52 protein-coding genes and 1 riboswitch (1 of these 53 cut by a window edge) are annotated in these 56,812 nt (G+C 73.7%); of the genes, 31 read left to right on the top strand and 21 right to left on the bottom strand.

Translation table 11 applies throughout. The features are described from left to right. Positions 1-82, top strand: the final stretch of a protein-coding gene (locus ABFY07_RS32120) for an MATE family efflux transporter (RefSeq protein WP_346177868.1). 1,304 nt of this gene lie to the left of the window's left edge; the window shows 82 of its 1,386 coding nt (coding positions 1,305-1,386); its start codon lies off the left edge, out of view; it ends in the stop codon at positions 80-82. Between the two features lie 43 nt (positions 83-125). Then, on the top strand, positions 126-1,268 hold the full coding sequence (locus tag ABFY07_RS32115) for a glycosyltransferase family 4 protein (protein ID WP_346177867.1): 1,143 nt from the start codon (positions 126-128) through the stop codon (positions 1,266-1,268). A 96-nt stretch (positions 1,269-1,364) separates the two neighbouring features. Here ABFY07_RS32115 and ABFY07_RS32110 read toward each other — a convergent pair whose 3' ends face one another. Next, positions 1,365-3,164 (bottom strand): AMP-dependent synthetase/ligase, encoded by a 1,800-nt coding sequence (locus tag ABFY07_RS32110; RefSeq protein WP_065958598.1) that lies wholly within the window; start codon positions 3,162-3,164, stop codon positions 1,365-1,367. Positions 3,165-3,417: 253 nt separating this feature from the next. Here ABFY07_RS32110 and ABFY07_RS32105 point away from each other — a divergent pair, with 253 nt between their 5' ends. From ABFY07_RS32105 to ABFY07_RS32080, 6 genes are all read left to right on the top strand, one after another. Continuing rightward, complete coding sequence (locus tag ABFY07_RS32105) at positions 3,418-4,179, top strand: metallophosphoesterase family protein (protein WP_346177866.1); 762 nt, start codon at positions 3,418-3,420, stop codon at positions 4,177-4,179. A gap of 92 nt (positions 4,180-4,271) precedes the next feature. Further along, on the top strand, positions 4,272-4,715 hold the full coding sequence (locus ABFY07_RS32100) for an SRPBCC family protein (protein WP_346177865.1): 444 nt from the start codon (positions 4,272-4,274) through the stop codon (positions 4,713-4,715). Positions 4,716-4,847: 132 nt separating this feature from the next. Then, a complete protein-coding gene (locus tag ABFY07_RS32095) occupies positions 4,848-6,179 on the top strand; it encodes an ArsA family ATPase (RefSeq protein ID WP_346177864.1) in 1,332 nt (443 codons plus the stop codon). Between the two features lie 101 nt (positions 6,180-6,280). Continuing rightward, a complete protein-coding gene (locus ABFY07_RS32090; protein WP_346177863.1) occupies positions 6,281-6,769 on the top strand; it encodes a DUF5304 domain-containing protein in 489 nt (162 codons plus the stop codon). A gap of 57 nt (positions 6,770-6,826) precedes the next feature. After that, a complete protein-coding gene (locus ABFY07_RS32085; protein ID WP_065958593.1) occupies positions 6,827-7,768 on the top strand; it encodes an ROK family glucokinase in 942 nt (313 codons plus the stop codon). A gap of 22 nt (positions 7,769-7,790) precedes the next feature. Then, positions 7,791-8,573: an endonuclease/exonuclease/phosphatase family protein gene (locus tag ABFY07_RS32080; protein WP_346177862.1), complete on the top strand. Its 783-nt coding sequence runs from the start codon at positions 7,791-7,793 to the stop codon at positions 8,571-8,573. A 42-nt stretch (positions 8,574-8,615) separates the two neighbouring features. Here ABFY07_RS32080 and ABFY07_RS32075 read toward each other — a convergent pair whose 3' ends face one another. After that, the gene (locus tag ABFY07_RS32075) at positions 8,616-9,275 is read right to left on the bottom strand and encodes a hypothetical protein (protein ID WP_346177861.1); all 660 of its coding nucleotides are present in this window, start codon (positions 9,273-9,275) and stop codon (positions 8,616-8,618) included. Then, a complete protein-coding gene (locus ABFY07_RS32070) occupies positions 9,262-10,077 on the bottom strand; it encodes an alpha/beta hydrolase (protein WP_346177860.1) in 816 nt (271 codons plus the stop codon). The genes ABFY07_RS32075 and ABFY07_RS32070 overlap by 14 nt, the downstream gene beginning before the upstream one ends. Before the next feature lie 166 nt (positions 10,078-10,243). Here ABFY07_RS32070 and ABFY07_RS32065 point away from each other — a divergent pair, with 166 nt between their 5' ends. From ABFY07_RS32065 to ABFY07_RS32050, 4 genes are all read left to right on the top strand, one after another. Beyond that, entirely contained in the window at positions 10,244-11,005 is a 762-nt protein-coding gene (locus ABFY07_RS32065; RefSeq protein WP_346177892.1) for a lysophospholipid acyltransferase family protein, read from the top strand. A gap of 91 nt (positions 11,006-11,096) precedes the next feature. After that, positions 11,097-12,356, top strand: a complete 1,260-nt coding sequence (macS, locus tag ABFY07_RS32060) for a MacS family sensor histidine kinase (RefSeq protein ID WP_428837049.1) — start codon at positions 11,097-11,099, stop codon at positions 12,354-12,356. Next, the gene (locus tag ABFY07_RS32055; RefSeq protein ID WP_346177859.1) at positions 12,353-13,078 is read left to right on the top strand and encodes a response regulator; all 726 of its coding nucleotides are present in this window, start codon (positions 12,353-12,355) and stop codon (positions 13,076-13,078) included. The genes macS and ABFY07_RS32055 overlap by 4 nt, the downstream gene beginning before the upstream one ends. Before the next feature lie 186 nt (positions 13,079-13,264). Then, a complete protein-coding gene (locus ABFY07_RS32050) occupies positions 13,265-14,293 on the top strand; it encodes a 6-phosphofructokinase (protein WP_346177858.1) in 1,029 nt (342 codons plus the stop codon). A 74-nt stretch (positions 14,294-14,367) separates the two neighbouring features. Here ABFY07_RS32050 and ABFY07_RS32045 read toward each other — a convergent pair whose 3' ends face one another. Continuing rightward, positions 14,368-16,329, bottom strand: coding sequence for an anthranilate synthase family protein (locus ABFY07_RS32045; RefSeq protein WP_346177857.1), 1,962 nt, complete (start codon positions 16,327-16,329; stop codon positions 14,368-14,370). A 148-nt stretch (positions 16,330-16,477) separates the two neighbouring features. Between ABFY07_RS32045 and ABFY07_RS32040 the strand changes: the two genes are divergently transcribed. The 3 genes from ABFY07_RS32040 to ABFY07_RS32030 all read left to right on the top strand — a co-directional run bounded on the left by ABFY07_RS32040 (position 16,478) and on the right by ABFY07_RS32030 (position 18,414). Next, complete coding sequence (locus ABFY07_RS32040) at positions 16,478-16,666, top strand: hypothetical protein (protein WP_346177856.1); 189 nt, start codon at positions 16,478-16,480, stop codon at positions 16,664-16,666. Beyond that, positions 16,663-18,012: a class II 3-deoxy-7-phosphoheptulonate synthase gene (locus ABFY07_RS32035; protein ID WP_065958584.1), complete on the top strand. Its 1,350-nt coding sequence runs from the start codon at positions 16,663-16,665 to the stop codon at positions 18,010-18,012. The genes ABFY07_RS32040 and ABFY07_RS32035 overlap by 4 nt, the downstream gene beginning before the upstream one ends. Positions 18,013-18,162: 150 nt before the next feature. Next, entirely contained in the window at positions 18,163-18,414 is a 252-nt protein-coding gene (locus ABFY07_RS32030; RefSeq protein ID WP_346177855.1) for a (2Fe-2S)-binding protein, read from the top strand. A 3-nt stretch (positions 18,415-18,417) separates the two neighbouring features. On the opposite strand, the gene bfr is transcribed toward ABFY07_RS32030, so the two are convergent. Continuing rightward, positions 18,418-18,897 (bottom strand): bacterioferritin, encoded by a 480-nt coding sequence (gene bfr / locus ABFY07_RS32025; protein ID WP_346177854.1) that lies wholly within the window; start codon positions 18,895-18,897, stop codon positions 18,418-18,420. A 156-nt stretch (positions 18,898-19,053) separates the two neighbouring features. Between bfr and ABFY07_RS32020 the strand changes: the two genes are divergently transcribed. Continuing rightward, positions 19,054-19,677, top strand: coding sequence for a sulfite oxidase-like oxidoreductase (locus ABFY07_RS32020; protein ID WP_346177853.1), 624 nt, complete (start codon positions 19,054-19,056; stop codon positions 19,675-19,677). An 18-nt stretch (positions 19,678-19,695) separates the two neighbouring features. On the opposite strand, the gene ABFY07_RS32015 is transcribed toward ABFY07_RS32020, so the two are convergent. The 8 genes from ABFY07_RS32015 to thiO form a co-directional block, all read right to left on the bottom strand. Then, positions 19,696-20,328, bottom strand: a complete 633-nt coding sequence (locus ABFY07_RS32015; RefSeq protein ID WP_346177852.1) for a DUF4396 domain-containing protein — start codon at positions 20,326-20,328, stop codon at positions 19,696-19,698. A gap of 102 nt (positions 20,329-20,430) precedes the next feature. Then, positions 20,431-21,312, bottom strand: a complete 882-nt coding sequence (locus ABFY07_RS32010) for a deoxyribonuclease IV (RefSeq protein WP_346177851.1) — start codon at positions 21,310-21,312, stop codon at positions 20,431-20,433. Between the two features lie 166 nt (positions 21,313-21,478). Continuing rightward, a complete protein-coding gene (gene pknB / locus ABFY07_RS32005; RefSeq protein WP_346177850.1) occupies positions 21,479-23,419 on the bottom strand; it encodes a Stk1 family PASTA domain-containing Ser/Thr kinase in 1,941 nt (646 codons plus the stop codon). 211 nt (positions 23,420-23,630) lie between these two features. Continuing rightward, complete coding sequence (locus ABFY07_RS32000; protein WP_346177849.1) at positions 23,631-24,869, bottom strand: hypothetical protein; 1,239 nt, start codon at positions 24,867-24,869, stop codon at positions 23,631-23,633. Positions 24,870-24,969: 100 nt separating this feature from the next. Beyond that, on the bottom strand, positions 24,970-25,440 hold the full coding sequence (locus ABFY07_RS31995; protein WP_346177848.1) for an SRPBCC domain-containing protein: 471 nt from the start codon (positions 25,438-25,440) through the stop codon (positions 24,970-24,972). Positions 25,441-25,459: 19 nt separating this feature from the next. After that, a complete protein-coding gene (locus ABFY07_RS31990; protein WP_428837048.1) occupies positions 25,460-26,326 on the bottom strand; it encodes a thiazole synthase in 867 nt (288 codons plus the stop codon). A gap of 19 nt (positions 26,327-26,345) precedes the next feature. Next, positions 26,346-26,546 carry a sulfur carrier protein ThiS gene (gene thiS, locus ABFY07_RS31985; RefSeq protein ID WP_346177890.1) on the bottom strand — a complete coding sequence of 67 codons (201 nt, stop codon included), beginning with the start codon at positions 26,544-26,546 and terminating at the stop codon, positions 26,346-26,348. 50 nt (positions 26,547-26,596) lie between these two features. Then, positions 26,597-27,811, bottom strand: a complete 1,215-nt coding sequence (thiO, locus tag ABFY07_RS31980; RefSeq protein WP_346177846.1) for a glycine oxidase ThiO — start codon at positions 27,809-27,811, stop codon at positions 26,597-26,599. Continuing rightward, positions 27,808-27,922: riboswitch (TPP riboswitch) on the bottom strand. It overlaps the preceding gene by 4 nt. 119 nt (positions 27,923-28,041) lie before the next feature. Between thiO and ABFY07_RS31975 the strand changes: the two genes are divergently transcribed. The 5 genes from ABFY07_RS31975 (at position 28,042) to ABFY07_RS31955 (ending at position 32,653) form a co-directional block, all read left to right on the top strand. Then, positions 28,042-29,292: an NAD(P)/FAD-dependent oxidoreductase gene (locus ABFY07_RS31975; RefSeq protein ID WP_346177845.1), complete on the top strand. Its 1,251-nt coding sequence runs from the start codon at positions 28,042-28,044 to the stop codon at positions 29,290-29,292. 90 nt (positions 29,293-29,382) lie between these two features. Beyond that, positions 29,383-29,748, top strand: a complete 366-nt coding sequence (locus ABFY07_RS31970) for an Rv2175c family DNA-binding protein (RefSeq protein WP_065958576.1) — start codon at positions 29,383-29,385, stop codon at positions 29,746-29,748. Positions 29,749-29,921: 173 nt separating this feature from the next. Beyond that, the gene (thiE, locus tag ABFY07_RS31965; protein ID WP_346177844.1) at positions 29,922-30,578 is read left to right on the top strand and encodes a thiamine phosphate synthase; all 657 of its coding nucleotides are present in this window, start codon (positions 29,922-29,924) and stop codon (positions 30,576-30,578) included. A 143-nt stretch (positions 30,579-30,721) separates the two neighbouring features. Further along, complete coding sequence (gene metF / locus ABFY07_RS31960; RefSeq protein WP_346177843.1) at positions 30,722-31,639, top strand: methylenetetrahydrofolate reductase [NAD(P)H]; 918 nt, start codon at positions 30,722-30,724, stop codon at positions 31,637-31,639. A gap of 39 nt (positions 31,640-31,678) precedes the next feature. Next, a complete protein-coding gene (locus tag ABFY07_RS31955) occupies positions 31,679-32,653 on the top strand; it encodes a hypothetical protein (protein WP_346177842.1) in 975 nt (324 codons plus the stop codon). 259 nt (positions 32,654-32,912) lie between these two features. On the opposite strand, the gene ABFY07_RS31950 is transcribed toward ABFY07_RS31955, so the two are convergent. The 4 genes from ABFY07_RS31950 to ABFY07_RS31935 form a co-directional block, all read right to left on the bottom strand. Continuing rightward, positions 32,913-34,499, bottom strand: coding sequence for a phytoene desaturase family protein (locus ABFY07_RS31950; protein WP_346177841.1), 1,587 nt, complete (start codon positions 34,497-34,499; stop codon positions 32,913-32,915). Positions 34,500-34,801: 302 nt separating this feature from the next. Continuing rightward, complete coding sequence (locus ABFY07_RS31945) at positions 34,802-35,449, bottom strand: TetR/AcrR family transcriptional regulator (protein WP_346177840.1); 648 nt, start codon at positions 35,447-35,449, stop codon at positions 34,802-34,804. A gap of 58 nt (positions 35,450-35,507) precedes the next feature. Then, positions 35,508-37,592: a YhgE/Pip family protein gene (locus ABFY07_RS31940; protein ID WP_346177839.1), complete on the bottom strand. Its 2,085-nt coding sequence runs from the start codon at positions 37,590-37,592 to the stop codon at positions 35,508-35,510. Continuing rightward, positions 37,564-38,457, bottom strand: coding sequence for an ATP-binding cassette domain-containing protein (locus tag ABFY07_RS31935; RefSeq protein ID WP_346177838.1), 894 nt, complete (start codon positions 38,455-38,457; stop codon positions 37,564-37,566). The genes ABFY07_RS31940 and ABFY07_RS31935 overlap by 29 nt, the downstream gene beginning before the upstream one ends. A 272-nt stretch (positions 38,458-38,729) precedes the next feature. On the opposite strand from ABFY07_RS31935, the gene ABFY07_RS31930 reads away from it, so the two are divergent. The 3 genes from ABFY07_RS31930 to ABFY07_RS31920 all read left to right on the top strand — a co-directional run bounded on the left by ABFY07_RS31930 (position 38,730) and on the right by ABFY07_RS31920 (position 40,785). After that, positions 38,730-39,245: an SAV_6107 family HEPN domain-containing protein gene (locus ABFY07_RS31930; RefSeq protein WP_346177837.1), complete on the top strand. Its 516-nt coding sequence runs from the start codon at positions 38,730-38,732 to the stop codon at positions 39,243-39,245. Between the two features lie 76 nt (positions 39,246-39,321). Beyond that, positions 39,322-40,110, top strand: a complete 789-nt coding sequence (locus ABFY07_RS31925) for a methyltransferase (RefSeq protein ID WP_346177836.1) — start codon at positions 39,322-39,324, stop codon at positions 40,108-40,110. 279 nt (positions 40,111-40,389) lie between these two features. Beyond that, positions 40,390-40,785, top strand: a complete 396-nt coding sequence (locus ABFY07_RS31920) for a DUF3040 domain-containing protein (protein WP_346177835.1) — start codon at positions 40,390-40,392, stop codon at positions 40,783-40,785. A gap of 247 nt (positions 40,786-41,032) precedes the next feature. On the opposite strand, the gene ABFY07_RS31915 is transcribed toward ABFY07_RS31920, so the two are convergent. The 4 genes from ABFY07_RS31915 to ABFY07_RS31900 all read right to left on the bottom strand — a co-directional run bounded on the left by ABFY07_RS31915 (position 41,033) and on the right by ABFY07_RS31900 (position 46,849). Continuing rightward, entirely contained in the window at positions 41,033-43,459 is a 2,427-nt protein-coding gene (locus ABFY07_RS31915) for a transglutaminase TgpA family protein (RefSeq protein ID WP_346177834.1), read from the bottom strand. Further along, complete coding sequence (locus ABFY07_RS31910) at positions 43,456-44,868, bottom strand: DUF58 domain-containing protein (RefSeq protein ID WP_428837046.1); 1,413 nt, start codon at positions 44,866-44,868, stop codon at positions 43,456-43,458. The genes ABFY07_RS31915 and ABFY07_RS31910 overlap by 4 nt, the downstream gene beginning before the upstream one ends. After that, on the bottom strand, positions 44,868-46,088 hold the full coding sequence (locus tag ABFY07_RS31905) for an AAA family ATPase (protein ID WP_346177833.1): 1,221 nt from the start codon (positions 46,086-46,088) through the stop codon (positions 44,868-44,870). Before ABFY07_RS31905 ends, ABFY07_RS31910 begins: the two co-directional genes overlap by 1 nt. Before the next feature lie 203 nt (positions 46,089-46,291). Next, entirely contained in the window at positions 46,292-46,849 is a 558-nt protein-coding gene (locus tag ABFY07_RS31900; RefSeq protein WP_346177832.1) for a beta-class carbonic anhydrase, read from the bottom strand. A gap of 409 nt (positions 46,850-47,258) precedes the next feature. On the opposite strand from ABFY07_RS31900, the gene rsmH reads away from it, so the two are divergent. From rsmH to murD, 7 genes are all read left to right on the top strand, one after another. Next, positions 47,259-48,230, top strand: coding sequence for a 16S rRNA (cytosine(1402)-N(4))-methyltransferase RsmH (rsmH, locus tag ABFY07_RS31895; protein WP_346177831.1), 972 nt, complete (start codon positions 47,259-47,261; stop codon positions 48,228-48,230). Further along, positions 48,230-48,751, top strand: coding sequence for a cell division protein FtsL (gene ftsL, locus ABFY07_RS31890; RefSeq protein ID WP_346177830.1), 522 nt, complete (start codon positions 48,230-48,232; stop codon positions 48,749-48,751). Before rsmH ends, ftsL begins: the two co-directional genes overlap by 1 nt. Before the next feature lie 55 nt (positions 48,752-48,806). Beyond that, positions 48,807-50,777, top strand: coding sequence for a peptidoglycan D,D-transpeptidase FtsI family protein (locus tag ABFY07_RS31885; protein ID WP_346177829.1), 1,971 nt, complete (start codon positions 48,807-48,809; stop codon positions 50,775-50,777). Positions 50,778-50,923: 146 nt separating this feature from the next. Next, positions 50,924-52,606, top strand: coding sequence for a UDP-N-acetylmuramoyl-L-alanyl-D-glutamate--2,6-diaminopimelate ligase (locus ABFY07_RS31880; RefSeq protein ID WP_428837047.1), 1,683 nt, complete (start codon positions 50,924-50,926; stop codon positions 52,604-52,606). A 62-nt stretch (positions 52,607-52,668) separates the two neighbouring features. After that, entirely contained in the window at positions 52,669-54,108 is a 1,440-nt protein-coding gene (locus tag ABFY07_RS31875) for a UDP-N-acetylmuramoyl-tripeptide--D-alanyl-D-alanine ligase (protein ID WP_346177827.1), read from the top strand. 8 nt (positions 54,109-54,116) lie between these two features. After that, entirely contained in the window at positions 54,117-55,184 is a 1,068-nt protein-coding gene (gene mraY, locus ABFY07_RS31870) for a phospho-N-acetylmuramoyl-pentapeptide-transferase (RefSeq protein WP_065958623.1), read from the top strand. Further along, positions 55,169-56,635, top strand: coding sequence for a UDP-N-acetylmuramoyl-L-alanine--D-glutamate ligase (gene murD / locus ABFY07_RS31865; RefSeq protein WP_346177826.1), 1,467 nt, complete (start codon positions 55,169-55,171; stop codon positions 56,633-56,635). Before mraY ends, murD begins: the two co-directional genes overlap by 16 nt. Positions 56,636-56,812: the final 177 nt, after the last annotated feature.

Below are 56,812 nucleotides of genomic sequence, written 5' to 3'. Positions count from 1 at the left end.
GGCCGTGCTGGCCCTGTCCCGCCGCTTCGCCCCGCCCCCGGCGGCCGCCGAGCGGGCGCCGGACCGGGTCGGCGCGTCCTGATCGGACCCGTACCGACCGCCCCCACCCGGTACTGTCGGCGGGGATGGACAAGACCCTGATCGTCACCAACGACTTCCCGCCCCGGCCCGGCGGCATCCAGGCGTTCCTGCACAACATGGCGCTGCGCCTGGACCCGGGGCAGGTCGTCGTCTACGCCTCCACCTGGAAGCACGGCCGCGAGGGTGCCGAGGCCACCGCCCGGTTCGACGCCGAGCAGCCGTTCCGCGTCGTACGGGACCGCACCACCGTGCTGCTGCCCACTCCGCGGGTGACCCGGCGGGCCACCGAGCTGCTGCGCGCCCACGGCTGCACCTCGGTGTGGTTCGGGGCCGCCGCGCCGCTCGGGCTGATGGCCCCCGCGCTGCGCCGGGCCGGCGCCCGGCGGCTGGTGGCGACCACCCACGGGCACGAGGCGGCCTGGGCCCAGCTGCCCGCCTCCCGGGGGCTGCTGCGCCGCATCGGCGAGTCCACCGACACCCTGACCTACCTCGGCGAGTACACCCGCTCGCGGATCGCGGCGGCGGTCGGGCCGGAGGCCGCGGCCCGCATGGTCCAACTGCCGCCCGGCGTGGACGAGAAGACCTTCCACCCCGACTCCGGCGGCCAGGAGATCCGCGCCCGGCTCGGGCTCGCCGACCGTCCCGTCGTCGTCTGCGTGTCCCGGCTGGTGCCGCGCAAGGGACAGGACACCCTCATCGAGGCCATGCCGCGGATCCTCGCCGAGGTCCCGGACGCCGTCCTGCTGATCGTCGGCGGCGGCCCGTACGCCAAGGAACTGCACCGGCTGGCCGAGACCACCGGGGTCGCCGGCTCCGTGCGCTTCACCGGCGCGGTCCCCTGGGAGGAACTGCCCGCCCACTACGGCGCGGGTGACGTGTTCGCCATGCCGTGCCGCACCCGCCGTGGCGGGCTGGACGTGGAAGGGCTCGGCATCGTCTACCTGGAGGCGTCCGCGACCGGTCTGCCCGTCGTGGCGGGCGACTCCGGTGGCGCGCCGGACGCGGTCCTCGACGGCGAGACGGGCTGGGTGGTGCGCGGCGGCTCCGCCGGGCAGGCGGCCGAGCGGATCGTGGCGCTGCTCCAGGACCCCGAGCTGCGGCGGCGGATGGGGGAGCGGGGGCGCGCCTGGGTGGAGGAGCGCTGGCGCTGGGACCTGCTCGCCGAACGCCTGGAGGGCCTGCTCTGACCGGTGACCCCGGGGCGAGGCCGGCCGGGGGCCCCGGGGACGAGCCCGGCCGGTAATGAACCCGGCCGGGAATGAGCCTGACCGGGGACGGGGCCGTCAGCCCTGGTAGAGGGCCTCGATCTCGGCCGCGAAGTCCTTGGCCACCACGTTCCGCTTGAGCTTCAGCGACGGCGTGACATGCCCGCCGTCCTCGGTGAACTGCGTGGTGAGGATCCGGAACTTGCGCACCGACTCCGCCTTGGAGACCGCCGCGTTCCCGTCGTCCACCGCCCGCTGGATCTCGGCCAGCAGATCGGGGTCCTCCCGCAGCTCCGCCACCGTGGCCCCGGCCGGCTTGCCGCGCTCGGCCAGCCAGCGGGGCAGGAACTCCTCGTCGACGGTGACCAGCGCGCCGACGAAGGGGCGGCCGTCGCCGACCACCATGCACTCGGCCACCAGGGCGTGCGCCCGGATCCGGTCCTCGATCACCGCCGGGGCCACGTTCTTCCCGCCCGCGGTGATGATGATCTCCTTCTTGCGGCCGGTGATGGTGAGATAGCCGTCCTCGTCGAGCGTGCCCACGTCACCGGTGTGGAACCAGCCGTCGGACAGCGCCTCCGCCGTCGCCGCCTTGTTGTTCCAGTACTCGGTGAACAGGTGGTCGCCGTGCAGCAGCACCTCGCCGTCGTCCGCGATACGCACCACCGTGCCCGGCATCGGCTGACCCACCGAGCCGATCTTCTGCCGGTCCCACGGGTTGAAGGTGGTCGCCGCGCAGGACTCCGTCAGCCCGTAGCCCTCCAGCACCGTGAAGCCGATGCCCCGGTAGAAGTGGCCCAGCCGGGCGCCCAGCGGGGCGCCGCCGGAGATCGCGTGGGTGGCCCGGCCGCCCAGCGCGGCCCGCAGCTTGCCGTAGACCAGCCGGTCGAAGATCCGGTGCCTGATCCTGAGACCGAAGGACGGACCGCCGGGGGTGTCCAGCGCCTTGCTGTAGGCGATGGCGGTCTCGGCCGCCCTGTCGAAGATCTTGCCCTTGCCGTCGGCCTGCGCCCTGGCCCGCGCCGAGTTGTACACCTTCTCGAAGACGCGCGGCACGCCCAGCACCAACGTCGGCCGGAACGAGGCGAGTTCGTCGGTGAGCGTCTTGATGTCCGGCACATGACCCAGCTTGATCGGCGCCAGCGCCGCCGCGATCTCCACCAGCCGCCCGAGGACGTGCGCCTCGGGCAGGAACAGCAGCACCGACGACTCGCCGGTCACGAACATCGGCTTCAGACGCGCCACCACATTGCCGCACTCCGCGAAGAAGCTGCGGTGGGTGAGCACACAGCCCTTGGGGCGCCCGGTGGTCCCCGAGGTGTAGACGATGGTGGCCGGGGAGTCGGCGTTCGCGATGGCGCTGCGCTCGTCGACCACCTCGTCCGCGATGTCCGCGCCCAGCTTCCGCAGGGTCTCCACTGCCCCGCCGCCCTCGATCCGCCAGAGGTTCGCGAGCGCCGGCAGGGTGTCCCGTACGGACTCGACGGCGGCCTCGTGCGCGGCGGTCTCCACCACGGCGGCCACCGCGCCCGAGTCGCCGAGGATCCACTGCGTCTGCTCGGGGGAGCTGGTCTCGTAGACCGGCACCGTCACCGCGCCCGCGCTCCAGATGGCGAAGTCCAGCAGCGTCCACTCGTAGCGGGTGCGGGACATCAGCCCCACCCGGTCGCCCGGCTCCACCCCGGCCGCGATCAGCCCCTTCGCCGCGGCCCGCACCTCCGCGAGGAACTCGACGGCGGTCACGTCCCGCCACTGACCGTCGACCTTCCGGCCGACCACCGCGACCTCGGGGTGGTGGGTGGCGTTGCGCCGGATGAGGTCGGTCAGATTCCCGTCGGCCGGAACCTCGTACAGGGCCGGAAGGCTGAACTCGCGCAAGACTGCTGCTCCTCGTCGGGCGCCGGCGCCGCTACACGGGCAATGGGGGGGTGATGGACTGCCCGGACGTTACCGATGGGTATGCCGTCTGGGATAGGGGGCGCTCCCAGATGTTCGCTGCGTCACACACCGCTCTCGTACTGGCCGCAGACTAGTCGACCCCGCCCGGGACCCGGAAGTAACCGCAGGTGGCGGCGGGGTGGTGCGGGGGCCGTGCCGGACGGGCGGGCGGCCCGGGTCTAGGCTGACCGCCATGCGAGTTCACGTGGTCAGCGACGTGCACGGCAACAGCCGGGACCTCAGGACGGCGGGCGACGGGGCGGACGCCCTGATCTGCCTCGGCGACCTGGTCCTCTTCCTGGACTACGCCGACCACTCCCGCGGCATCTTCCCCGACCTGTTCGGCGTCGAGAACGCCCACCGCATCGTCGAGCTGCGCACCGCCCGCCGGTTCCAGGAGGCCCGCGAGTTCGGCAACCGGCTGTGGAACGGGATGGACCGCGAGGCCGCCATCGAATCCGCGGTACGCCGCCAGTACGCCGAACTCTTCGCGGCCTTCCCCACCCCCACCTACGCCACCTACGGCAATGTCGACATCCCGAAGCTGTGGCCCGAGTACGCCCGCCCCGGCACCACTGTCCTGGACGGCGGGCGGGCCGAGATCGGCGGCCTGGTCTTCGGCTTCGTCGGCGGCGGGCTGCGCACCCCGATGCGCACGCCGTACGAGATCGATGACGAGGTCTACGCCGCGAAGATCGCGGCGCTCGGCGAGGTCGACGTGTTGTGCACCCACATACCGCCCGACACCCCCGAGCTGTGCTACGACACCGTCGCCCGCCGCTTCGAGCGGGGCAGCGCCGCCCTCCTCGACGCCATCCGCGCCACCCGGCCCAAGTACGCCCTCTTCGGCCATGTCCACCAGCCACTCGCCCGCCGGATGCGCATCGGCGCCACCGAGTGCGTCAACGTCGGACACTTCGCCTCGACCGGGACCCCCTGGACCCTGGAGTGGTGAGTCGAGTGGTGAGTCGCGCGCGGTAGCCTTCAGCGGCAGAGAGCGGCGAAACAACGCGGATCAACACCGACCAATACCGAAGGACCACGGCGATGGCGGAACACACCAGCTCGAGCATCACGATCGAGGCGGCACCGGCCGACGTGATGGAGGTGATCGCCGACTTCGACCGCTACCCGGAATGGTCCGGAGAGGTGAAGGAGGCCGACGTCCTCACCAAGGACGACCAGGGGCGCGCCGAGAAGGTGCGGATGCTGCTCGACGCCGGGGCGATCAAGGACGACTACACCCTGGCGTACACCTGGACAGGTGGCAACCAGGTCAGCTGGTCCCTGGTGAAGTCCCAGATGCTCCGCTCCCTCGACGGCTCGTACCGGCTGGCCCCCCTCGACGGCGGCAAGCGCACCGAGGTCACCTACCAGCTCACCGTCGACGTCAAGATCCCGATGCTCGGCATGATCAAGCGCAAGGCCGAGAAGGTCATCATCGACCGCGCCCTGGCCGGCCTGAAGAAGCGGGTGGAGAGCGCCGCCTAGCCGTATCGAAACGGGCCCGACCGGGCCCGAGGCCCCCGGCCACCCACCCCTCGGCGCGGGCGCGACCGCGAGCGCCGCCGATCCCGCTACCGTCGGGAAGACACGCCCCACCCTGCCCGGAGGCTCCTTCACATGCGTACGGTCCTCGTCACCGGTACCGGCGGCGCGGGCCGCACCACCGTCGCCGCCGCGACCGCGCTCGCCGCGGCCCGCGAGGGGCGGCGCGCCCTGCTGCTCACCGCCGACCGCGACGGCACCCCGGAGGCGCTGCTGGGCATCCCCGCGCCCCGGCCCGCCGCCGCGCCGGCCGTCCGGCGGCTGCCGTGGTCCCCGCCGGTCGAGGCCGCTCCCGGGCTGTGGGCCGCGCGCGTCGCCGCCGACGACTGGTTCCGCGGCGAGCTGACCGCCCTCCAGGAGCGCGGCCATGGCGCGCTGGACATGCTCGGCGCCGCCCCGCTGGACCCCGAGGAGCTGACCGGCCTGCCCGGCACGGAGGCCTTCGCGCTGCTGCGCGCGCTGCGCGCCGCCCATGACGCGGGCCCCGCCGTGGCCGGCTGGGACGTCCTGGTCGTCGACATGCCGCCCGCCCCGGACACCGTCGCCGTCCTCGCCCTGCCCGAACAGCTGCGCCGCTATCTGCGACGGCTGCTGCCCGCCGAGCGGCAGGCGGCGCGCGCCCTGCGGCCGATGCTCGCGCAGCTCGCCGGGGTGCCGATGCCCGCGCAGAAGCTGTACGAGACGGCCGAGCGCTGGGAGCGGGAGCTGGCCGCCGTCCAGGCCCTGATCGAGTCCGAGGCCACCACCGTACGACTGGTGGTGGAGCCCGGGCCGCTCGCCGACCGGGCGCTGCGCACCGCCCGCGCCGGACTCGCGCTGTACGGCTGCCGGGTGGAGGCCGTGGTCGCCAACCGGCTGCTGCCCACCGGCGCCGCCGACCCCTGGCTCGCGGCGCTGTCCGGCCGGCAGCAGGCCGCGCTCAAGGAACTGCACGGCGAGTGGGCCCCCGAGGTCCCGGTGCGCGAGCTGCCCCACCTGGGCCGCGACCCGATCGAGGCGGGCGACCCGGGCGAGGCGGTCGGCCCCGGCGAAACGGGGGTCCCGGTCGAGGCGGGCGGCGCGGCCCACGACGGCGGCCCCGCCACCGGGCTCGCCGCCCTCGCCGGCCCGGCCGGCGCCCCCGGGCCGCGCCCGGACCGCCCGGCCGCCGAGCCGTGGACGGTCGAGGACCGGCTCGCCGACGAAGGGGTGCTGGTGTGGCGGCTGCCGCTGCCCGGCGCCGACCGGGACACCCTCGGCCTGGTACGCCGCGGCGACGAACTCATCATCACCGTCGGCCCGTTCCACCGCGTCCTGCCGCTGCCGTCCGCCCTGCGCCGCTGCACCGTCTCCGGCGCCGGGCTGCGCGACGGCAGCCTCCACGTCCGCTTCGCCCCGGACCCCGAACTGTGGCCCAGGGGCCTGTGACGCCTCCAGCCCCTTTCCTCGCCTCGGCGTTCCGGTAACGTCGGGAGTAAGCCCGGATGAACGCCCCCGGGCGGCCAGTCACCCCGCCGCAGGAGCCCGCCATGAGCGACGCCACCGAGCGCCCCGCCGAACCCCCGGTCGACGAGGTCCCGGTCACCGACATCGACCCCGACGCCTGGGAGCGGGCCTGCGCCGAGGACCTCGCCGCGGAGCGCGCCCGCCGCCGGTCCCAGGAGGGCGGCCAGGAGCAGCCGGGCAGCGCCGCCGAGGAACTGCGCAAGCTGGCCGAGGCCATCGCCGACCGGTTCGCCGGGCCCCAGGCACCGCTGGCCGGGACGGCCGTGCACGGCGCCGTACAACACTTGATCGCACAGGCGAAGTCCGCCGTCGAGCCGGTCATTGAGCGGAACCCCGAGGTCTTCGACCATCTCGCCACCGCGGGCAGCGAGCTTCTCGCCGCCTACCGGGCGGCAGTTCTGGGCCAGGAGCAGCGCTGGACGCGGGGCGCCGAGGGCGCCGGCGGCACGCACGAGGACGGCCCCGACAAGGGCGGCGAGTCTTCGAGTAGTGAACACATCGACCTCGACTGAGCCCCACCTCCGGTACCGTTGTGCTCGGCGGGGTTCGACCAAATAACTGAGGGACACATGGGACTCACCATCGGCGTCGACATCGGCGGCACGAAGATCGCAGCTGGCGTGGTCGACGAAGAGGGCTCGATTCTCGAGACGTGCAAGGTACCGACCCCGCGCACTCCCGAGGGGGTCGTCGACGCCATCGCGGACGCGGTGCGCACGGTCAGCACCGGCCATGACATCGAGGCCGTCGGCATCGGCGCGGCCGGATACGTGGACGACAAGCGCGCCACGGTCCTCTTCGCGCCCAACATCAACTGGCGTCACGAGGCGCTCAAGGACAAGGTCGAGCAGCGCGTGGGCCTGCCCGTCGTCGTCGAGAACGACGCCAACGCGGCCGCGTGGGGCGAGTACCGCTTCGGCGCCGGCCAGGGCCATGACGACGTCGTGTGCATCACACTCGGCACCGGCCTCGGCGGCGGCATCATCATCGGCGGCAAGCTGCACCGCGGCCGGTTCGGCGTCGCGGCCGAGTTCGGCCACATCCGCGTCGTCCCGGACGGGCTGCTGTGCGGCTGCGGCAGCCAGGGCTGCTGGGAGCAGTACGCCTCCGGCCGCGCCCTGGTCCGCTACGCCAAGCAGCGCGCCAACGCCACCCCGGAGAACGCCCAGGTGCTCCTCGGCCTCGGCGACGGCACCCCCGAGGGCATCCAGGGCAAGCACATCAGCGACGCCGCCCGTCAGGGCGACCCGGTCGCCATCGACTCCTTCCGCGAACTGGCCCGCTGGGCCGGCGCCGGCCTGGCCGACCTCGCCTCGCTCTTCGACCCCTCGGCGTTCATCGTCGGCGGCGGCGTGTCCGACGAGGGCGACCTGGTCCTCGACCCGATCCGCAAGTCCTTCCGCCGCTGGCTGGTCGGCAATCAGTGGCGTCCGCACGCCCAGGTGCTCGCCGCCCAGCTCGGCGGCAAGGCCGGGCTCGTCGGCGCCGCCGACCTGGCCCGCCAGGGCTGACCGGGACGGGGGGGACGAGATCGTGGTACTGGCCGACCTGCCGGCGTCCGCCACCGCCCAGGACGCGGCGGTGGTGCGCGTGCTCAGCTACAACATCCGCTCGCTGCGCGACGACCGGCAGGCGCTGGCCCGGGTGATCCGGGCCTGCGCCCCCGACGTGGTGTGCGTCCAGGAGGCGCCGCGCTTCTTCCGCTGGCGCAAGGCCGCCGCCTGGCTGGCCCGCGAGACCGGCCTCGTCCACACCACCGGCGGCGCCACCGCCACCGGCCCGATGCTGCTGACCTCGCTGCGCGCCCATGTGGAGCGCACCGAGGACATCCTGCTGCCCCGCGTCCCCGGCCTGCACCGGCGCGGCCTGGCCACCGCCGTGCTGCGTTTCGGCGGCCACCGGGGGGCGGGGGACATCAGGCTCGGCGTGGTCAGCTGTCATCTGAGCCTCGCCGCGGCCGAGCGCTACGACCAGGCCGGGATGGTGCTCGACCACCTCGCCGCGCTGGACGTCCCGTACGCCGTGCTGGCCGGGGACATCAACGACGTGCCCGACGGCCCCGCCTTCCAGCGGCTGGCCGGTCCGCTGCGCGACGGCTGGGCGGTGGGGCCCTGGGGCAGCGAGTTCACCTACTCCCCGGGCCGGCCGCGGCGCCGCATCGACGCGCTGTTCGCGACCGAGGGCGTGGAGATCCTCGGCTGCGGGGTGCCGGCCGGGCTGCCCGGGGTCACGGACGCCGACCTGAAGGCGGCCTCCGACCACCTCCCGGTCCTGGCCGCCCTCCGCCTCCCGCGGCCGGAGCCCGACCCGCGGTAAGCGCGGCCGGAGCCCGACCCGCGGTAAGGGCTCCGGCACCGCTCAGACGACCGCGCCGCGCCCCGGGTCGTCGTCCTCCTCGTCGTCGTCCTTCATCCGCAGCACCAGCGTGGTGAAGCCGCCCAGGAAGCCGCCCACCCCCAGCGTGGTGATCCACCAGGTCAGCTCCACCTGGAACAGCACCACACCGAGCAGCAGCAGCGGGCCGCCCAGGACGCCCAGCCAGGCGAAGCGGGCGGTGGTGTCGCTCTCGGGGAGCGGGGGCGGCTCGGGCGGGACGAAGTGGCCCTCGTCGGTCTCGTCGAAGTCGTCGTCGGACGGCTCGGCGGGCTCCCAGTCGCGAGGGCCGACGCCCGGCGCGTACACGATGAAGCTGCCGACGGGCCGATCGGTCCCGGCCACGGCGGCCGGGCCGGCCCCGTCCCGCTCGGACCGGCGCTCGGCGTCCTCCCCGTCCCCGCCGTCCCCGTCGTCCCCGCCGTCTCCGTCGTGCCGGCCGTCCCCGGCGCCGCTGCTCCCGGCGCCCCGGGCGCCCCGGCGCTCCGGGCCGTCGCCGTCGTCGGGGAGGTCCTCGGCCTCGGGCCAGGGCACCGAGCCGTCGGGCTCCCGGGACTCCTTGCCGTACGCCGCGACGATCTCGGCGAACGCGGCGTCGTCGTCCCGCGCGCCTGCCTCGTTCTCGTTCGGGTCACGCTCCGCCACTGGCCGCCCCCTCCTTCCCGAGTCCCGTGTCCATCCCGCCGTCCTTGTCGGTCATACCCTCCGCGACCCTGCTGATGAACGCGTGGGTCTCGGCGAAGACGAGTTCCGCGTCATGGTCCAGCGTGGCCACGTGATAGCTGCGCTCCAGCACCAGCTCGGTCACGTCCCGGGACGAGACCCGGCTGAGGATGCGCGCCGAGTCGACCGGCGGCACCACGTGGTCCACCGCGCTGTGCATCAGCAGCAGGGGCTGGGTCACCCGCGGCAACTCCGCGTCGACTTCCCGCAGCAGCCGGCGCAGCTGGTACGCGCCGTGCAGCGGCACCCGGTCGTAGCCCGTCTCCCGCACGCCCGGCTTGGCGATGTCGCTGACGATGCCCTTGGCGGACGGGACCAGATGGCGCAGCACCGGCAGCGCCGCGGCGGCCCGCTCGTGCATCCCGTGGGCCGGGTTGACCAGGGCGAGCCCGCTGACCCGCGCCCCGTGCCGGGCGGCGAGGCGCAGGGCGAGCGCGCCGCCCATCGACAGACCGCACACGAACACCCGCCGGCACCGCTCGGCGAGCGCGCGCAGCTCGCGGTCCACCTCGGCGTACCAGTCCTCGCGGCTGGTGACCGCGAGATCCTGCCAGCGGGTGCCGTGGCCGGGCAGCAGCGGGAGCGAGACCGTCAGGCCCTGCCGCGCGAGGTGCTCGGCCCAGGGGCGGACCGACTGGGGCGAGCCGGTGAAGCCGTGACAGACGAGGACGCCGATCTCTCCGCCGTCGTGGCGGAACGGCTGGGCCCCTGGGAGGAGCGGCACCGCGGATCTCCGTTCGGTGTGTGTGGCGGTTGTCGGCCGGTTTCCGGCGGGTCGGTGAAAGGGCCGGGCGGCCCGCGCCTCAGCGTACGCGGCGCGCCGCACAGGGGGTAGGCACGTTAAGGTCTCCTCGTCGGATACAGGAGGTCCTCGGTTGTTCTACGGCGCCATGAAGCTGTCGGTCGGCGGAGCGTTGAAGTTGGCCTTCAGGCCCTGGGTGGAGGGGCTGGAGAACGTCCCCGCCGAGGGGCCGGCCATCCTCGCGAGCAACCACCTGTCCTTCTCCGACTCCTTCTTCCTCCCCGCGATGCTCGACCGCAAGGTCACCTTCATCGCCAAGCAGGAGTACTTCACCACCCCGGGTGTGAAGGGCAAGCTGACGGCCGCGTTCTTCAAGGGGGTCGGGCAGCTGCCGGTCGACCGCTCGGGCGGGCGCGGCGCGAGCGAGGCCGCGATCAAGAGCGGCATCGAGGTGCTGGAGCGCGGCGAGTTGTTCGGCATCTACCCGGAGGGCACCCGCTCGCCGGACGGGCGGCTGTACCGCGGCAAGCCGGGCGGTCTGGCGCGGGTGGCGCTGGCGACCGGCGCCCCGGTGATCCCGGTCGCGATGATCGACACCGAGAAGATCCAGCCGCCGGGCAAGGTCATCCCGAAGCTGATGCGGCCGGGCATCCGGATCGGCAAGCCGCTGGACTTCAGCCGCTACCACGGCATGGACAACGACCGCTTCATCCTGCGCTCGGTGACCGACGAGGTCATGTACGAGATCATGAAGCTGTCCGGTCAGGAGTACGTCGACATCTACGCGACCGTCGCCAAGCGGCAGATCGCGGAGGCGGAGGCGGCCCGCAAGCGCGAAGCCAGGAGCGGCGACGACAAGGGCGACGACGACAAGGGCGACGGGAAGAGCGGGGACAAGGCCGGGGCGTGACCGCGTCCGGCACGGGGGTGGGGAAGTGGCGCAGCGTCTCAAGGGCGGGCGTCTCAGAGGCGAGCGCGTCAGGGGCGAGCGCGTGGTGCGCATGTCGGTGGAGCAGCCCCTGTGGCGGGCGCTGACCGCCTACCGGGTGCTCACGCTGCTGTACGCGCTCGTCCTCTACGTCCACGGCTTCGACGACTACGAACACCCGCTCGGCGCGGGCGCCTACATGCTCGTGCTGACCGTGTGGACCGCGCTCACCGTCCGCATGGTCTCCTCGGCCGAGCGCTGCACCCTGCGGTTCCTGGTCGGTGACCTGACCGTCGCGGTGGTCGGCATCCTGCTCACCCCGCTCGTCGACGCCCATGACCGCATCGCCGAGGGCACACCGACCCTGCCGTCGATATGGACCGCCGGGGCGGTGCTCGGCTTCGCCGTCAAGGGCGGCTGGCGCTGGGCCGCCCGGGCCTCGACGGTCGTGTGCGCGGCCAACATCATCGAGCGCGGCGGATTCGCCCAGGACACCGTCCACATGCTGATGCTGGTGTGGGTGGCGAGCGTGGCGATCGGCTATGTGGTCGAGGTGGCCCGCGCCAGTGAGCGCACCCTGGCCCGCGCGCTGCGGATCGAGGCGGCGACGCGCGAGCGCGAGCGGCTCGCCCGCGACATCCACGACGGCGTGCTCCAGGTGCTCGCGATGGTGCAGCGGCGGGGCGCGGCGATCGGCGGGGAGGCGGCCGAACTGGGGCGGATGGCGGGGGAGCAGGAGATCGCGCTCCGCACCCTGATCTCCACCGGACCGGCCACCGGCCCCGGCGCCCAGGACGCGGCGGCCCCGCCGGCCGGAAGCCCGCCGGCGCCGGCCGGGGCTCCGCCGGCGGTGGGCCCTGCCCTGGTGGCGGTGGCCGACGCACCCGCCCCGGACGGGGCCGACGGCGGCGAACCGCGCGATCTGCTGGCCCTGTTGGCCCCGCACGCCGGATCCCGTGTCACGCTCTCCGGGCCGGGCACCCCCGTACCGCTTACGGCCGCCGCCGCGACCGAGCTGGCGGCCGCCGTCGGCGCCGCCCTGGACAATGTGCGGGTGCACGCCGGGGAGGGCGCGCACGCCTGGATCCTGGTCGAGGACGAGCCGGACGCGGTGACGGTGACCGTGCGCGACGACGGGCCAGGCATCCCCGAGGGGCGGCTGGCCGACGCCGAGCGCGAAGGGCGCCTGGGAGTGGCGCTGTCGATCCGGGGGCGCCTGCGCGACCTGGGCGGCAGCGCGGAATGGATCTCGGCCCCCGGCCAGGGCACCGAGGTGGAGTTGAAGGTTCCGCGACGGCCGGGCGTCGCGCGACGGGGGGAGAACGGGCGATGACCGAGCGGCAGGACGGCGAGCAGGGCAGCGTACAGGACGGCGGGCAGGACGGCCGGCCCGTGAGCGTGATGGTGGTCGACGACCACCCGATGTGGCGCGACGCGGTCGCCCGCGATCTGTCCGAGGCCGGGTTCGAGGTGGTGGCCACGGCGGGCGACGGCCCCCAGGCGGTGCGCCGCGCCAGGGCCGCGAGCCCCGATGTCCTGGTGCTCGACCTCAACCTCCCCGGGCTGCCCGGGGTCGAGGTCTGCAAGCAGCTCGTAGGCGGCGAGTCCGGTCCGCCCGGCCCGCGCGTGCTGGTGCTCTCCGCGAGCGGGGAGCACGCGGATGTGCTGGAGGCGGTGAAGTCCGGCGCGACCGGCTATCTGGTCAAGTCGGCCAGTACCGAGGAGCTGCTGGACGCGGTGCGCCGGACGGCGGCCGGGGAGCCGGTGTTCACCCCGGGGCTCGCGGGCCTGGTGCTCGGCGAGTACCGCCGGCTCGCGAGCGACCCCGCCCCCGCCGCGCCCGACCGCCCCGTCGCCCCCCGGCTGACGGAGCGGGAGACGGAGGTGCTGCGGCTGGTGGCCAAGGGGCTGTCGTACAAGCAGATCGCCGAACGGCTGGTCATCTCGCACCGCACGGTCCAGAACCACGTCCAGAACACCCTCGGCAAGCTGCAACTGCACAACCGCGTCGAGCTGGTGCGCTACGCGATCGAACGCGGCCTGGACGCCACCTGAGACGCCCGGCGGTGCGCCGGGCAGCCCCGCCGCCGCTCGATCGGGTGAAGTCTGAACTCAACTGCCCCTGCCCGCAGGGCATTCACTTCCCGCCCTATCCCGTGTGACCTGGATCACGGTTACCGTTACCTAGCGTATCGGGCCAATCACGGGGATTCAGGAATTCATGGGAGAAGGGAAGAAACGATGCGGGTCGGAGTGCTGACCGGTGGCGGCGACTGCCCCGGGCTCAACGCGGTCATCCGCGCCGTCGTCCGCAAGGGCGTGCAGGAGTACGGCTACGACTTCGTCGGCTTCCGGGACGGCTGGCGCGGTCCGCTCGAAGGCGACACCGTCCCCCTGGACATCCCGGCGGTGCGCGGCATCCTGCCGCGCGGCGGCACCATCCTCGGGTCGTCCCGCACCAACCCCCTCAAGAGCCAGGACGGCATCCGCCGGGTCAAGGACAACCTCGCCAAGGAGGAGGTCGACGCCCTGATCGCGATCGGCGGCGAGGACACCCTCGGGGTGGCCGCGCGGCTCTCCGGCGAGTACGGGATCCGCTGCGTCGGCGTCCCCAAGACCATCGACAACGACCTGTCCGCCACCGACTACACCTTCGGCTTCGACACCGCCGTCAACATCGCCACCGAGGCCATCGACCGCCTCCACACCACGGCCGAGTCGCACATGCGCGTTCTCGTCGTCGAGGTGATGGGCCGTCACGCCGGCTGGATCGCCCTGCACTCGGGGCTGGCCGGCGGCGCCAACGTCATCCTCATCCCCGAGCAGCGCTTCGACATCGACCAGATCTGCGCCTGGGTCGAGTCCCGCTTCAAGATCCGCTACGCCCCGATCGTGGTCGTCGCGGAGGGCGCCATGCCCAAGGGCGGCGACGCGGTGCTCAAGGACGAGTCGCTCGACTCCTTCGGCCACGTCCGGCTCTCCGGCATCGGCGAGTGGCTGGCCAAGGAGATCGAGAAGCGCACCGGCAAGGAGGCCCGCACCACGGTGCTCGGCCACGTCCAGCGCGGCGGCACCCCCAGCGCCTTCGACCGCTGGCTCGCCACCCGCTTCGGGCTGCACGCCATCGACGCGGTCCGCGACGAGGACTACGGCAAGATGGTCGCGCTGCGCGGCACCGACATCGTCCGTGTCCCGCTGAGCGAGGCCACGGCGCGGCTGAAGACGGTCGACCCCTCCCTGTACGCGGAGGCCGAGGTCTTCTTCGGCTGACCCGAGCCCGTGCCCCGGACCCCGGCCCTCATGGGCCCGAGGGGTCCGGGGCGCGGCCCGTCAGGCGGAGGCGGTCACACCAGGACGGCCGCCAGCAGCTCGGCCACGAGGGCCGAGCCGTTCAGCGTCAGCACCGACTCGGGGTGGAACTGCACCCCCGCGAAGTTCGGCCCGCGCAGCGCGTGCACCTCCCCGCTCACCGGGTCGCGGCTCACCTCCACCCCGTGCATCGCCAGCTCGGCCGCCGCCGCGTCGTCGCACCGCGCGGCGAAGGTGTTGTAGAAGCCGACGGTCTCCTCGCGTCCGAAGAAGCCGATCCGCTCCTGCGCGCCCTGGAACGGCACGTCCTTCCGTACGATCTCCAGCCCCAGCTCGGCCGCCAGCAGCTCGTGCCCCAGGCACACCCCCAGCAGCCCGTGCCGGTGCCCGCGCACCAGGTCCGCCGTCAGCCCGCGCAGGAAGCGCATCTTCGGGTCGGCGGTGTCGGACGGGTCGCCCGGCCCCGGGCCGAGCACCACCGGCCCCTCGTGCGCCAGCGCCGCCTCCCGCACCCCCGGCTCGTCGTACCGCCGCACGGTCACCGTCAGCCCCGTCGTCCGCAGCAGGTGGGCCAGCATCGCCGTGAAGGTGTCCTCGCCGTCGACCACCAGGGCGTGCCCGGCCGGCCGGGTCCCGGCGTGTGCCGGGGTCCGCGGCGTGTGCATCCGCAGCCAGAACGGGGCCAGGTCGGCCCGCCGGGCGTCCAGCGCCGCCCGCACCCGCGGGTCGTCGGCCAGCCGGGGCAGCTCGGGCCCGCCGCCCCGGGCCGCCGGGGCGGGCCGCACCCCGAGGGCGGTGAGCACCCCGGCCGCCTTGGCGTGGGTCTCGGCGACCTCGCCGCGCGGGTCGGAGTGGCGCACCAGGGTCGCCCCCACCGGGACGCGCAGCGCGCCCGAGCCGTCGATGTCGGCGGTGCGGATCAGGATCGGCGAGTCCAGCGTCTGCGCGCCCCCCGCGTCGCGACCGATGAGCGCGAGCGCCCCCGCGTAGTAGCCGCGCCCCGCCCCGTCCGGCCCGGCGGGCTCGTACCGCTCGATCACCCGGCAGGCGTTCTGCACCGGCGAGCCGGTCACCGTGGCCGCGAACATCGTCTCCCGCAGCACGTCCCGCACATCCAGCGAGGAGCGGCCGCGCAGCTCGTACTCGGTGTGCGCGAGGTGCGCCATCTCCTTGAGCCGGGGGCCGACCACCACCCCGCCCATGTCGCCGACCGTGCACATCATCTTCAGTTCCTCGTCCACGACCATGGACAGCTCCTCCACCTCCTTGCGGTCGTGCAGGAACTCCAGCAGCCCCGCCAGCCGCGCCCCGCCCCGCGGATAGCGGTACGTCCCGCTGATCGGGTTCATCACGACCGTCCCGCCGGACATCCGCACATGCACCTCGGGGCTGGCCCCGACCAGCGTCCGGCCGTCCGCCAGCCGGACCACATAGGTCCAGTACGCGCCGCGCTCCCCGGCCAGCAGCCGGCGGAACAGCGCGAGCGCGTCGGCGGCGGAGAAGCCCGGGATCTCGCCCCGGAAGGTCCGGCGGATCACGAAGTTCGCGCCCTCGCCGGCCCCGATCTCGTCCTCGACGACCCGCTCGACGATCCGCGCGTACGCGTCGTCGTCCACGTCGAAGGCCCCGCCCTCGACCCGGACGTCGTGCGCGGGCAGCGCGTCCAGCACCTCGTCCAGCGCCAGCTCGTACGCCTCCTCGGGCCGCAGCACCGCCAGCGGCGTCCCGTCGTCGCGCACCTCGAACCCCCGCTCCCGGATCTGCCGGAACGGCACCAGCGCCAGCGCGTCGTGCGCTCCGGCGCCGTTGCCCGGCGCCCCGGCCGGCAGCGGGATGTCGGTCAGCCGCTCCACCTCGGTGACCGGGCCGAGCAGCACCTCGACGGTGTCGGGCGCGTGGCCGGGCGTACGGCGGTGCAGCAGGGCGAACGGCGGGCAGTCGGCGGCCAGCAGCCGCCGCACGGTCGCGTGCGGGTCGTGGAGCTGATCACGGTGCATGGCGGTGGTTCCTTCCGGGAGGGAGGAACGACCCGCGGATACGCCGAAGGCCGCCCCTCGGGCGGCCTTCGCGGTGTCGGTGGGTACGCGCGATCAGTGGGCCGCCGGATGAGCGGTCCACCACCAGGTCATGGTCAGTCGCGCGAACATGCCCCGGACCCTACCGCACGCCCTCCGGGCGGCGTCAGCCCCCGTCGCCGCCCGCGCCGCGGTCGTGGTGGTCGTGGTGGTCGTCGTGGCCGCTCACGGCGTACCGCCCCGGGCGCGGCGGCGGGTGTCTCATCTGGTGGGCAGGGGGCTGGACGGCGGTGGGGACCCCGTAACCTTGCTGGCGTGACCGTGAACGCTGAAACCCACACCGGTGGCCACACCTGGAAGTCTCTCCCCGCGGCGCAGCAGCCCGACTGGCCGGACCAAGCGGCTCTGCGCGAGGTGATCGCCGAGCTCGAGTCCTATCCGCCGCTCGTCTTCGCGGGCGAGTGCGACCAGCTGCGGGAGCGCCTGGGAGCCGTGGCCCGGGGTGAGGCGTTCCTGCTGCAGGGTGGCGACTGCGCCGAGGCGTTCGACGCCGTGGGCGCGGACCAGATCCGCAACAAGCTGAAGACGCTGCTGCAGATGGGCGCCGTGCTGACCTACGCCGGGGAGGTCCCGGTGGTGAAGGTCGGGCGGATCGCCGGCCAGTACAGCAAGCCGCGCTCCAAGCCGACCGAGACCCGCGACGGGGTGACCCTGCCCAGCTACCGGGGCGACTCGGTCAACGGCTTCGAGTTCACCGAGAAGGCCCGGATCCCGGACCCGCAGCGGCTCAAGCGGATGTACCAGGCCTCCGCCTCGACGCTGAACCTGGTGCGCGCCTTCACCACCGGCGGCTACGCGGACCTGCGCCAGGTGCACGCGTGGAACCAGGACTTCGTGAAGTCGTCCCCCGCCGGGCAGCGCTACGAGGCGCTGGCGCGGGAGATCGACCGGGCGCTGAACTTCATGAACGCCTGCGGGGTGGACCCGGAGGAGTTCAAGACGGTCGAGTTCTACGCCTCGCACGAGGCCCTGATCCTGGACTACGAGTCGGCGCTGACCCGTACGGACTCCCGTACGGGCGAGCTGTACGACGTGTCCGGGCACATGGTGTGGATCGGCGAGCGCACCCGCCAGCTGGACGGGGCGCACGTCGAGTTCGCCGCGCGGATCCGCAACCCCGTCGGCGTGAAGCTCGGCCCGACGACCACGCCGGAAGAGGCGCTGGCGCTGATCGAGCGGATCGACCCGGGCCGGGAGCCCGGCCGGCTCACCTTCATCACCCGGATGGGCGCGGACAAGATCCGCGACAAGCTGCCCGACCTGGTGGAGAAGGTCACGGCCTCCGGTGCCCAGGTGGCCTGGATCTGCGACCCGATGCACGGCAACACCTTCGAGGCGGCGTCCGGGCACAAGACCCGGCGCTTCGACGATGTGCTGGACGAGGTCAAGGGCTTCTTCGAGGTCCACAAGGCGCTCGGCACCCACCCGGGCGGCATCCACATGGAGCTGACCGGTGACGATGTCACCGAGTGCGTGGGCGGCGGCGACGAGATCTTCGTCGACGACCTGCACCAGCGCTACGAGACGGCCTGCGACCCGCGGCTCAACCGCAGCCAGTCGCTGGACCTGGCGTTCCTGGTCGCGGAGATGTACCGGGACCAGTGACCTGACGGGAACGAACGGTGCCGTGGGGCGCGGATCACATCGATCCGCGCCCCTCGGCGTTGTCGGCCCCTCCGGAGGAAGGTAAGGTAAGGGTTACCTCACTGATCAACCTCGCTGATCAACCCCTCGCCGACCGACCTGGAGAGCCGCGTGTACGTCTGCTCGTGCTTCGGCATCACCGAGAGGCAGGTGCGCGAGCACGCCGAGTCCGGCGCCTGCACCCCGCGCCAGATCGCCGGCGCCTGCAAGGCCGGCACGGACTGCGGCTCCTGTGTGCGGCGCATCCAGGCGCTGCTGGGGCGCGGCGCCTGCCCCCGGCGCGAGACCGAGGACACCCTCGGCCCGGCCGGTGTCCCCGTGGTCGCGCCCGTGTCCGGGCCCCGGGTGGCGGAGGCCGCGTAGCGGTCAGCTGCTCGGCTGCTCGATCTGCTGGGCGATGTACAGCGCCTCGCCGAGTTTCTCGACCAGCGCGAGCTGGGTGTCCAGATAGTCGATGTGGTGCTCTTCGTCGGCGAGGATGTCCTCGAAGATATTCGCCGAGGTGATGTCGCCCTTGGTCCGCATGACCTCGATCCCCCGCTTGAGGCGGTCGATGGCCTCGATTTCCACCTGGCGGTCCGCCTGGAACATCTCGGTCACCGTCTGGCCCACCCGGACATGGAACAGCCGCTGGTAATTGGGCAGCCCGTCCAGGAGAAGGATCCGATCGGTGATCGTCTCCGCGTGCCGCATCTCGTCGAACGATTCCGCCCGGGTGTATGCCGCGAGCTTCGTCCAGCCGAAGTTGTCCTGCATCTTCGAATGCAGGAAGTACTGGTTGATCGCGGTCAGCTCGCCGGTCAACTGCTCGTTGAGGAACTCGAGGACCTCGGGGTCGCCCTGCATCGAAGGGCTCCTTCCCATCAGAACGGGGACGGCCGTTTGTGCGCATGGTCGCATCGCCCGTCGGGAGCGTCCAGTAAGTGCACGCTTAGTATGAGTTGCCCGGATAGCTGATGCCCTGGTCACGACCACCCCCAAAGGTCTGACACCATGGAGGCCATGGGTCAGTCGGAAAGCCGCGAGGGGGAACTCGGACAGCTGCCTCCGGGGCAGCGGCTGCAGCGCGGTTGGCCGGTGACGCACTACGGGCCGGTCCCCAAGTTCAAGCCCGACCGGTGGGAGTTCCGGGTCTTCGGCGCCACGGCCGACGGGGAAAAGCGCGGCTGGACGCATGAGGAGTTCTCGGCGCTGCCGTACTCCACCGTCGTGGCCGATCTGCACTGCGTGACGAAATTCAGCATGCTGGGCGCGGAATGGGGCGGAGTGGCGGCGCGCCGGATCCTGGAACTCGCGCCGCCCGCTCCCGGGGTCACACATGTGATGGTGTGGGCCGAGTACGGCTTCAGCTCGAATCTGCGGCTCTCGGATTTCGCCGCCGAGAAGACCATCTTCGCCACCCACAAGGACGGCGAGCTGCTCACCGCCGAGCACGGATTTCCGGTCCGGCTGGTCGTCCCCCACCTCTACGCCTGGAAGGGGCCCAAATGGGTCCGGGGCGTGGAGTACATGACCGCCGACCGCCGTGGCTTCTGGGAGGAGCGCGGCTATCACAACATCGGCGACCCGTGGCGTGAGCAGCGCTACTCCTACCAGGAGGAGCCGGGGGACGGCCCGGAGCTGTAGCCCGGAGGCGGGCGGGCCTCAGTGGTACTGGTGCACCACGGCGTGCCCCTTGCCGCGGCCGATCATCCACCGGTTGACGGGCGTGGTCACGGCGAAGGCGACCACGAAGGACAGCGCGAGGCTGAGCCAGAAGAGCGCGTCGGACAGCGTCGCGTCCATCGCCCCCGGGAAGACCAGGATGGTGCCGTTGTCGGCCAGCTCCATCACGGCGATCGAGACGGTGTCGGCCGCGAGGGCGACCCGCAGGGCGGTGCGCATGTCGAGCCCGGCGCGCAGGACGCCGCGCATGGTGAGCGAGTAGCCGAAGACGAAGGCGAGCACGATCGCGAGGATCATCGTCGGGACGTTGTGCCAGGCCAGCGCGGTGCCGATGGCCATCCCCAGGATCTCGCCGATGGCGCAGCCGGTGAGGCAGTGCAGCGTGGCCTGGGCGGCCATGGCCCAGCTCGCCGAGGCGTGGCCTGTGTGGCCGGGGTGACCGGTGTGACCGGCATGGCTGGTGTCGTCTGCGTGGCGTGGGTGGCGGGGGTGACCGGCGTGGCCTGCATGGCCTGGGTGGCCTGGGTGGCCGGTGTGGTCGCCTTGGTCGGTCTGCTCGGGTCGGCTGGGCTGGTGGTGCTCATGTCCGGGCTGGACGTCGTGCCGCTCCATCGGATGCCTCCGGAGGTGGTGGCGCTTCTGTTGGCGTCGTTGTTGTCCTCCAACCATATACCCCCCAGGGGTATTCCCCACCCGTCTTTTTTCCTCACCCGCTCAGCCGTCGCGCAGCCCCTTGAGCCGGGCCACGTCCGCCGCGTGCCCCTCCTTGCCGCCCGGCGTCTCGATCACCAGCGGCACCCCCTTCGTCGCCGGATGCCGGAACAGCTCCCGGAACGGCTCGGCGCCGATGTGGCCCGAGCCGATGTTCTCGTGCCGGTCCTTGTGGGCGCCCGCGACGTCCTTGGAGTCATTGGCGTGGATCAGCCTCAGCCGGCCCTTGCCCGTGACCGACACCAGCTCGTCGAGCGTCTTCTTCACCCCGCCCGGCGCCGCCAGGTCGTGACCGGCGGCGAACACATGGCAGGTGTCCAGGCAGACGCCCAGCTTGGGATGCCGGTCCAGCGCCTCGAAGTACGGGCCGAGGTCCTCGACCCGCGAACACAGTGAGGTGCCCTGCCCCGCCGTCGGCTCCAGCAGCAGCCAGGGGTCGTCCTCGTGGGTGAGCTCGTCGAGCAGCGGCAGCATCCGCTCCCGTACCTGGGCGAGCGCCGTGGACCGCGCTCGCCCGCCGGTGGCCGAGCCGGTGTGGACGACGACGCCCAGCGCGCCGATGGCGCGGCCACGCCGCAGCGAGTGGCGCAGCGAGTCGACCGACCGCTCGGCCGTCTCGGGGGTGTGCGAGCCGAAATTGATCAGGTAGGGGGCGTGGACGTACGCCTGGATCGACTGGTCGGCGCACGCCGCGCGGAACTTCTCGTCCTGCGCCTCCACACCGCGCGGGGTCGCCCAGCCGCGCGGGTTGGCGACGAAGACCTGGACGGCCTCGGCGCCGATGTCGCGGGTGTAGGGCAGGCCGATGGTGGCCAGGCCGCCGGCCACGCGGATGTGGCCGCCGACCGGATTGCGGGCGCGGGCGCGGTTCTTGGGCGTACTCACGAGCCCAGGGTGCCAGCCCGGGCCCGGCGCCGGTGCGCCGGGCCCGGGCGGCGGATGCTGTTCGTGGCAGAGCCTGGAAGAGCTGCGGTGAGTATCGGACAGCGACACGCCGTGGTGTCGGCGTGTCGCTGTCCGATACTCACCGCAAAGTCACTGGCGTGGTGGCCTAGAAGACGCCCTTGACCTTGATCGTGATCGTGCTGCCCTTGGGCGCCTCGTCCCCGGCGTCCACCGACTGGTCGGTGACCTTGTCCCCGGGGAACAGCAGCGGCTTGTCCAGCTTCACCTCGAAGCCCGCCGCCTCCAGGGCCTTGGTGGCGTCGTCCACGGACTCGCCCTCGACGTCCGGTACCTCGATCATCTCCGGGCCCTTGGACAGGGTCAGCGTCACGGTGTCGCCCTTGGCGGCCTGGCCGTTGGGGGACTGCGCGGCCACCGAGCCCTTGTCCTCGTCGGAGAAGACCCGCCGCTTCGCGATCTTCACCTTGAAACCCGCGTCCCCCAGCTCGGACCGGGCGTCGTCCTCCGACTCACCGACCACGTCGGGGATGTCGATCGGACTGCCCATGCTGACCACGATGCCCACGGGTGTGTCGGGCCTGCGCTCGGTGCCGGCCACCGGGTCGGTGCTGAGCACCGAGCCCTGGGGGGTCTCGGCGCTGAAGCGCTTGGTCACCTTGCCCACGGACAGGTTCGCGTCCGCGATCTGCTGCTTCGCCTTGTTGAACGGCATGCCCACGACATTGGGTACCTCCGCGCGCTGCGGCCCGCGCGAGACGTGGAGGGTCACCGTGCCGGTGTCGCGGATGCGCTCACCGACGTCCGGGTCGGTGGAGATCACCTTGCCCTTGTCCACCACATCGCTGAACTCCGAGACGACCTTCACATCGAAGCCGGAGTCCTCCAGCTTCTTCCTGGCCTTCGCCTCCGGCAGGTCCAGCACGGCGGGCACCTTGGAGAACTGGCCGGAATTGATGTACCAGACGCCCACCCCGATGCCGAGCGCGAGCAGCACCCCGACGACGATCGTCACGATCCCGCGGCGCGGCAGCCGGCCCCGGCCGGCGGGCCGCCCGGGGCGCGCCGCCTCCGGTGGCTCCGCGGGCAGCTCCAGCCGGCTGGTGAGCTCGAGCCGCTCCTCGTCGGCGGGCACCGGCCCGGCCGTCGCCCCGACGGGGCGCGGGATCACGCTCGTACGGTCCTCCGAGCTGTCGCGCGCCTCCGCCGTGGCCTGCGGGGGCACGGCGTCGAGCTGCTCCTCGGTCAGCGCGGCGCGCGCCGTCCGCGCGAGCCCGAGCAGCTCCACCGCGTCGGCCGGACGCCGCCCGACCTCGCGCGCGGTGGCCGCGGCGACCAGGCCGTCCAGCTCCGGGGCGACCTGCGGCGCGAGCGCGGACGGCGGGGGCACGTCCTCGTTCAGCCGCTGGTAGAGCACCTGCGCCGGGGTGGTGCCGGTGTGCGGCTTGGACCCGGTCAGCATCTCGTAGAGCACCACGCCGCAGGCGTAGACATCGGCGCGGGTGTCGGCCGTGCCGTGCTCGATCTGCTCGGGCGCCAGGTAGGAGACGGTGCCCAGCACGCTGCCGGTGGAGGCGCTGGTGTTGGTGTCCACGGCCCGCACCAGACCGAAGTCGGCGACCTTCACCCGGCCGTCGTCGCCGATCAGCACGTTCTCCGGCTTCATGTCCCGGTGGACGAACCCCGCGCGGTGCGCCGCCCCGAGCGCGGCCAGCACCGGCTCCAGGATGTCCAGCGCGGCCCGCGGCTGCAGCGCCCCCCGCTCGCGCAGCACATCGCGCAGCGTGCACCCGGCGACGTACTCCATCGCGAGGTAGACGTGGGAGCCGTCGGTGCCCTGGTCGAAGACGCCCACCACATTGGGGTGGGCGAGTCTGGCCACGGACTTCGCCTCACGGATGAAGCGCTCGACGAAGGCGTCGTCGGTGGCGAGCGACTGATGCATCACCTTGAGGGCCAGCACGCGGTCGAGCCGCGTGTCGACGGCCCGGTAGACCGTCGCCATGCCGCCCGCGGCGATGCGCGCCTCGACGCGGTAGCGGCCGTCGAGCAGCTGCCCGACCAGGGGGTCATGCAGGGTCGTATCCACGAGAGTGCAGTCTACGAGCCGCCACGACACGCCAGGCCACCCGCGCCGCCCGCGCGCGGGACTGGTGCCGAACGGTGACACCGGCGCCGCTCCCGCGCCCGGACGGCGCCCACTCGGCCGCTGATCCGGGCGGGTTCGACCGCCGCCCCGTGGTCCAGGGTTCGGCACGACGAGGGGCGGTCGGCGGCGATCGCTTGCGGCGAGCCGTTCTTCACCGGCGCCCTTCGCTCTTCAGCGGGGGATCGCTTCGCGCGGGCAGCGCGCCGGAAGCCGAGCCGCTCACGCGCAGCCGCTCGACCAGAAGGGGCAGCCCGACGACAACTATCAACCAGAGCTGCACGTAGAGCCGGTCGCCCTCCATCGCCACCGGATGGGCCGCGGTCGTCAGCAGGCCCGTACCGCCCACGGCGATCAGGCACAGCGCGACGGGCAGCGAGCGGCTCATCGCGCCCCAGACGCCCAGCGCCAGGAGGAAGAGCAGAGAGGGGGCCAGCGCCTCTCCCTGGAGCCACTGCCACCAGTAGTTGGCATCGAGCCGGAGCAACCGGCGCCACGGGTCGGCGACTTCGGCGTAGGTCCAATGGAGGGAGAAGGTGTCCTGGAGAGAATCCTCCAAGCCGGGCAAGCGGAGCGCCCTGCTCATCGCAAAGGCGGCCAAGGACTCGAAGAGCGAGACGATGAGCAGGCAGCGCGTGCCCTTGTGCCGGGCCTGTGGCACGAGGATCAGCGCCATGGCGCTCGCCGCCACCAGGCATGGCCCCACCAGGGCGAAGCTCGAGTACTTGACCGCGAAACCGAGCGCGAAGGCACCCACGCTCAGCAGGGTTCCCGCCACCCGCCGCCCCTGGTGCAGCCAGACCGCGCCGAGCAGCATGGCCACCATGAGGGCGGTCACCGGACCTTCCGTCATGGGCCGGCTGCCCCACAGCCCGATGGGCGTGACGTAGTACAGGCACTGGCCGAGCCATGACACCGGAGGCGGTGCCCGCAGCGCGCGCAGGAGCAGCAGGACCAACAGCCCTCCGAGTGCCGTGAAACCCAGGGCGACGGCCGTCAGTCCGGCCTTGGCCCCCAGGAGCCGGACGAACGGCGCGGCCACCAGGGGATAGGCGGGGCGGGCATGAAAGATCGCCTCGTACCGCGGGTTGCTGGGGTTGAGACCGTCCGCATGCTGCGCCAGGCAGTCCTGGAACTCATGGCGGCGCACCGGGGCCCGGAAGTCGATCTGATGCAGCATGCGGTTTCGCCGAAGCATGGCCGCCGTGTCCGCGCAGTAGGCCCGTAGCGCCTTGTCCTGGGCTTTCCGGTAGGGGACGCCCAGGAACACGTACGCGGAGCGAGCGTAGCGGTAGGAGTCGTTGGAGAAGCGTGTGCCCGGATAGGCGAAGACGTGCAACAACACGAAGACGACGACCGTCAGTAACGGGATGATCTTGTGTATTCGCGCCACGGCATACAGCCTAAACGCGCACAAAAGGGGCGACCTCTGGAACGGTCCACCAGGGTGTCGAAAACGGTCGCCCGGACGTTCGGGGCCGCCGGGCCCGGCCCTAGTTGTGCGACGCCGCGGCCAGCGCGGCGAGCTCCTCGAGCGCGGTGGCCCAGGTCGCGGCGGCGTACTCCGCGTGCTTGGCCTTCGCCTCGTCCGGGAGCGACAGTTCCCGGATGCCGCTCTCGGTCACGCGCAGCCGCGTGCCGCCGCCCTCGGCCGAGAGTACGAACTCCACCAGCGTCGAGTCGCCCGAGCCAGAGCCCGAGCCCGGACCCGGGGCCAGGGGGTGGTCAGGCTCCTGGGCGAGCCGGAAGCGGAACAGGGCGTCCGGCACCGCCTTCTCCACCCGGCCGTGGAACTCGCCCTTCTCGTCCCAGCGGAAGCGGAGCGTCCCGCCGGGCCGGGGGTCGATCTCGCACCCCTCGAACGCGTACCAGACGCGGACGTGCTCCGGGGTCGTCAGCACCCGCCACACGCGGTCCACGGGCGCCGGGACGTACACCTCGCGCTCGATCCGGTCGGCCACCATGCCCTCACGCTACCGCCCCCTACCCGAAGGCCGGGCGCTCCGGGTCCAGCGCGGCGAGGCCCTCCGCGGGTGAGGAGGCGTGGGCGAAACGGCGGCGCGGGATGCGGCCGGCGCGGTGGGCCAGCCGGCCGGCCGCGACCGCGTGGCGCATGGCCTCGGCCATCAGGACGGGCTCCTGGGCGCGGGTTACGGCCGACGCGAGCATGACCGCCGCGCAGCCCAGCTCCATGGCGAGGGAGGCGTCCGAGGCGGTGCCCGCCCCCGCGTCCAGGATCACCGGGACGGTGGCCCGCTCGACGATCAGCTCGAAGTTGTGCGGGTTGCGGATCCCCAGGCCGGAGCCGATGGGGGAGCCCAGCGGCATGATCGCGGCACACCCCACCTCCTCCAGCCTGCGGGCCAGCACCGGGTCGTCATTGGTGTACGGCAGGACGGTGAAGCCGTCGTCGACCAGCGTCTCGGCGGCGTCCAGCAGCTCGACCGGGTCGGGCAGCAGGGTGCGCTCGTCGGCCACCACCTCCAGCTTGACCCAGTCGGTGCCGAGCGCCTCCCGCGCGAGCCGGGCGGTCAGCACCGCCTCGCCGGCCGTGAAGCACCCGGCGGTGTTGGGCAGCACCCGGATGCCGTGCCGGTCGAGCACCGAAAGGACCGAGCCCTGCACGGTCGGGTCGAGGCGGCGCATCGCGACGGTGGTGAGCCGGGTGCCGGAGGCCAGCAGCGAGCGCTCCAGCACCTCCAGGCTGGGCGCGCCGCCGGTGCCCATGATCAGGCGGGAGGAGAACGCGGTGCCCGCGATGGTGAGCGGGTCGGGGCCGGGGTCGGCCGCCGGGGACGGCGCCGTGGCGTAGGGCGGGGCGTACGGCGTCTCGTGCGTCGTGTCGCGCATGGTGTCGGCCATCCGGGGGTCAGCCTCCCTGGACCGCGGTGAGGACCTCGACCCGGTCCCCGTCGCCGAGCGCCGTGGCGGGCCACTGTCCGCGCGGGACGACCTGTTCGTTGACGGCCGCCGCGACGCCGGAGGGCGCCCGGGTCAGCTCCGCGACCAGCACGTCGAGCGTGGTCCCGCCGGGGAGCTCACGGGGCTCGCCGTTCAGGGAGACGGTCATGGAGCCGGTGCCGGGGTCGGGGGCGGGGCTGGGGCCGGTGCCGGGGGTGCTCATACGGGCTGCTCCTGCGGTACGGGGGTGGCGGGCGGGACGTCGGTCCGGGTGGCCGGGAAGCGCCGCGGCGAGAACGGCCGGGCCTCGTCCGGCAGCTCACCGCTCGTCAGCACCTCGGCCATGACATCGCCCGTGACGGGGGTGAGGAGGACGCCGTTGCGGTAGTGGCCGGTGGCCATGAGCAGGCCGGGCAGCGCGCTCGGCCCCAGCAGCGGCGCGTTGTCGGGGGAGCCGGGGCGCAGCCCGGCGCGGGTCTCGACGAGCGGCAGCTCGGTGATGCCGGGCACCAGCTCATGGGCGTCGCGCAGCAGTTCGTAGACGCCGCCGGCGGTGACCGTGGTGTCCCAGCCGAGCTCCTCCGAGGTCGCGCCGACGACCAGCTCGCCGCTCTCGCGCGGCACCAGATAGACGTGCCCGCCGCGCACCTGGGCCCGTACGGTCCGGGACAGGAACGGCGCGTACGCGGGCGGCACCCGCAGCCGCAGCACCTGACCCTTGACGGGGCGCACGGGCGGCAGCGCCTCCGGGGGGACGCCCGCGAGCCGTCCGCTGAGGCTGCCCGCGGCCAGGACGGTCCGCCCGGCCGTCAGCCGGGTGGCGTCGGCGAGTTCGACGCCGGTCGCGCGGTCCGCGGCGCGCGTGAGCCGCTCCGCGCGGGCGCGGTGGAAGACGACGCCCGCGCGCTCGCACGCCGTGAGCAGTGCCGCCGTCAGCCGCCGCGGATCGACCTGGTGGTCCCCGTCCACGCGCAGGCCCCCGCGCACGCCCGGCGCGAGCATCGGCTCCAGGCGCCGGCATTCGCGCCCCGTCAGCCAGTGCGACTCCAGCCCGAGCCGCCGCTGGAAGTCGTGCAGCTCGCGCAGCTGGGCGCGGTCGTCGGGGTCGAACGCCACGGCGAGCGTGCCGCAGGCGCGGTAGCCGACGTCCTGGCCGCTTGCCTCCTCCAGCTCGGCCACGAACTCCGGATAGCGGCGCGCGGAGGCGAGGTTGAGGGCGAGCAGCGTCTGCTCCCCGTAGTGCAGCTCGGTGACGGCCGCGAGCATCCCCGCCGCGACCTCGGCCGCGCCGCCGCCGGGCGCCGGGTCGGCGACCGCGGTGCGCAGCCCCCGCTGGGCCGCCCGCCAGGCCGTGACCAGGCCGATGACCCCGCCTCCGACGACCAGCGCGTCGTACGGCCCGCCGGGCTCTCCCGAGGTGTGCGATGCGTGCATGGGCGTGACGCCCCTCCCTTCGCCGGCATGACCCGGATCAGGTTCGTACGGTCGGAGGCCGCTCCAGCCTCCCTCTCAGCCCGGTGCGTCCGGGCTCCCGCGAGTGCTTCGTCCCGCCACCCTAGTACGAGCCCGGAACCGCCCGGAAGACCAGCCCCCTCGCCCGCTGTGCCGGAGATCTCGTCCGTCGTTCCACCGGTCGGCCCCGCGCGCCGCCCTACAGTGATCGTGTGAGCGATGAGACGACGAAGCCGGCGTCCCCGGGGGGCGGCGGACAGCAGGTGGTGATCGTCGGCGCGGGAATGGCAGGGGTCCAGACCGCCGTCGCGCTGCGCGAGCAGGGCTGGACCGGGGGTGTCCTGCTGCTCGGCGCCGAGGCCCACCAGCCCTACGACCGGCCCCCGCTGTCCAAGGCCGTGCTGCTCGGCAAGGCCGACGGGTCCGCCTTCGACGTGGACTTCGCCGCGCTCGGCGTCGAGCTGCGGCTCGGCGTGTCCGTCACCGGCCTGGACACCGGGGCACGGCGGCTGGAGACCTCGTCGGGCCCGGTGCCGTACGACGTCCTGGTCATCGCCACCGGCGCCGAGCCGATCACCCTCCCCGGCGCGGAGGGCGTGCCCGGCGTGCACCTGCTGCGGACGCTCGACGACGCCGAGCGGCTGCGCCCGGTGCTCGCCGGGCAGCGCGCGGTCGTGGTGGTCGGGGCGGGCTGGATCGGCGCGGAGTTCGCCACGGCGGCGCGCGAGGCGGGCTGCGCCGTGACCGTCGTGGAGGCCGCCGACCGCCCCCTGGCGGGCGCCCTCCCGGCCGAGGTCGCCGCCCCCATGGCGGGCTGGTACGCCGACTACGGCGTCGAGCTGGTCACCGGGGCCCGGGTGGCCGCCGTGGACGAGGAGGGCCTGCTGCTCGGCGACGGCACCCGGCTGCGGGCCGACGCGGTGGTCGTCGGCATCGGCGCGCGGCCCGCCACGGGCTGGCTGGCCGGCTCGGGCGTGGAACTGGCCGCGGACGGGTCCATCGCCGCCGACGAACGGCTGCGCGCCTCGGCGCCGGACGTCTACGCCGTCGGGGACTGCGCCTCGTTCCCCTCCGCCCGCTACGGCGAACGGCTGCTGGTGCACCACTGGGACAACGCGCTCCAGGGGCCGCGCACCGTCGCCGCCAATGTGGTCGGCAGCCGGACCGCGCATTTCACCGGTTCGGTCTATGACCCGGTGCCGTATTTCTGGTCCGAGCAGTTCGGCCGCTTCGTGCAGTACGCGGGCCACCACGCCGCCGCCGACGAACTGGTCTGGCGCGGCGACCCGGAGGGCGCGGCCTGGTCGGTGTGCTGGCTGCGCGAGGGGGCGCTGGTCGCCCTGCTGGCGGTCGGCCGTCCGCGCGATCTGGCCCAGGGCCGCAAACTGATCGAGCAGGGCGCCCGGCTGGACCGCGCCCGCGCCGCGGACCCCTCGGTGCCGCTGAAGTCGGCGGTCCTGTGACCCACCGCGCGGGCCGGCGGGCGGCGGCCGGGCGCCCCGCCGTCCGCTGCCCGACTACCCACTGTCAGTCCCAGATGGCAGGCTTGTCCCGTGACCGAGATTGACGCAAAGATCGATGCTCTCGTCCCCGCCTGGCTCACCCTCCCCGATGTCGCCGAACGGCTCGGTGTCGAGGTGACCCGCGTGCGGCAGCTGGTCAAGGAGGGTCAGCTGATCGCGGTGCGCCGTGGCGAGAACAGGGTGCTCCAGGTGCCCGCCGAGTTCATCGGTGACGGAAAGGTCGTCAAGGGCCTGGTGGGCACCCTGACGCTGCTGAAGGACGACGGCTTCAGCGACGAGGAGATGCTGGAGTGGCTCTTCACCCCGGACCCGAGCCTGCCCGGCACCCCGGCCCAGGCCCTGCGTGAGAATCGCGGCACCGAGGTGAAGCGCCGCGCGCAGGCGCTGGCGGTCTGAGCCATCCGATCCGTCCGCACCATCCGATCCATCCCATCCGTCTGATCCGTCCGCACCACACCGCGGCGTACGGGCCGGCCGCTCCGGTCCGTACGCCGCCGACCCGGCGTCTGCGTGCCGCCGCCCTCGCCACCCCGTCCCGCCACCGCCGACCCAGGGGGAAAGCCGTCCCAATGGCCGCCACCACCGCCCGCGAGCAGCTCGCCGACGCCCGGCTCTACCTGTGCACCGACGCCCGCCGGCGCCAGGGCGACCTGCCGGAGTTCCTGGACGCCGTGCTGGGCTCCGGGGTGGACATCGTCCAGCTGCGCGACAAGGGCATGGAGGCCCGCGAGGAGCTGGACCACCTCGCGGTCCTCGCCGACGCCTGCCGCCGCCACGGCAAGCTGCTGGCGGTCAACGACCGGGCGGACGTCGCCCACGCCATCGGCTCCGACGTGCTGCACCTCGGCCAGGGCGACCTCCCCGTCCCGGCCGCGCGCGCGATCCTCGGCGCCGATGTGCTGATCGGCCGGTCCACCCACGCGCCGGCCGAGGCGGAGGCCGCGGCCGCCGAGCCGGGCGTCGACTACTTCTGCACCGGGCCCTGCTGGCCCACACCCACCAAGCCGGGGCGGCCCGCGCCCGGCCTGTCGCTGGTGCGGTACACCGCCGCGCTGAGGACCGCGCGGCCCTGGTTCGCCATCGGCGGGATCGACGCCGCCAACCTGGACGAGGTGCTGGAGGCCGGCGCGCGGCGGATCGTCGTGGTCCGGGCCGTCACCGAGGCCGACGACCCCGGCGCGGCCGCCGCCGAGCTGGCCAAGCGGGTGCGCGCGCACGCCCTGTGAGCCCCCGCGGCCACGCCCCGGCGGAGCCGTGCCGACCCGCTCTCTTCCCGCGATGTGTCCGCAGTACGGACCAACGCCCGGCGAAAGGGGCATAACGCCTCGGCCCGCTGGGCGTGCGCCCCACCGCTGGCTAACCTTCCCGTATGGCCCTTGGCACAGCCTCCACCAGGACAGATCGCGCACGGACCGTGCGTGATCTCCTCGCGTCCGGCGAGCAGTCGTATTCCTTCGAGTTCTTCGCTCCGAAGACGGAGAAGGGAGAACAGACTCTGTGGAACGCCATCCGCCGGCTCGAAGCAGTCTCCCCGACCTTCGTCTCCGTGACCTACGGCGCGGGCGGCTCCTCCCGCGAGGGGACCGTGCGCGTGACCGAGCACATCGCGACCGACACCACCCTCACCCCGGTCGCCCACCTCACCGCCGTCAACCACTCCCGCGCCGAGCTGCGCAACATCATCGGGCAGTACGCGGGCGCCGGGATCCGCAACATGCTGGCGCTGCGCGGCGACCCGCCCGGCGACCCCATGGGGGAGTGGGTCCGCCACCCCGACGGCGTCACCTACGCCGCCGAGCTGGTCGAGCTGATCAAGGAGTCCGGAGACTTCTGCGTCGGCGTCGCGGCCTTCCCCGAGATGCACCCGCGCTCGACGGACTGGGACGCCGACATCCGCCACTTCGTGGACAAGTGCCGCGCCGGCGCCGACTTCGCGATCACTCAGATGTTCTTCTACGCCGAGGACTATCTGCGGCTCCGCGACCGGGTCGCCGCCGCGGGCTGTACGACGCCGATCATCCCTGAGATCATGCCCGTCACGAACGTGCGGCAGATCGAGCGGTTCGCGCAGTTGAGCAACGCCGCCTTCCCTCCGGACCTCGCGGAGCGGATCCTGGCGGTCAAGGACGACGCGGCGGCTGTACGCTCGATCGGGATCGACTACGCCACCCAGTTGTGCGCGCGGTTGATGGCCGAGGAGATCCCCGGACTGCACTTCATTACGCTGAACCACTCCCCGGCGACGCTGGAGATCTACGAGAATCTGGGACTGCATCAGCGGTCCTGATGACGGCAGCCGACGGGCGGCCGCACGAGAGGGGCGGGCATGGGCTGGACGGTCCTCTACATCGCGTTCGGCATCGTCGCGCTGTGGCTGCTGGGCGAGGTGCTGCTGCAGTACAAGGCACGGTTGCGCTGGCGGCTCCTCGCTTTCACCGGCTTCCTCGGAGTGGTGGTCGGCGTGCTCGTCCCGTCGGTGTGGGTGATCGGTGCGGGCGCGATCGCCTTCGCGGTCGGCCAGACCTACGTCACGCTGTCCTTCCGGCGCGGCTTTGCCGCCGGGTGGGCGCTGCGCGGCGTACCGGGCCTCAGCCGCGGGGAGCGCGAGAGCGCGCCGCCCCCGCCGGACGCCGAGCCGACGCTCGAGGTCTCCGACCTCGAGGCGGTCCCGGTGTCGCAGCAGGAGCCGACCGCGTACCAGCCGGAGCCGCTGCCCGACGACACGGGTGAGTACGGCGTCTACGGCGACTCCGCCGCGCACGGCGCGCAGGCCGCGCAGACGGCCGGGGCCGGCGGGACCGGGGGTTACGGAGGCTACGAGACCTACGGCGGCTACGGCACCCCCGACGGCCATCACGACGGCCATCACGACGGCCACGCCGGGAGCCCTGCCTACGGCACGGGCCAGGACCACGGCCAGGACGCCTACGCGGACGCCGGCCAGTACGGATACGGCACCGACGGCTACGGCGGCTACGGCGACCCGTACGGCGGCTCCCCGCAGCCCGGGTACGAGCCGCAACAGGCGGGCTACGACCAGCAATACGCCCACCAGCAGTACGCCGGGCAGTACGCCTCCTACGGCCACGACCAGTACGGCACGGGCGGCCTCGGCGACCACTACGCGGCGGAGCCCTCCTACGGCGGTCAGCAGCAGTACGCCCCCGAGGCGAGCATGGAGCCCGGCGGGCCGTGGGTCCCCCAGCAGCGCGACGGCGACGACCTCCCGCACGACCAGCCGCCGTACCCCTACCAGCAGCAGGACTACAACGGCGGCTACGACGAGCGCTACCGCTACTGACGCCTGACGCCTGCCGGTCCCACCGGGCGGCGCGGGGTCTGTCTCCCCGCCCCGCCCCTTCCCCCGGCCGGGGCAAGCCCCCGGCCCCGGGGCGCGCGGCGGGCGCCCCGCGTGGCCTCGCGGGACCGGTGGGTCCGGCACGCCCCGGCCGCGCCGGGGCCGAGCGGGCCTGCGGCCGGACGGGGCGGAGCCGGCCCGGGCGGCGAGCCGCGCCGCCGGGGACGCCCGGCGGGCGTCCGGGAGCGGGCCTCGCTTCCCGTCACTGGGAGCCGCGCCAGTCCGCCCCGTCGACGATCAGCCCGGCCACCATCGCGCCCGACATCCCCGCATGGGCGAGCCCGCCGCCCGGATGCGCCCAGCCGCCCGCCAGATACAGCCCCGGCAGGCGCGTGAGATTCGCCGGACGCAGGAAGCGCCCGTCCGCGCCGGCCAGCGCGGGGCCGGGCACGGCGCCGCCCGGGGCGGCGGTGTCCGCGGCGGTGTCGGCGGGGGTGCGCACCTCCCGCCACAGCAGCCGGTCGCGCAGCCCCGGTATCGCCGCCTCGGCGGCCGCCACGAGCCGCTCCGCGTCCTGCTCGGCGGCCGGACCGTCGATCCAGTCCACCGGGCCGTGCGGGGCGACGGTGGCGGTGAGCGTGACGGCCTCGTGGTCCTCGTCGGGGCGGGTGGTGGGGTCGTCCGGGCGCAGCACGGTCACCGTCGGGCGGGGGCACGGCTCGCGCGTCCCGCGGCCGTCGCCGGCCTCGCCGAAGGCGGCCGCCAGCTCGGCCTCCCGGTCCGGGGTGTGGACCACGGTGCGGTGGGCGGCGTCCCGGGGGCGGGCACCGCGCAGCGCGAGGAAGACCGTGAGCCGCCCCGCCGCCCCGCCGCCGGCCCCGGCTCCGGCCCCGGCTCCGGTCGCGGGGTCGCCGGCGGGCCGCACATCGCCGTCGCGCCAGGGCTCGGCGCCGCCCAGCAGCGCGGGCAGCAGCGCCGGGGCGACGCCGGCCACCACCGCGTCAGCCTCCGCCACGGAGCCGTCCGCCAGCTCCACGCCCGCCGCGCGCCCGTCCTTCTCCAGGATGCCGACGACCTCGGCCCCGAAGGAGAACCTCACCTTCCGCGCCCGGCAGCGCTCGTACAGCGCGTCGGCCAGCGCCCGCATCCCGCCGCGCGCGTACCAGGTGCCGAAGGTCTGCTCCAGATACGGCAGCACCGCGGCGCCGGCCGGGGCGGTGCGCGGATCGAGGCTGTGCGCGAGCGCGTGGCTCTCCAGCAGGGCGGCGGCCCTGGGGTCCCTCAGCTCGCGGCGCGCCACATCGGCGAGCGTGGCCGGCCGCCCGCCGTCCCGGCGGAGCCAGCCGGAGATCCCGCGGCGGGCGGGCGCCGGATAGGGGTCGCGGCCCAGGGCCCGCCAGTCCGCGCGCAGCGGCTCCTCGAGCAGCGGTCTGCGGGTGGCGTCCCAGGCCTCGCGGGCCCGGTTGACCAGGTCGCTCCAGCGCTCGCCCGCGCCCGCGCCGAAGGCGTCGTCCAGCGCCCGGACCACCCCGGCCCGCGAGGCGTTGGGCAGCGGGACGTCCGTGCCGTCGGCGAAGAGGTGCCGGCTCGCGGGGTCGACCTGGGTCAGCTCGACGCACTGCTCCAGGGTCTCCTTGCCCGTCTTCACGAACAGATCGCGGTAGACGGCGGGCAGGTGGAGCAGCCCGGGGCCGGTGTCGAAGGCGAACCCGCCCCGCTCGAAGCGCCCGACCCCGCCGCCATGGGTCCGCCCGCGCTCGTACACCGCCACCTGGTGGCCCGCGACGGCCAGCCGGGCGGCGGCCGCCATGGCGCCCATCCCGGCGCCGATCACCGCAATCCGTGCCATGACCGCGACTTTATCCGCCGCCACCGACAGCGGACACCGTGGCCTGGGGAGAAGCGCCCAGGGCTTGAGTACGCGTACCTAGTCGGACAGATGAGTAATCGCGCGGATGGGTCATGACCTGCGCGGAAGGAAGAGTGGTGGGCGCGGAAGGGGCGCGGCGCCGGACCGCCGACACGGGGCGGCGGAACGGCGTGGCGACCCGGACGCGTCGGGGGATTCTCCCGGGGGGAGGCGCTGTTCCGGCGCGGATCGATCGGGGTTCGAACCGCACCAGAACAGCGCCTTTTTGCCAGGGGCCGGGCTCAGCCCGGGGCGCCGACGCCTCTGGCCGGGCCCTTGGGCGAAGCGCCGCCCACGCGCCCCTGCAGCAGCCGGGACAGCGCGGCGTGCACGTCGTCCAGCGACCGCTCCGGCTGGTACGACTGCCAGTCCAGCGCCGCCACCAGCACCATTCCGAAGAGCGCCGAGGCGGTCAGCGGGATGTCGATGTCCTCGCTCAGCTCCCCGGCGGCCACGCCCTCCCGCAGCACCGACTCGATCACCGCTATGGCCTGCCGGCGCACCACCATCAGCGTGGACTGCCAGGCGCGGTTGGTGCGCCACAGCTCGGCGACGTACAGCTGGGTCAGCGACGGGTAGCGCGCGATGAACCCCAGGCCCGCGCGGACCATGGCGTCCAGCGCGTCGACGGGGCCGCCGCCGCGCTCGGCGGTCTCGTCGGCGGCGCTCTGCAGCGAGGCGGTCAGCAGCTCGATGCCGTGCCGCAGCAGCTCCTCGAAGAGCATGGTCTTGCTCGCGAAGTTGTAGTACACCGTGCCCTTGGCCACCCCGGCCCGCTCGGCGATCTCGTCGACGGTGGTGGAGGAGAACCCCTGCTCCGCGATGAGGGTGACCGCTGCCTCGAAGAGCTTCTGCCGGGTGGCCTGGCGACGCGTGCTGCTGCTGTCCATGGCGCTGATTGTGCCCGCTGCCGAAGTGGTCTCGCTCACAGGTCCGTTCCCTCCGCGATCACAGGCTCAGCTCCGGGTGCAGCCGTTTGACCGACCAGACCTGCCCCCGCCGGGCGGACCAGGCGGTGAGGGCGAGGGTCGCCGCGGTGAACCCGAGCAGCACCCCGCAGGCCAGCCACACCGGGCCGAGCCCGCCGCCCGTGATGAGCCGGCGCAGCGCGTCCACGACGTAGCTCATCGGCAGGAAGGGGTGGAGGGCGTTGAAGAACCGGGGGCTGGTCTGCACCGGATAGGTGCCGCCCGCCGAGGTCAGCTGGAGCATCAGCAGGGCCAGCACCAGGATCCGGCCGGCCGGTCCGAAGCGGGCGCTCAGCCACTGCACGATCGCCGCGAAGCAGGCGGCCACCAGGAACAGGAAGCCGATCGTCCCCGCGGCCCGGGCCATCCGCAGCCCCACCGCCCAGTGCAGCACGGCCATCAGCGCCGCCGTCTGCAGCACGCCGATCGCCACGACCGGCAGCCAGCCCGCCAGCGCCACCCGCCAGGAGGAGGCGCCCGCGGCCAGGGCGCGCCGGTTGAGCGGCGGGATCAGCATGTAGGCGACCATCGCGCCGACCCAGAGGGAGAGCGGGATGAAGTACGGGGCGAAGCCGGTGCCGTAGTTGGGCGCCTGGTGCAGGTCCCGGCTGGCGAGCTGGACGGGGTCGGCCATCACCTCCGTACGCGCGTCCCGGTCCTTCTTGTCGTAGTCGGGGATCTTCGCGGCGCCGTCGTGCAGGCCGCCGGAGAGCTTGCCGGAGCCGTCGGAGAGCTTGATCAGCCCGCCGCTGAGCGAGCCGGCGCCGTCGCGGAGCGTGCCGAGGCCGGTGTCCAGGGTGGACGCGCCGCCCTTGGCGGTCGTGAGCCCGGTGTGGAGGCGGTCGGCCCCCTTGGCGACCTTGTGCGCGCCCGAGTTGAGGGCGTTGATCTTGGCGACGGCGTTGTCGAGGTCGTCGCCGAGGTGCGGGGCGTTGTCGGCGAGCCATTGTGACTTGTCGTGCAGGTCGTCCAGGTGGTTCCCGAGCGTGGTGAGTTCGGCGGTGTGGTCCTGGATGAGGTCGTCGACGTCCTCGGCCACGTCGGCGGCGGTGTCGGCCGCGCCGACCGCCTTCTTCAACGCCGGGCAGTCGGGGGCGAGTTCCACCGCGCCCTCGCAGCGCGTCTGGTAGTCGGCGGCCAGCTCGTCGGAGGCCGCGCGGGCCTTGGTGGCGGCGTCGGCGGCCTGGGTGGGGAGGTCGCCGAGGCTGTCCGAGGCTTTCTTGGAGGCGTCGGCGACCCGCTGGGCGACCCTGCCGATCTCCTCGCCGTTCTGCTTGAGGAACGGACCCACCTTGCCCGCCACGCTGTTGACCTTGTCCGAGAGGGCCTGCGTGCCGTCGGCGACCTTGCCCGCGCCCGTCTCCAGGGTGCCCGCACCCCGGTTGAGCGTGGTCAGCCCGCTCTTGAGCGAATGCGCGCCCTTCTTGGCCCGGCCCAGGCCCTTGGCGAGGTCGTTCGCGCCCTTCTCGGCCTTCCCGATGCCTTCGTCGAGCTTGTCGGCGCCCTTGGCGGCCTTCTCCGTCTCGCCGTGGATGTCGGAGAACGACACGTAGATCTTGTCGTAGAAGGAGCGGGACGCCTTGGTGGAGGCGGCGGAGCGGACCTCGGAGAAGACCGTGCGGGAGATCTGGCCGACGATGTAGTTGTTGGCGTCGTTGGTGCGCACCTGGAGGGCGCCGGTCTCGGGCGAGTCGCCGGAGCTGGAGGCCACCCGCTCGCTGAAGTCCGCGGGTATGGTCAGCGACAGGTAGTACGTGCCGTCCTCCACCCCCCGGCGGGCCTCGGCGGCGCTGGTGCGGTGCCAGTCGAAGGTGTCGCTGCGCAGCAGGTTGCGGGTGATCTCGTCCCCCGCGTGGATCTTCTCCCCCTTGCCGGTGGCGCCGGTGTCGGCGTTGACGAGCGCGACCGGGAGCTTGTCGAGGCGTCCGTACGGATCCCAGAACGACCACAGGTACAGCGCGCCGTAGAGCAGCGGCAGCAGGACCAGGGCGGCGAGCGCCGCCCGGGGGAGCCGGCCCCTGCCGAACCGCCTCAGCTCAAGCGCGGCCAGTTTCGACGAGCGCATCCGCCGCCCCCTCTTTCCCGTCCTTCTCGTCCTGCCCTGCGCCCTTCGCGGCCCGGTCGTCCTCGGTGGCCCCGGCGTCCTCGGTGGCCCCGGTGTTCTCGGTGGCCCCGGTGTTCTCGGTGTCCCCGGTGTTCTCGGTGGCCCCGGTGTTCTCGGTGTTCTCGTTCTCGGGCGCGGTGGAGACCATGACCGCGCCGTCCGGGGCCTGGCCGCACACCGCCAGGACCGTGCGGCCCGCCTCCGTGAGGCCCCGCAGCAGCGCCCACGCCTGCTCGCGCTCGGCGTCCGAGAGCTTCAGGTCGATGTCGTCGACCGCCAGCAGCCGGGGCCGGGAGACCAGCGCGAGCGCCACCGACAGCCGCAGCGCCTCCAGCCGCTCCAGGTCCCGTACGGCCGTGCGCGGGCCCTTGGGCAGCGTCTCCAGGTCCAGCCCGGCGTCGCCGAGCGCCGTCTCGATCCGGGCCCGGGACTCGGCCGCGCGCTCCCGCCGGGGCCGCAGCAGCCCGCGCGGGGAGTCGGCGAACCGGCGCTGCAGCAGCGCGCGCTCGCGCAGGTGCTCGCCGACCGTGAGCGCGGGCTCCAGGTCGGTGACGCCCGGCACATGGGCGAGGGCGCTGATGCGCCGTATGGCCGCCATTTGTCGGGGCACACGGAGACCTGCGACCTCGGCACGGCCCTCCGTGGGCCGCATCCGGCCGGTGAGCGTGAGCAGCAGACAGGTACGGCCGGAACCCGACGGTCCGGCCACGGCGATCAGCGAGCCCGGGTCGGCGGCGACGGCGACATCGCGGAACGCCCAGCCGTGCGGGCCCTGGACGCCCAGCCCCTCGGCCGTGACGGCCGCTCCGGTCGGGGTGCTCTCCACGAGAACCCACTCCCTTGATTGAACTGACTGGTCAGTGCAAAAACGAGTATGACGCATTGTCGGGCCCGCTCGCCAACCGGGTGCCGCCGGTCTCGCCGGTGGGGGGCCGCCGGTCTTGCCGGCCGGGTGCCGACGGTCCCGGCCATCGGGCGCCGTTGGGGGGGGCGTTCGCGCAGGTCAGGGCCGATTGTCAGTGGTGTGCCCCACGATGGACCCATACGGCGGTCGCTCTACCACACGATCGGCCGCCACGCGACGACAGGAGGTTCGTCATGGCCAGTACCGCCGCAGCGCGCCGGCACCGTGCCGCCGCCCCTGCCCCTTCGTTGACCGGCCCCGCGAGCGATGTCCATCCCGTCCTGCGCCGCGCGGCCGCCCCGCCCGCCGCGCTCGACCTGCTCGCCCAGGCCCACCACGGCCTCGAGGAGGCCGCCGGTCTCGAGACCGCCAACGAGCGCTTCGCCACCGCCCATCTGGCCGCCCTGCGCACGGCGGCCGCCGTGCTCGCCGTGCGCGGCCGCCCCGAGCCCACCGCGCGCCGCCGCGCGCGGATCCGCAGCGCCTGGGAGGTGCTGCCCGAGGTCGCCCCCGAACTGACCGAGTGGAGCGCCCTGTTCGCCGCCGGCGCCGACCGCCGGGCCCGCGCCGAGGCGGGCATACCGGGCGCGGCCACCTGCCGGGACGCGGACGACCTGCGGCGCGCCGCCGCGACGTTCCTGCGCCTGGTCGAGCGGATGCTGGCCCTCCAGCCCGCCCTGCCCGAGCGGCAGTCCCAGCAGAGGCAATAGGCTGGGAGCGCCGACGTCAGTAACTCGTCGTCACCGCCGCAGGCGGTGGCGGCACCCCGCCGAGGAGCCACCCGCCGTGTCAGACCCGCTGCGCCCCCGTGCGTCCCTCCGTACCGCCGTGGTGTGGGAGGTCCTCAAAGACGCCCTGGACCGCCGGGTCAAGGCGGTGGGCCAGGCTCCCGCGCAGGGCGCGGGCGAGGGCGCGCCCGGTGTGCTCGACGTGCTCGACACCGGAGGCGGCAGCGGCAACTTCGCCGTGCCGGTCGCCCGCCTCGGCCACCGGGTCACCGTGGTCGATCCGAGCCCCAACGCGCTGTTCGCGCTGGAGCGGCGGGCCGCCGAGGCCGGGGTCGCCGACCGGGTCCGCGGCATCCAGGGGGATGCCCATGGCCTGTTCGACGTGGCCGAGCGCGGCGGTTACGACGTGGTGCTGTGCCATGGCGTGCTGGAGTACGTGGACGACCCCGCCGAGGGCCTGAGGAACGCGGTGGCGGCCCTGCGCCCGGCCGGCACCCTCAGCGTGCTCGCCGCGGGCCTCGGCGGCGCCGTGCTCGCCAGGGCGTTGGCCGGTCACTTCACCGAGGCCCGGCAAGCGCTTGCCGATCCGGCGGGCCGCTGGGGCGCCGGCGACCCGGTGCCCCGCCGCTTCACCTCCGAGCAACTGACCGAACTGGTCGAGGCGGCGGGCCTGGAGGTCGGCGCGGTGCACGGGGTGCGGGTCTTCGCCGACCTGGTGCCCGGAGTACTGGTCGACACCGAGCCCGACGCGCTGGAGGCCCTGCTTCAGCTGGAGGCGGCCGCCGCCGAGCTGCCCGCCTTCCACGCGGTCGCCACCCAGCTGCATGTGCTGGCGGAGCGCGACTGACCGCTACCCACCCCTCCCACCTGCGTGACCGCGGGACGGGCGGGGTGGATGGAGTAGGCCACAGGCCCCCCGATCGGCCGCTTGTCCCCGTATGATCGGGGTAACCGTCCGGCATGGCGGATGGGCGGGAGGGGAATGCAGGTCTCAGCGTCAACAAACGCCACGCCGTACCGGTGACGAATTGGCGCAGAGGGGCGGGTTTCACGGGGGCGATTCCCTGCCTATCCTGAAAGGGTCGCACCCCGGTCGCCCCCCGCGACCGACGAGTAGGAGGACTCCGTGCCGCTCTCGGAGCACGAGCAGCGCATGCTCGAGCAAATGGAGCGAGCGCTGTACGCCGAAGACCCCAAGTTCGCGACAGCGCTTGAGGGCACCGGCCTGCGCACGTACACCCGGCGACGGGTCTACCAGGCGATCGCGGGCTTTCTGGTAGGCGTCGCGCTCCTGATGGTCGGCGTGATCATCCCGCAGCAGATCTGGATCAGCGTGGTGGGGTTCCTCGTCATGCTGGGGTGCGCCGGACTCGCGGTGACCGGCTGGCGCAAGGCGCCCAAGCCCGGTGAGCGACCCCAGGCGGGCGGGCCCACGGCCCGGCGCCAGAGCCGTTCGCGCCGCTCCATGATGAGCCGGATCGAGGAGCGGTGGCAGCGCCGCCGCGACGAGCAGGGCCACTGAGGTCCTGCGGGGCCGGCTGAGCGCCTTCCGGGCCGCTGAGCGCATACGCCGTCCGGCAGGGCAGGGCCGCGCATGAGCGGCAAGGCCACGCACGAGCCGGCCTGCGCTTCGCATTCGGCACTCCGCGTCTCATGCCGGGCTTCACGCCTGAGCTTCACGCCTGAGCTTCGCACCTGAGCGAGGGGCGGCCGCCATCCGGCGGCCGCCCCTCGCGTGTGCGTACCCGGGCTTCGTCAGCCCTGCCCCGTCAGCTCCGCTGGCGGCTGGGGCGCAGCCCGGACACCCAGCGTGCCCACCGGGGCGCGCCCCACCGCTCGACCAGCGCCGACCGGCGGGCCGAGGCGGCCCACACCACCCGGACCGCCGACCGCGGGGCCAGCAGCGCGCGCAGCCGGGCCCACCGGCCGGAGGTGGCCCGGAAGCCCGCCAGCACCAGCCGCACGTCGTCCCCGATGCCCGGCGCCGGACGCGGCCGCGGCGCGTAGAGCACCTGCTCGACCGCCGTCGCGACCCGCCGCGCCGCCTCGGCCGCCTCCTGGCCGAGATCCGCCCCGCGCACGATGCGGGCCACCGCGCTGCGCGAGGTCTGGGAGTCGTCCGGGGCGATCCCGAAGTCCCAGGCGGTGTCGACCAGTTCGCGCCAGGCCGCCAGGACCCGGTCGGCCGCGTCCTCCTCGGTGCGCCCACCGGAGCCGCCCAGTCTGCGGGACCGCAGCCGCTGCCGCCACAGCATGGGCAGCATCGGGATGACGAGCAGCAGCGCCGCGAAGGAACTCCAGCCGACCCGCGTGCTCATCGACCAGCCGCCGCTCGACGAGGTGTTGTCGGGCTGCTCACCCGGGACCGCGCCGCACTCGCCGAGCTTCTTCCCGTCCTGCGCGCAGCTGTCCGATGCCGAGGGGGCCGCCGACGGCTCCTCGGACGTGGTGGGCGCCTGCGTCGGCTCGTCGGTGGAGTCGCCGGACGGCGTCTGCTCCATCGTGTAGTCGGGCTGGGTGCCGCGGCTGGGGGTGGGCTCGAAGCGGGTCCAGCCGACGCCCTCGAAGTACAGCTCGGGCCAGGCGTGCGCGTCCTTGAGCCCGACCGACACCGAGCCGTCCGCCTGCGCCGTGCCGGGGGTGAACCCGACGGCCACCCGCGCCGGGATGCCCAGGGTCCGGGCCATGGCCGCCATGGCGAAGGAGAAGTGGACGCAGAAGCCCTCCTTCTGGCGCAGGAACTTCACGATGGCGGTCGAGCCGCTGCCCGACCGCACCCGCGTGTCGTAGCGGAACCCGCCGTTCACCGCGAAGTAGTCCTGCAGCTTCACCGCCTGCTCATACGCGTTCGTGGAGCCCGCGGTGACCTGCCGCGCCGTGCGGGCCACCACGGCCGGCAGCGAGTCAGGCACCTTGGTGTACTCGCGCAGCAGCTTCGCCGACGGGCTCGGCGCGGCGGCCAGCTGGGCCGCCGTCGGCTCCACGACCAGGCTGTTGACCTGGTACCGCACGCCACGGGTGGTCTGCCCGCGGTCACCGACCAGCGTCCGGCCCTCCGGCTCGTAACGCCAGCGGCCGCCGATCTCGACCTTCATGGCGGGATAGGGGAGGGGCAGCCAGTTCTGCGCGTACCAGCCGGAGGCCTTGATCGAGGTGTCGATCGAGGAGACGCGGACCGAGGGGCCGAGGCCGGATGGGGTGGGGAGATTGTCGGGCACGTCCTGGACGTGCCGCTCCGAGGACTTCCACGTCTCCCCGTCGAACTTGTCCAGCGCGACGATCCGCAGATACATGTCCTGGGTGGTCGGGGAGGAGGTGCGGTACCGCAGCACCTCGCGGTTCTGCGGCTGGTTGAGGCTGTCCTGCAGGGACACCAGCGGATTCACCGCCGAGATGGTGCCGCTCCCGCCGCCCGAGCCGCCCCCGCCGTTCTGCTGGTCCAGCAGCCCGCCGTCCAGGGACGGCAGCACCGCGGGCACCGCCACGGCGATGCCCAGCGCGAGCGCGCCGATCCTGCGGCCGGTGCGGACCGGGGCCGGCGCCGGGCCGCCGCCCGCCGCGGCCAGGCCCGAGGGGGCCATGCCGTAGGGACGCGCGGCGCCGCCGCTGAACACCCGGCCCCACTGGGACAGCCGGTCCCGCCCCTCGGCCAGCAGCAACAGCAGATAGCCGCTCGCCGCCACCAGGAACCACAGCCAGTCCCTGCCGCCGTCCGACAGGCCCGCCGCGACCGAGTACAGCGCGAGCAGCGGCAGCCCGGCGGGGGCGGCGCTGCGGTAGGTCACCGCGAGCACGTCGACCACGAGACCTATCACCAGCACCCCGCCCACCAGCAGCAGCCGGATGCCGTCGGTGACCGGGGCCGGGATCGCGTACTGCCCCACGTCGACGGTGCCCTGCTCCAGCAGCCGCCCGAGCTCCTGGAAGGCCCGCGGGCTCGGCAGCACCCCGGCGAACGCCTGCCGGCGGGCGAAGGCCAGGGTGAGCAGCAGCAGCCCCGCCACGGCCTGCGCCGCCACGGTCAGCGGCCGCGCCAGCGGCACCCGGCGGGCCAGCGCGCCGACCGTGCTCTGGATCGCCAGCAGCAGCGCGGCCTCCACGAGCCAGCCGGGCTTGTCGACCAGCGGCAGCAGCGCACAGGCGGCCGCCACCGTCGCCAGCGCGCCGCATATCGCCAGCCGCACGCTTCCGCTCATGCCCAGCCCCCCGTCATGCCGCCGCCCGCCAGGCGCGGGCCGGCGTCGGCCCGGGCCCCGCCCTGGGCGTCGGCCTGCTGCCACAGCTGCGCCAGCGAGGTACCCGGGGAGACCGGCAGCGCCGTCCACCCCGACTCCCGCAGCAGCCGCAGCCGCTCCTGCGGACCTCGCGGGTCCGCGGCCCAGCCGCCCCGGGACCAGGCGGCGCCGTCCAGCACGAACGCCACCGCCGTCCCGGTGCGGTGCCGCATCCGCCCGACCATCGTCGCCTGCTCCTCGTCAAGATCGCCGAGGAACGCCACCAGCAGTCCCTCGTTGCCCCCGCGCAGCGCCTCGTAGGCCCGGGCGAGCCCGGCCTCCTCGGAGTGGTCCACCACCGCGAGGGTGTCCAGCATCAGCCCGGCCGTGTCCGCCGAGTCATGGCCCGAGCCGGTGAAGCCACCCCCGCTGTCCGGGCCCGGCACCGAGGTGCCGGTGTCGGTCAGCAGCCGGACCCCGTAGCCCCGCTCCAGCAGGTGCACCGCGGCCGAGGCCGCGCCGGAGACCGCCCACTCGAACGCCGAGTCGGGGCCCGAGCCCTGGTGGGCGATCCGCCGGGTGTCCAGCAGCACCGTGCAGCTGGCGCGCTGCGGCTGCTCCTCCCGGCGGACCATCAGCTCTCCGTAGCGGGCGGTGGACCGCCAGTGGACCCGGCGCAGGTCGTCGCCGTGGCGGTAGCCGCGCGGGATGATGTCGTCCTCGCCGGCGAGCGCGAGCGAGCGGTGCCGCCCGTCGCCGTAGCCCATGGCCTCCCCCGTGAAGCGGACCAGGGGCAGCGGCTCGACCCGGGGCACCACCGTCAGCGTGTCGTAGGCGCTGAAGGAGCGGGTGAGCTCGCACATCCCGAAGGGGTCGTTCAGCCGCAGTTGCAGCGGGCCGAGCGGATAGCGGCCCCGCAGGTCGGAGCGCACCCGGTAGGACACCTCGCGCCGCCCGCCCGGCTCCACCCGGTCCAGCACGAAGCGGGGTCGCGGCCCGAGCACATACGGCACCCGGTCCTGCAGCATCAGCAGCCCGGTGGGCAGCCGCGAGACATTGTCGACGCGCAGGTGCACCCGGGCCTCGGAGCCCGCCGGGACCCGCGCGGGGGAGAGCCGTCTGCTGCCCGCCACCTGATAGCGGGTGCGGTAGACCACGGCCACGCACACCAGGGGCAGCGCGGCGAGCAGCAGCCCGACCCGCAGCAGATCCGCCTGCCCCAGGACATAGCTGCACACCGCGGCCGCCACACCGGCGGCCAGGAACGAGCGGCCGCGGGTGGTCAGCCCGGCGAGCGCCGCGCGCACCCCGCCCCTGTCCTGTCGGCCGTCACGGTCGTCGCCGTCGCCGTCGCCTTCGCCGGGGGCCATGCCCATCCCCCCTGCCGTCATCACAGCTTCCGCGCGCCCGGCGGCTGCCGGCCGTACTCAACCGGAGGCGCGGGCGGCGCGGGCGGCATCGGACCGGCGCCGGGCGGGACCTGGCCGGCGACGGGCGGCATCGGACCGGCCCCCGGCGGGACCTGGCCGACTCCCGGCGGAACCTGGCCGACTCCCGGCGGCATCGGACCGGCCACGGGTGGCATCGGGGCCCCCGCGGGGGGCATCGGGGCCGCGCCGGGCGGCACGGGGCCCGCCCCGCGAGGCGTCGCGCTGGGCACCGGGGTGCGCTGCAGGATGTCCGCGACCACCTGCTCCGCGGTGCGCCGGTTCAGCTGGGCCTGCGCGGTGGGCAGCAGCCGGTGGGCCAGCACAGCGACGGCGAGCGACTGCACGTCGTCGGGCAGGGCGAAATCCCGCCCGGCCAGCGCGGCGGCCGCCTTGGCCGCCCGCAGCAGATGCAGCGTCGCCCGGGGGGACGCGCCCAGCCGCAGGTCGGGATGGTTGCGGGTGGCGGAGACCAGGTCGACCGCGTACCGCCGGACCGCCTCGGCCACATGGACCTCGCGCACCGCCTCGATCAGCTTGGCGATCTCATGGGCGTGGGCCACCGGCCGCAGGTCGTCCAGCGGGGAGACGCCGCCGTGGATGTCCAGCATCTGCAGCTCGGCCTGCGGGCTGGGATAGCCGATCGAGACCCGCGCCATGAAGCGGTCGCGCTGCGCCTCGGGCAGCGGGTAGGTGCCCTCCATCTCGATCGGGTTCTGCGTGGCCACCACCATGAAGGGGGTCGGCAGCTCATACGTCTGCCCGTCGATGGTGACCTGCCGCTCCTCCATCGACTCCAGCAGCGCCGACTGGGTCTTGGGCGAGGCCCGGTTGATCTCGTCGCCGATCACGATCTGGGAGAAGATCGCGCCCGGCTTGAACTCGAAGTCCTTCTGCTGCTGGTCGTAGACGCTCACACCGGTGATGTCCGACGGCAGCAGGTCGGGAGTGAACTGGATGCGGCGCACCGAGCAGTCGATGGACTTCGCGAGCGCCTTGGCGAGCATGGTCTTCCCCACGCCCGGGACATCCTCCAGCAGGAGATGCCCCTCCGCGAGCAGCACGGTCAGCGAAAGCCGCACGACCTCGGGCTTGCCCTCGATCACACCCTCCACCGACCTGCGGACCCGCTCCGCTGTGGTGGTCAGATCGCTGAGGCTCGCTCGCTCGTCATAGGTCGTCACCCGGCCCTCCTCGGCCCGATCCCGGGGCCGCTGCCCTCGGAACGGACCGGCCCACCGCAACACGCTGGCATCGGCCCCCCGCAGGCCGCGGGGGGCGATGTCACATACGCATTCTTGCGGTCCCCGCCTCATCTCGTCACTCGGCTGTGGATAACCCGAGGCGATTTGCCGGGACCGGAGCGGTTTGGGGAGTTAAAACGGGCTCACCCGCGCGGCTGGACCTCGCGCAGCAGCCCGGTCGTCACGTCGAAGACGAAGCCGCGCACATCCTCCGTGTGGAGGAGGAACGGAGAGGTGCGCACCCGCTGCATCGACTGGCGTACGTCGGCGTCGATGTCCTTGAACGCCTCGACCGCCCACGACGGACGCTGGCCGACCTCGTCCTCGAGCTCGTGCCGGAAGTCCTCGGTCAGGTTCAGCAGGCCGCAGCCCGTGTGGTGGATCAGCACGACGCTGCGGGTGCCCAGCGCGCGCTGGCTGATGGTCAGGGATCGGATGACGTCGTCGGTGACGACGCCGCCCGCGTTGCGGATGGTGTGGCAGTCGCCCAGCTCCAGGCCGAGCGCCTCGTGCAGGTCGAGGCGCGCGTCCATGCAGGCGACCACGGCGACGCGCAGCACGGGGCGGGCGTCCATGCCGGGGTCCCGGAACTCGGCGGCGTAGCGGCGGTTGGCCTCTACGAGGCGATCGGTGACGGTACCTCCCGTGCCGACGGCGCTGTCGGTGGGCTGGGGCAGCGGCTGCGGAGACGATATCGACATGGCGGGGACACTACCTTTCACCAGCGGATTTTGTCTTTTCTTTAGATAGGGCAAACGGGTGCATCGCCAGGCGCGCGGCCCCCGGTGTGAGAGACCCCACACCAGGGGTGCCCGCGCCACCGTGCGCCCGCACGGAGGGTTTCGACACCCGCGGCGGGCGCGCCAGCCGGTTGGTTGACCGAAGGGACGAGTGGACTAAAGTGGCGCGAAGTGGGAGGCGCGACGCTCCCCTAGGATCCCGGAATTTCGTTGTGAGCGCGGTGCGTACGTACCACTCGGCCTCCTCCCGCTCCGGCCGCCTGACGTCACTTCCCCGGCGCCAGTAGGCCACTTCCCCTTCAGAGCGGGCGGGGACCCGGCGGTGCGTGCCCTCCTCGCCCGACCCGCAGAAGGGCGCACGAGCAGCGCAATGAGCAGCAACGCTCTCCACGTCCCCGTCATGCTCCAGCGCTGTCTGGACATGCTCGCCCCCGCCCTGACCCGGCCCGGGGCGGTGGTGGTGGACTGCACCCTGGGCCTCGGCGGGCACAGCGAGGCGCTGTTGCGCACGTTCCCCGACGCCAGGCTGATCGCGCTGGACCGCGACCCGGCCGCGCTGAAGCTCTCCGGCGAGCGGCTGGCCCCCTACGGCGACCGGGCGACGCTCGTGCACGCCGTCTACGACGAGCTCCCCGAGGTCCTCGCCCGGCTCGGCGTCCCTCGCGTCCAGGGCGTCCTCTTCGACCTCGGCGTGTCGTCCATGCAGTTGGACGAGGCCGAGCGCGGCTTCGCCTACGCGCAGGACGCGCCGCTGGACATGCGGATGGACCAGACGACGGGGGTCAGCGCGGCCGAGGTGCTCAACACCTATCCGCCCGGCGAGCTGGTGCGGATCCTGCGGACGTACGGCGAGGAGAAGTTCGCCAGGAAGATCGTGGACGCTGTGGTGCGCGAGCGCGCGAAGGAGCCGTTCCGCACCAGCGCCCGGCTGGTGGAGCTGATCCGCGAGGCCCTGCCGCAGGCGGCCAAGCGCACCGGTGGCAACCCCGCCAAGCGCACCTTCCAGGCGCTGCGGATCGAGGTCAACGGCGAGCTGACGGTCCTGGAGCGCGCCATTCCGGCGGCGGTCGCGGCCCTCGCGGTCGGCGGCCGGATCGCCGTGCTCTCCTACCACTCGCTCGAGGACCGCCTCGTCAAGCAGGTGCTCGCGGCCGGCGCGGAGATCACCGCGCCGCCCGGCCTGCCGGTCGTACCGGAGCGCTACCAGCCCCGCCTGAAGCTGCTCACCCGCGGCGCCGAACTCCCCACGGAGCAGGAGGTCGCCGAGAACCGCCGCGCCGCCCCCGCCCGGCTGCGGGGCGCGGAGCGCATCCGCGAGGAAGCGAACGAGGGGACACACTGATGGCTGCCGGGGGGCCGCGGGCGGCGCGGCGTACGCCGTTCGTGCTGCTGGTCGTCGTGCTGCTGGGCTCCGGCCTGATCGCGCTGCTGCTGCTCAACTCCTCCCTCAACCAGGGGTCCTTCGAGCTCAGCAGGCTGGAGAAGCAGACCACGGAGCTGTCCGACGAGCGCCAGGCGCTGCAACAGGAAGTGGACAGGCTCTCGGCGCCGGACGCGCTCGAGCGGCGCGCGAGGAAGCTCGGGATGGTGCCCGGCGGCAGCCCGGCCTTCCTGAACCCGGACGGCAGCGTCAGCGGCACGCCCACCCCCGCGTCCGGCGGGCCGTCGGTGTACCGCGCCCCCGCCGCGCCCCTCCCGACGCCGCCCGCCGCGTCGCCCTCGGCCCGGCCCTCGCCCCCCGCGCCGACGCCGGCCGTGCCGCGCTCGCCGGCCGCGCCCGGCGCGGCCTCCTCCCAGGCCTCCCCGACGCCGTCCGCCACCGCGTCCGGCAGCGCCCAGTCCGAGAACCCCGCCCCCCGGTAGGTGACACGGTGACGCGACCCTCCGCCTGCGCCCAGCCCGGTCCGGGGGCGGCCGCGTGACGGCCCCCCGCGACCCCCGCCGCCTGCCAGGCCCCGCGCGCCCCCGGGGCGACGGCCGCCCGCGCCAGGGCGGCGCGCGCCCCGCCCCGCGGCGGCCCGGGACCGCCCGCCCCGGCCGGCCCGCCCGCCCGGGCAACGCCGCGCCGCTGCGGCTGGGCAGCCCGCGCCCCCGGCTGCGGCTGATCAGCCTCGGCCTGACCCTGGTCATGCTGGCCTTCGTGGTGCGGCTGCTCCAGGTGCAGGCCGTCGACGCCAACGCGTACGCGGCGAAGGCCAATGTGAACCGCTACATCCCGGTCACCCTGCCCGCCGAGCGCGGCTCGATCACCGACCGCCACGGCGTTGACCTGGCCACCACCGTGGACGCGTACGACATCACCGCGGCCCCCGACCTCCTCACCCCCGAGACGGCGAAGATCGACGACGCGCCGCGCCAGGCCGCCGCGCTGCTCGCGCCGATCCTCGGCAAGGACCAGGCGGACCTGGAGCGGAAGCTCACCGCCAACCCGAAGTCGAAGTACGTGGTCCTGGCCCGCCAGCAGACCCCGCAGGTGTGGAACCAGATCAAGGACCTCAAGAACGCCCTCGACGGCTCGGCGGCCAAGGGCAAGGGCGTCAACGTCCTGGCCGGGGTCAACCGCGAGGCGCACAGCAAGCGCGTCTACCCCAACGGCGACCTCGCCGCCGGCGTGCTCGGCTTCGTGGACGCGGAGGGGCACGGCGCCGCCGGTGTCGAGCGGGAGCTGAACAAGCGGCTCGCGGGCAAGGACGGCAAGCGCGTCTACGCCCAGTCCGGCGGCCGCCAGGTGCCCACCGGCGACGTCAAGGAGCAGCCCGCGGTGCCCGGCAGCGACGTCGAGCTGACGATCGACCGCGACATCCAGTGGGCCGCGCAGAGCGCCATCAGCGAGCAGGTGACGAAGTCCCGGGCCGACCGCGGCTACGTGATCGTCCAGGACACCCGCACCGGCGAGATCCTGGCCCTGGCCAACGCCCCGGGCTTCGACCCCAACGACATCTCGGACGCGAACGCGGACGCCCTGGGCAACGCCGCGCTCTCGGACGCGTACGAGCCGGGCAGCGTCAGCAAGCTCATGTCGATGGCGGCCGTCCTGGAGGAGGGCGCCGCCACCTGGGACACCCATGTGGTGGTCCCCAACCGGCTCCCGCGCGCCGACCGCGCCTTCGCCGACGACATCGACCACCCCACCTGGTACCTCACCCTCAACGGGGTGCTCGCCAAGTCCAGCAACATCGGCACGATCCTGGCCACCGAGCAGCTGGGGAAGAACCAGAAGCAGGCCGACCGGGTCCTCTACTCCTATCTGCGGAAGTTCGGCATCGGCCGGTACACCGGTCTTGGCTTCCCCGGCGAGACCCGGGGCATCCTGGCCAAGCCGGAGGACTGGAGCGCCTCACAGCAGTACACGATCCCCTTCGGCCAGGGCCTGTCGCTCAACGCGGTGCAGGCGGCCTCCGTCTACTCCACCATCGCCAACGGCGGCGAGCGCGTCCAGCCGTCCCTGGTGCGCGGTTCCCGGGACTCCAGCGGCGGCTTCACGGCCGCCAAGGCCCCCAAACGGACCAGGGTGGTCAGCGAGAAGACCGCGAAGATGCTCGCGGCCATGCTGGAGTCCGTCGTCGACAACGAGCAGGGCACCGGAACGAAGGCGAAGATCCCCGGCTACCGCGTCGCGGGCAAGACCGGCACCTCCAACCGGGTGGACCCGAAGACCGGCCGCTACCACGGCTACACGGCCTCGTTCGCGGGCTTCGCGCCCGCCGACCAGCCACGGGTGACCGTGTACTGCGCCGTCCAGAACCCGACCAAGGGCAGCTACTTCGGGGGCCAGGTCTGCGGGCCGGTCTTCAAGCGGGTGATGGAGTTCTCCCTGAAGACCCTGAAGGTGGCCCCGTCCGGGAAGCGCCCGGCGCGGCTCCCGGTCAGCTACGACCCCAGCCGGTGAGCCGACCCGGGCAGTGACCCCGATCACTCCGCGCTGCGCGCGGGACCCCCTGGCCCACCCGTCTCCCGCCACCGCCCTCAACCGTCCGCGCTGCGCGCGGCCCCCCTGGCCCACCCGTCTCCCGCCACCGCCCTCAACCGTCCGCGCTGCGCGCGGCCCCCCTGATTTCGCGGGGGAGCGGGTGCGGCGGGTACGCTCACGCCGTGCCCCACGCTGATCAGTCCCAAACCTCTCAGTCCTCTCAGCTCGCTCGGAAGGATGTTCCCGCGAGCTACCCGGGCGCGCCGCGCCCCCTCCAGGTCCGCCCCATTCCGCTGGGGGAGCTGGCCGATCAGCTGGGCATCGATGCCCCCCCGTCCGGGGAGGAGGCCGCCGTCACGGGCATCACCCACGACTCGCGGGCCGTACGCCCCGGCGATGTGTACGCGGCCCTGCCCGGCGCCCGTTTCCACGGCGCGGACTTCACCGCCCAGGCCGCCGACCTCGGCGCGGCCGCCGTGCTCACCGACCCGGCCGGCACCGACCGGGCGGCCGCCACCGGGCTGCCGGTCCTGACCGTCGAGGACCCGCGCGCCCGGATGGGCGCGCTGGCGGCCACGATCTACGGCGAGCCGGGCCGGGACCTGCTCCAGATCGGCATCACCGGCACCTCAGGCAAGACCACGACCGCGTACCTCGTCGAGGGCGGGCTGAAGGCGGCGGCCGCCAAGGGCGACGGCGCGCTCACCGGCCTCATCGGCACCGTGGAGTCGCGGATCGGCGACGAGCGGCTCAAATCCGAGCGCACCACCCCCGAGGCCACCGACCTCCAGGCCCTGTTCGCGGTGATGCGCGAGCGCGGGGTCCGCTCGCTGGCCATGGAGGTCTCCAGCCACGCCCTGGTGCTCGGCCGGGTCGACGGCTGCGTCTTCGACATCGCGGTCTTCACCAACCTCAGCCCGGAGCACATGGAGTTCCACTCCGGCATGGAGGACTACTTCCAGGCCAAGGCCCAGCTGTTCACCAAGGCGCGCAGCCGCGCGGCGGTGATCAACTTCGACGACGAGTACGGCCGGCGCCTGGTGGGCCTGTCCGAGGTCCCGGTCACCACCTTCTCCGCCGAGGGCCACCCCGACGCCCACTGGCGCGCCGCCGACGTGACCGTGGGCCCGCTCGGCTCCGAGTTCACCATCCTCGGCCCGAACGGCGAGTCCGTGACCGCCGCCGCGCCGCTCCCCGGCCCCTTCAACGTCGCCAACGCGCTGGCCGCCGTCGTGGCGCTCGCCGTCGCCGGGATCGACCCGCAGACGGCCGCCGACGGCGTCGCGGCCGTCCCCGGGGTGCCCGGCCGGCTCGAGCGCGTGGACGCCGGACAGCCGTACCTCGCGGTCGTGGACTACGCCCACAAGACCGACGCCGTCGAATCGGTCCTGCGCGCCCTGCGCAAGGTCACCAAGGGCAGGCTGCACGCCGTCCTCGGCTGCGGCGGCGACCGCGACCCGCACAAGCGCGGCCCCATGGGCGCGGCCGTCGCCCGCTACGCCGACACCGCCGTCCTGACCTCCGACAACCCCCGCTCCGAGGACCCGCTGGCGATCCTGGCCACCATGCTCGCGGGCGCCGCCGAGGTGCCCGCCCACGAACGCGGCGATGTGCTGGTCGACGCCGACCGGGCGCACGCCATCGCCGCCGCCGTCGCCCGCGCCGAGCCCGGCGACACCGTGCTGGTCGCGGGCAAGGGCCATGAGCTGGGCCAGGACATCGCCGGGGTGGTACGCCCCTTCGACGACCGCCAGGTATTGCGCGAAGCCATCGAGCTCGCCGTCAAACGCCAAGACAACCAGGGATGACAGACCGCCATGCGCGCACCAGCCCCCTCCCGGCAGTTTCCCCGCACGGCCGGAGGTGATCAGTGATCCCCCTGTCCCTCGCCGAGATCGTCGGCATCGTCGGCGGGCAGCCGCACGACATACCGGACATGGACCGGAAGGTCACCGGACCCGTCGTGATCGACTCCCGCGAGGTGCGCCCCGGCGGCCTCTTCGCGGCGCTCCCCGGTGAGCGCGTGGACGGGCACGACTTCGCGCGCGGCGCGGTCGAGGACGGCGCGGTGGCGGTGCTGGCCGCCCGGCCCATCCCGGCCGCCGCCCCCGACGCGCCCGTGCCGGCGATCGTCGTGCCCGATGTCCAGGCCGCCCTGGGGGCGCTGGCCCATGCCGTCGTGGAGCGCCTGGACGCCACCGTGGTCGCGCTCACCGGCTCGGCGGGCAAGACCAGCACCAAGGACCTGATCGCGCAGCTGCTGCGGCGCCACGGCCCCACCGTGTGGACGCCCGGCTCGCTCAACAACGAGATCGGCCTGCCGCTGACCGCGATGAGCGCCGACGAGACGACCCGGCACCTGGTGCTGGAGATGGGCGCCCGTGGCAAGGGCCACATCCGGTACCTGACGGAGCTCACCCCGCCCCGCGTCGGTCTGGTCCTCAACGTCGGCACCGCCCACATCGGCGAGTTCGGCGGCCGCGAGGCGATCGCCGAGGCCAAGGGCGAGCTGGTGGAGGCCCTGCCCACGGCCGCGGAGGGCGGCGTCGCGCTGCTCAACGCCGACGACCCCTTCGTGCGCGCCATGGCCGCGCGCACCAAGGCCCGTACGGTGTTCTTCGGCGAGGCCGCCGAGGCCGATGTGCGTGCCGAGAATGTCCGGCTCGCCGCGGGCGGTCGGCCGTCCTTCACCCTTCACACCCCTACCGGGTGCAGCGAAGTGACCATGCGCCTGTACGGTGAGCACCACGTGTCGAACGCGCTCGCCGCGGCCGCCGTCGCCCATGAGTTGGGCATGTCCGTCGACGAGATCGCCGTGGCGCTCTCCGAGGCGGATCAGCTCTCCCGCTGGCGGATGGAGGTCACCGAGCGCGCGGACGGCGTGACGGTCGTCAACGACGCCTACAACGCGAACCCCGAGTCCATGCGAGCCGCGCTGCGCGCGCTGGTCGCGATGGGCAAGGCCGGCCAGGCGGAAGGGGGGCGCACGTGGGCGGTGCTGGGCCCGATGGCCGAGCTCGGCGAGGACTCACTGGCCGAGCACGACGGGATCGGGCGGCTGGCCGTCAGGCTCAACGTCAGCAAGCTCGTGGCGGTCGGCGGCCAGGAGGCCGCCTGGCTCGACATGGGCGCCAAGAACGAGGGTTCGTGGGGTGAGGAGTCGGTGCACGTGTCCGACGTGCGGGCGGCGGTCGATCTGTTGCGCAGCGAGCTGCGACCGGGGGACGTCGTGTTGGTGAAGGCATCCAGGTCGGTGGGGCTGGAGCGGGTCGCGCAGGCGTTGCTCGAGGGCGAGGGTGAGGTCGTCTAGCCATGGGCATGAGGCAGATCCTCTTCTCGGGAGCCATCGGGCTCTTCCTGACCCTGATCGGCACCCCGCTGCTGATCAAGCTGCTGGCGCGCAAGGGCTACGGCCAGTTCATCCGGGACGACGGCCCGCGCAGCCACGGCAGCAAGAAGGGCACGCCCACCATGGGCGGCATCTCCTTCATCCTGGCCACGCTGATCGCCTACGCGGCGACGAAGGTGATCACCGGCAGCCAGCCGACCTTCTCCGGCGTGCTGGTGCTCTTCCTCTTCGCGGGCATGGGCCTGGTCGGCTTCCTCGACGACTACATCAAGATCGTCAAGCAGCGGAGCCTGGGCCTGCGGGCCAAGGCGAAGATGCTCGGTCAGCTCATCGTCGGCGTCGCCTTCGCGATCCTGTCGCTGAACTTCGCCGACGCCCGTCAGCAGACCCCCGCCTCCGACCGGCTGTCCTTCGTCCAGGACTTCGGCTGGTCCTTCGGCCCCGTGATCTTCGCGATCTGGGCGCTGTTCATGATCCTCGCGATGTCGAACGGCGTGAACCTCACCGACGGCCTGGACGGCCTGGCCACCGGCGCCTCCGTGATGGTCTTCGGCGCGTACACCTTCATCGGCGTCTGGCAGTACCAGGAGTCCTGCGCCAACGCGAAGACGCTCATGAACCCCTCGGCCTGTTTCGAGGTCCGTGACCCGCTCGACCTCGCGGTCGTCGCCTCCGCGCTGATGGGCGCCTGCTTCGGCTTCCTGTGGTGGAACACCTCGCCCGCGAAGATCTTCATGGGCGACACCGGCTCCCTCGCGCTGGGCGGGGCGCTCGCGGGCCTGGCCATCTGCTCCCGCACCGAGCTGCTGATCGCCGTCCTCGGCGGCCTGTTCGTCCTGATCACCATGTCCGTGGTCATCCAGGTCGGCTCCTTCCGGCTCACCGGGCGGCGCGTCTTCCGGATGGCGCCACTGCAGCACCACTTCGAACTCAAGGGGTGGAGCGAGGTCCTTGTGGTGGTCCGGTTCTGGATCGTCCAGGGCATGTGCGTGATCGTCGGACTCGGCATCTTCTACGCGGGATGGCGAGCCCAGTGACGCCCGGCGTCCCGGACCTCACCGTCTCCGACCTCGCCGGGCGGCATGTCACCGTCGCCGGACTCGGCGTCTCCGGGGTCCCCGCGGCGCGTGCGCTGCGGGGCCTCGGGGCCTCGGTGACCGTCGTCAACGGCAGCGACGGCGAGAAGCAGCGCGCCGAGGCGGCCGAGCTGGAGGCGCTGGGCGGCGTCACGGTCCGGCTCGGCGACGGGGACACGCTCCCCGAGGGCACCGAGCTGGTCGTCACCACGCCCGGCTGGAAGCCGGACAGCCCGCTGTTCCGGGCGGCCGCCGAGGCCGGCGTCCCGGTGTGGGGGGACGTGGAGCTGGCCTGGCGGCTGCGTAGTGCTGACGCACCGCCCTGGCTCGCGGTCACCGGCACCAACGGCAAGACCACCACCGTGCGCATGCTGGCCGCCATCCTGGAGGCGGCCGGGCTGCGCACCGCCGCCGTCGGCAACATCGGCGTCTCGCTGCTGGACGTGGTGCTCGGCGACGAGCCGTACGACGTGCTGGCCGTGGAGCTCTCCAGCTACCAGCTGCACTGGGCGCCGTCGCTGCGCGCCCACTCCGGCGCGGTGCTCAACCTGGCGCCCGACCACCTCGACTGGCACGGCTCCATGGCGGCCTACGCGGCCGACAAGGGCCGTATCTACGAGGGCAACCAGGTCGCCTGCGTGTACAACGTCGCCGACCCCGCCACCGAGGACCTGGTGCGCGCGGCCGATGTCGAGGAGGGCTGCCGCGCGATCGGCTTCACCCTCGGCACCCCCGGCCCGTCCCAGCTCGGCGTCGTCGAGAACATCCTGGTCGACCGCGCCTTCGTGGCCAACCGGCACAAGCAGGCCCAGGAGCTCGCCGAGGTCTCCGACGTGCACCCGCCGGCCCCGCACAACATCGCCAACGCCCTCGCGGCGGCCGCCCTGGCCCGCGCCTTCGGCGTCCCGCCCACCGCGGTCCGGGACGGGCTGCGCGCCTTCCGGCCCGACCCGCACCGCGTCGAGCACGTCGCGGACGTGGCGGGCGTGGCGTACGTGGACGACTCCAAGGCCACCAACACCCACGCCGCCCAGGCGTCGTTGGACAGCTTCGAGCACATCGTGTGGATCGCCGGCGGCCTGGCCAAGGGCGCCACCTTCGACGAGCTGGTCGTCGCCTCGGCGAAGCGGCTGCGCGGGGTGGTGCTGATCGGCGCGGACCGTGGCCTGATCAGGGAAGCGCTCGCGCGACACGCGGCAGATGTCCCGGTCGTGGACCTCGACCGGACCGACACTGGGGCGATGGCGGCGGCTGTCCGGGAAGCGGCCCGGCTCGCCCGGCCGGGCGATACGGTCCTGTTGGCCCCGGCCTGCGCCTCGATGGACATGTTCGTCAACTACAACAAGCGGGGCGACGCCTTCGCCGCGGCGGTTCACGACCTGGCCTCCGGCCGGGTGCCGGACGAGCAGTAACCCGCCGGTCCCCCGCGCGGACCGCTCGCGCGGGGACCTTGGAGGGGATACGACATGACGGCTGACCAGCCCGCCACGCCGCGCGCCTTCCGGCCCGGCCGCCCCCGCCCCGGCGGCGGCCGGCCCCCGGCCGCCCAGGCGGCCCCCCGGGAGCGCGCGGGCGCGCGGGACCGGGCG

Source organism: Streptomyces sparsogenes subsp. cuspidosporus, from assembly GCF_039532705.1.
Taxonomy (GTDB): Bacteria; Actinomycetota; Actinomycetes; order Streptomycetales; family Streptomycetaceae; genus Streptomyces; species Streptomyces sparsogenes.
This window is presented reverse-complemented; position numbering and strand designations above follow the sequence as displayed.

Bases quoted from the DNA above. Each gene is read 5' to 3' on its own strand.
- ABFY07_RS32115 (WP_346177867.1), top strand. From the start codon at position 126: ATGGACAAGACCCTGATCGTCACCAACGACTTCCCGCCCCGGCCCGGC.
- ABFY07_RS32105 (WP_346177866.1), top strand. From the start codon at position 3,418: ATGCGAGTTCACGTGGTCAGCGACGTGCACGGCAACAGCCGGGACCTC.
- ABFY07_RS32100 (WP_346177865.1), top strand. From the start codon at position 4,272: ATGGCGGAACACACCAGCTCGAGCATCACGATCGAGGCGGCACCGGCC.
- ABFY07_RS32095 (WP_346177864.1), top strand. From the start codon at position 4,848: ATGCGTACGGTCCTCGTCACCGGTACCGGCGGCGCGGGCCGCACCACC.
- ABFY07_RS32090 (WP_346177863.1), top strand. From the start codon at position 6,281: ATGAGCGACGCCACCGAGCGCCCCGCCGAACCCCCGGTCGACGAGGTC.
- ABFY07_RS32085 (WP_065958593.1), top strand. From the start codon at position 6,827: ATGGGACTCACCATCGGCGTCGACATCGGCGGCACGAAGATCGCAGCT.
- ABFY07_RS32065 (WP_346177892.1), top strand. From the start codon at position 10,244: ATGAAGCTGTCGGTCGGCGGAGCGTTGAAGTTGGCCTTCAGGCCCTGG.
- macS (WP_428837049.1), top strand. From the start codon at position 11,097: ATGTCGGTGGAGCAGCCCCTGTGGCGGGCGCTGACCGCCTACCGGGTG.
- ABFY07_RS32055 (WP_346177859.1), top strand. From the start codon at position 12,353: ATGACCGAGCGGCAGGACGGCGAGCAGGGCAGCGTACAGGACGGCGGG.
- ABFY07_RS32050 (WP_346177858.1), top strand. From the start codon at position 13,265: ATGCGGGTCGGAGTGCTGACCGGTGGCGGCGACTGCCCCGGGCTCAAC.
- ABFY07_RS32045 (WP_346177857.1), bottom strand. From the start codon at position 16,329: ATGCACCGTGATCAGCTCCACGACCCGCACGCGACCGTGCGGCGGCTG.
- ABFY07_RS32040 (WP_346177856.1), top strand. From the start codon at position 16,478: ATGCCCCGGACCCTACCGCACGCCCTCCGGGCGGCGTCAGCCCCCGTC.
- bfr (WP_346177854.1), bottom strand. From the start codon at position 18,897: ATGCAGGGCGACCCCGAGGTCCTCGAGTTCCTCAACGAGCAGTTGACC.
- ABFY07_RS32020 (WP_346177853.1), top strand. From the start codon at position 19,054: ATGGGTCAGTCGGAAAGCCGCGAGGGGGAACTCGGACAGCTGCCTCCG.
- ABFY07_RS32015 (WP_346177852.1), bottom strand. From the start codon at position 20,328: ATGGAGCGGCACGACGTCCAGCCCGGACATGAGCACCACCAGCCCAGC.
- ABFY07_RS31995 (WP_346177848.1), bottom strand. From the start codon at position 25,440: ATGGTGGCCGACCGGATCGAGCGCGAGGTGTACGTCCCGGCGCCCGTG.
- ABFY07_RS31990 (WP_428837048.1), bottom strand. From the start codon at position 26,326: ATGCGCGACACGACGCACGAGACGCCGTACGCCCCGCCCTACGCCACG.
- thiS (WP_346177890.1), bottom strand. From the start codon at position 26,546: ATGACCGTCTCCCTGAACGGCGAGCCCCGTGAGCTCCCCGGCGGGACC.
- thiO (WP_346177846.1), bottom strand. From the start codon at position 27,811: ATGCACGCATCGCACACCTCGGGAGAGCCCGGCGGGCCGTACGACGCG.
- thiE (WP_346177844.1), top strand. From the start codon at position 29,922: ATGGCCGCCACCACCGCCCGCGAGCAGCTCGCCGACGCCCGGCTCTAC.
- metF (WP_346177843.1), top strand. From the start codon at position 30,722: ATGGCCCTTGGCACAGCCTCCACCAGGACAGATCGCGCACGGACCGTG.
- ABFY07_RS31955 (WP_346177842.1), top strand. From the start codon at position 31,679: ATGGGCTGGACGGTCCTCTACATCGCGTTCGGCATCGTCGCGCTGTGG.
- ABFY07_RS31950 (WP_346177841.1), bottom strand. From the start codon at position 34,499: ATGGCACGGATTGCGGTGATCGGCGCCGGGATGGGCGCCATGGCGGCC.
- ABFY07_RS31945 (WP_346177840.1), bottom strand. From the start codon at position 35,449: ATGGACAGCAGCAGCACGCGTCGCCAGGCCACCCGGCAGAAGCTCTTC.
- ABFY07_RS31940 (WP_346177839.1), bottom strand. From the start codon at position 37,592: ATGCGCTCGTCGAAACTGGCCGCGCTTGAGCTGAGGCGGTTCGGCAGG.
- ABFY07_RS31930 (WP_346177837.1), top strand. From the start codon at position 38,730: ATGGCCAGTACCGCCGCAGCGCGCCGGCACCGTGCCGCCGCCCCTGCC.
- ABFY07_RS31915 (WP_346177834.1), bottom strand. From the start codon at position 43,459: ATGAGCGGAAGCGTGCGGCTGGCGATATGCGGCGCGCTGGCGACGGTG.
- ABFY07_RS31910 (WP_428837046.1), bottom strand. From the start codon at position 44,868: ATGACGGCAGGGGGGATGGGCATGGCCCCCGGCGAAGGCGACGGCGAC.
- ABFY07_RS31900 (WP_346177832.1), bottom strand. From the start codon at position 46,849: ATGTCGATATCGTCTCCGCAGCCGCTGCCCCAGCCCACCGACAGCGCC.
- rsmH (WP_346177831.1), top strand. From the start codon at position 47,259: ATGAGCAGCAACGCTCTCCACGTCCCCGTCATGCTCCAGCGCTGTCTG.
- ftsL (WP_346177830.1), top strand. From the start codon at position 48,230: ATGGCTGCCGGGGGGCCGCGGGCGGCGCGGCGTACGCCGTTCGTGCTG.
- mraY (WP_065958623.1), top strand. From the start codon at position 54,117: ATGAGGCAGATCCTCTTCTCGGGAGCCATCGGGCTCTTCCTGACCCTG.
- murD (WP_346177826.1), top strand. From the start codon at position 55,169: ATGGCGAGCCCAGTGACGCCCGGCGTCCCGGACCTCACCGTCTCCGAC.